The organism is Nocardia sp. NBC_00508 (assembly GCF_036346875.1).
Taxonomy (GTDB): Bacteria; Actinomycetota; Actinomycetes; order Mycobacteriales; family Mycobacteriaceae; genus Nocardia.
This window is the reverse complement of sequence record NZ_CP107852.1, coordinates 804,399-860,517: the sequence shown is the minus strand read 5'-3', so window position 1 is coordinate 860,517 and position 56,119 is coordinate 804,399. Positions and strand designations below refer to the sequence as shown.

The window sequence follows — 56,119 nt, the reverse complement described above, 5'->3', positions numbered from 1 at the left end:
TGCCGATCGGTTGTCGAAAGCCGGGATCGGTGTCGGCGACGTTGTCGCCGTGATGCTGCCCAACCGGCTCGAATTGATCGTGGCATTGTTCGCCGCCTGGCGGCTGGGTGCCGCGGCGACACCGATCAATCCGTCGCTGACCCCGGCCGAGGTGACATATCAGCTGAACGATTCCCGCGCTCGGGCACTGGTCTGCGCTGACGACAGCGAGCCCAGCGATGTCACTGTGCCGCAGCGGCTTGCGGTGCCGGAGCTGGATCGGCACGGAGGCCGCGTCGGTGGCGCGGAGGCGACCGAGTTCTCGAACGACGCCCTGGCGTTGATCATCTACACCAGCGGCACCACCGGACGACCCAAGGGCGTCGAGCTCACGCACGCGAACATCATGGCGATGGCCGAGATGATGGTCGCGGGCATGCGACTGACCGCTGACGATCACAGCCTGCTGATCCTGCCGCTGTTCCATGTCAACGGCATCGTGGTCAGCGTGCTGTCGCCACTGCTCGCCGGCGGCCGGACCACCGTCGCGGGCCGGTTCTCACCGCACACCTTTTTCGACAGGGTCGAGGCGGCGCGGCCGACCTATTTCTCCGCGGTGCCGGCCATCTACGCCATGCTGTCGGCGCTGCCTCCCACTACGCGGCCCGACGCCTCCTCGGTCCGGTTCGCCCTCTGCGGTGCGGCTCCGATGCCTGTCGAACTGCTCACCCGGTTCGAGCAGCGCTACGGTATCCCGATCTACGAAGGCTATGGCCTGTCGGAGGGGACGTGCGCGAGCACGAGCAATCCGCTCGACGGTGTCCGCAAACCCGGCACTGTCGGCATCGCGCTGCCGGGACAAGAAATCGCCCTGGTCGACAGCGATGGCAATTTCCTGACCGACGGATCGATGGGCGAGGTCGTGATCAAAGGCCCGACGGTGATGCGGGGATATCTGGGCCGGCCCGAGGAGACGGCGAAGGTGATCGTCGACGGCTGGCTGCACACGGGAGACATCGGCCGCATCGACGCCGACGGCTACCTCACCCTGGTCGACCGCATCAAGGACATGATCATCCGCGGCGGAGAGAACCTCTATCCCAAGGAGATCGAGTCCGCGATCTACACCCACCCGCAGGTGCTCGAGGTCGCTGTGATCGGACGACCGCATCCCGTGTACGGCGAAGTGCCCGTCGCCTTCGTGTCCTATCGCGACAGCGCCGCGGTCGAGCCGGAACAGATGCTCGATCATCTCCGGAAGTCCCTGGCGCAGTACAAAATTCCCGACCTGATCGTGACCGTGGACGAGATCCCGAAGAACCCCGTCGGGAAGATCGACAAGCGGATTCTGCGCGCCCGCTCGGTCGAAGCGCGCCTCTGACAGCCCCTCACTTCTCGCCTCGAAAGACCTCTGCCATGGGATTCACAAAACCGGACCTTCCGGAGATCGACTACGCCGAATGGAAGACCCGACCGCGCGGCGAACGGCTCCGCATCGTCGCCGAACACTGGGTCGAGCACGGCTTCGGCACCCCTTATGCCGTCTACCTGCTCTACATCGTCAAATGCGCCCTGTATGTCCTCGGCGCGGCAGCGGTGATCTCCCTGACTCCTGGACTCGGAGCGCTCACCGACATCACCTCATGGTGGACCGAGCCGATCGTCTACCAGAAATTGATCGTCTGGACCCTGTTGTTCGAAATCCTCGGGTTCGGGTGTGGGTTCGGGCCGCTCACCATGCGGTTCCTGCCGCCGGTCGGCGGGTTTCTGTACTTCCTGCGTCCCGGCACGCTGCGGCTGCCGCCGTGGCCGGGAAAGGTGCCGTTCACCCGTGGTGACGAGCGCAGCGTCATCGACGTCGCCCTGTACGCGGTCGTCCTCGGATCCGGAATCTGCGCGTTACTCGCACCCGGTCATGGCGCGCCCCCGGTGGACGGCAGTCGGGTAGGCCTGCTCGATCCGACGGTCGTCGTCGCTCTCGTCGTCGCCCTCGGCGCGCTGGGGCTGCGCGACAAGACGGTGTTTCTGGCCGCCCGCTCCGAGCACTACCTGTTGATGCTGCTGATGTTCTTCGTCCCGTTCGCCGACATGGTGATCGGATTCGAGTTGGTCATGCTGGCACTGTGGTGGGGTGCGGCCACGTCCAAGCTCAACCACCATTTCGGGCACGTGGTGGCGGTCATGATGAGCAACAGCCCGGTCATGCGGATCACCTGGCTGAAGCGCAAGATGTACCGCGACCCGCCGCAGGACCTGCGCCCGTCACGGATACCGGCCCTGCTGGCCCACGGCGGCACCGTCGTGGAATTCCTGGTTCCCGCCTACCTCGTCTTCCTCGGCAACGGCGGCCCGCTGACCTGGGCGGCGATCATTTTCATGGCGGTCTTCCATCTGCACATCATCTCCACCGTGCCGATGGGCGTGCCGCTGGAATGGAACATCTTCTTCATCTTCAGTCTGTTCTACCTGTTCGGACACTACGGTGACATTCGTGTCTCGGGGCTCGGATCTCCGCTGGTGCTCGCGCTGATCCTGCTCGCCACACTCGTTGTCATCCTCGGACATGTTCGGCCGCAATGGGTTTCGTTCCTGACTTCGATGCGCTACTACGCCGGCAACTGGGCCACCAGCGCCTGGTGTTTCCGCGGGGAGGCCGAGCTGAAGCTCGAGCAGCATGTGACCAAGAGCGCCGCGCTGCCGGTCACCCAGTTGACCAAGCTGTACGGCCCGGAAGTCGCCGACATCCTGATCCAGACCGGAATGGGCTGGCGATCGATGCACACCCACGGCAGGGCGCTCAACGGTCTGATCACCCGGGCGATCGACAACGAGGACGACTACGCCATCCGTGACGGAGAGATTGTCGCCGGCCCGCTGCTGGGCTGGAACTTCGGTGAAGGGCACCTGCACAACGAACAATTGCTGGCAGCGCTGCAGCGTCGCTGTCGGTTCGAGGAAGGCGAGCTGCGCATCGTGGTCCTCGAATCCCAGCCCATCCACCAGCAGCGCCAGGCCTATCGCATCGTCGACGCCGCGACCGGGGTCATCGAGGAGGGCTATGTGCTGGTCGAGGACATGCTGGCCCGCCAGCCGTGGCCGGAGCCGGGCGATCCGTTCCCGGTTCACCCCCTCCGCCGCAATGACACACGGGTGATGCCCCCGGCGGAGGTGCGATGACCACGGCGATCGTGGTCGGCTCCGGGCCGAACGGGCTGGCCGCCGCCGTCACGCTGGCCCGACACGGCGTGGACGTCACCGTGCTCGAGGGCGCCGCCACCATCGGCGGCGGCACCCGCTCCGGCGAACTCACCCTCCCCGGCCTGCTGCACGACCATTGCTCAATGGCCCACCCCATGGCCGTCGGGTCACCGTTCTTGGCCGGAATCGACGCGGCCCGATACGGATTGGAATGGGCGTGGCCGGAAATCGACTGCGTGCACCCGCTCGACGACGGAACAGCAGGAGTGCTGTACCGGTCCCTCGAAGACACCGCCACAGGCCTCGGCGCCGACGGCTCGATCTGGCGCCGCCTTTTCGGCGGCCCCTCCGCTGGATACGAGCTGCTGGCCACCGATTTCATGCGACCGCTCCTGCACGTACCGGCACATCCGTTGCGGTTGGCGCGTTTCGGCATCCCGACCCTGATCCCCGCCGCCGCGCTAGGACGCTTGTTCCGGACCGAGCAGGGACGGGCCCTGTTCGCCGGGAACATGGCGCACGGCTGGCAACCACAGAACCGGATCCTGTCCGCGGCAATCGGTCTCGGCATCACCACCGCAGGCCATCGCTACGGGTGGCCGGTCGCGGTGGGCGGCTCGCGCGCGATCGCCGACGCCATGGCGGCCGCACTGACCGATCTGGGCGGGAAGATCGAGACCGGCCTTTGGGTCGAGTCGCTCGACCAACTGCCGCCGGTCGATCTCGTGATGTTCGATCTCGCGCCGTCCGCGATCGCCGACATCGCCGGGGACCGGCTGCCGTCGCGGGTCTCCCGAGCGTTCCGGCGGTTCCGGCACGGGCCCGCCGCCTACAAGGTCAGCCTGGCCGTCGAGGGCGGCATCCCGTGGACCAACCCCCACGCCTGCCGGGCGGGAAGCGTGCACGTCTGCGGTAGCGCCGCCGATGTGGCTCGCGCCGAACGCGCGATCCATCGAGGACGGCTTCCCGACCGACCCTTCATGATCGTCGGACAGCAGTACCTCGCCGATCCAACGCGATCACGCGGAGACGTGCACCCGGTCGACCTGTACGCTCATGTGCCACATGGATATTCGGGGGATGCCACGGACGTACTGCTCGACAGGGTCGAGCGGTACGCGCCCGGGTTCCGGGACCGCATCGTTGCCACCACCGTGGTCGGCCCCACCGACATGCAGGCCTACAATCCGAACTACGTCGCCGGAGACATCCTCACCGGCAACAAGAACATTCGCCAACTGGTCTTCGGCGGACCGCGCGTCACCCTGCGTCCCTACCATGTAGCGGACCGGATGTTCATCTGCTCGGCCGCCGTCCCACCGGGGCCCGGAGCACACGGGATGAGCGGATACAACGCCGCGGCCGCGGCCATGCGAAAGCTCGCCATTCCCACCGAGGCACCTGCTGCCTCCGGATCCGCACGTTGACGCGCTGTCGGCCCACACGGATTTCGGCAGTCGTGGGGATCAACAGCGGCTGATCACGGCCGCGATGAGGGACTGGCAAAGGTGTCCTATCAGCCGATCGAAAGTCGGAATGCAACCGGTTGCGGTCGGGTGGAGTTCATCGGGCGCTGATCGAATGGCGGAACTAGATTCGCCAGGGAGGAAACGCCATGACCAGCATCGACACTCACGCCAACGGTACCGTCGCGTCCCGTGTCACCGAACTGACCACGGTTTTCGAGCGAGGTCTTCGCGAAAATCTCGGCGTCGGCGCGTCTCTGGGTATTCGGTTGGAGACGGCGGGGAACGGCTACACCCGGTACTACCTCGACCCGAACCCGGCCACGATCAACGCCATGTTCACCGTGCACGGCGGTGTGCTGGCCACCTTGATGGACACCGCGATGGGCAGCGCGGTCTTCACCAAACTCGGTGACGGCGTGGCCTATACGACGCTGGAGCTGAAGGTGAACTTCATCCGTTCGGTGACGCTGGACGGCTCCCGCCTGACCTGCGAAGCCACCGCCGTGCACGTCGGGCGGCGCACGGCGACCGCAGAGGGGCGGATCACCGACGCGGGCGGCAAGCTGATCGCACACGGCTCCACCACGATCCTGGTGCTGCACCCCGAACAGTGAACCCGAAACGGCCCTGCCGCGGACCATGTCGGCGGCAGGGCCGTTCGGTATTCGGGGTTTCACGCGAGCGAACGGCACTCCTCGATGAAGCGCACCAGTTCGTCCAGGCGATCGCTGCGGGTGTCCACGGCGCGGTCGAGCACCTTCACCAAGTGCTCGTAGGCCTCGGTGTGGTCGTAGGAGGCCACATCGGCGATCTTCAGCGCCCACCGCCAGTAGCCGCGCATGGTGTCGGCCAAGGGCATCCGGAAGGTGGCGATCACATCGCGGATCGGCTGCACGGTCGCGTCGCCCTGCACCCGCAGATAGCGGCTGACGACGTCGGCCATGAAGCTGAAATGCCGTGCCTCGTCGCGCGACAGGCGCGCCAGCACCGTCCCCAGCACCGGGTCGTCCACCACGTCGCGCAGGTGCTGGTAGTACATCTGCGTCGCCTTCTCCTGCACCAGCGCGTAGGCGAAGAACTGCACCGGGTGCTGGTAGGGCAGGTCGAACGGCTTCTGCCCCTCCACCGCCAATTCCGCACGCAGCGCATCGCGTCCGGCCATCCCGGACGCCTCCTGGTAGCGGGTCAACGCGCGAGCGTGCGTGTCCTCCTCGAGCGCCCAGCGGACGGTGAAGTGGTACAGCTCGCGGTTGTGCACGAACGCCGCCCGGTCCACACTGTCGTCCACCGGGAAATACCGGTGGTAGACGTCGAAATAGCCGGGCAGATGGTCCTCGATCAGGGTGACGAACCGTACCGCGGACCGCTGGCCCTCGGTGAGCCTGCCCGCGTCGGCGCGGGACCAGTCGAACGCGGTCTCCACGTCCCAGGCCCGTGCCGCCGGGGACGCCGCGAGGAACCCGTCGACGGCCTCCGCCACCTCGCCGACGGGAATCAGCGCCGATTCGATGTTCATCTGCTACTCCTCCGGCTCATCGGGCGTTACGACAGGTCAGCGCGTAGTGCTTGGTGGTGTAACCCCATCCGGCGTTCGCGATCTCCAGGTAGTGCCGCAGCTTCGCGGCCAGGCCGTGGCCGTGCGCGTCGATGCGCTCGGCGGCCGCGTCGACGCCCGCGATCCAGTCGTCGATGGTGCGGCGGTAGTGATCGGTGAGATCGTCCACCGCGACGATCGAGAACCCGGCGTCCTCGGCGGCGGTCACCAGATCCGACAGCGGACGCAGGTCACCCCATCCGAAGATGTCCTCCCGGACGAACTCGGTGCCGTCCTTGGTGTCGAACGCCGTGCGCGCCGCCGCGTTGCGGAAGCAGCTCTCGGACACGTACAGCGTGCCGCCGCGGCGCAGCACCGCGCGGGCGCGACGGAAGATCGCGCCGAGGTCGGGCATGTGCACGATCGAGCCGAGCAGCGTCACGGCGTCGAAACTCCGCGGCGGCAGCTCGATCCGCTCGAAATGGCCTACCCGGGTGTGCACCAGGTCCGCGACTCCGCGGGCGCGCGCCTGCTCGGCGATGTACCCGTGCTGACGCGGCGCCGGGCTGACACCCGTGGTCTCGCAGCCGAATTCGGTGGCCATGAAAAGGATCAGCGATCCCCAGCCGCAGCCGACGTCCAGCAGCCGTTCGCCGCCGGTCACGCCGAGCCGGTCGGCCACGAACCGCAGCTTCCGCCGCTGCGCCTGTTCCAGGGTGTCGGTCTCGGACGCGTAGAGCGCGGAGCTGTATTTGCGCAGCGGGTCGAGGAACTGGCCGAAGACGTCCGGGTCGAGGTCGTAGTGCTGGTTGGTGTCGGCGGTGACCGGCTGCTCGGTGACGGTCACGCCGCCGCCTCGCGCAGTGCCTTGCCGACCACCGTGACGACATCATCGAGCGTGGACATGCCGAACACGTCCTGGTCCTCGAGCTCGATGTCGTAGGCGCGCTCGATCTTGGCGACCATGCGCAGTACGCGCACCGAGTCGACGCCCGCCATGCCGCGCAGGTCCGCGTCGGGGCGCAGCTCGCCCTCCGGGATGCCGGTCTCGGCAACCGCGATCTCGGTGACGGTGCGCAGGATGTCGTCGGCGGTGTGGGTGCTGGTCATGACGAAACTCCGTTCGGGGCGAGGGCGGTGCCGCTGGACAGGGCGTGGGAGAGCGCGGCGACCTCGTCGTCGCCGAGGGTGAGCTGGTGGCGCACGTCGTCGAGCGCGAACGGCTGGTAGGCCGCGGTGGAGCTGGCGCAGACGAGATCGTCGGCGTCCCGGATCTCAGCCGCCGCCTGGATCGGGCGGTCTTCGCCGGTATCGGACAGTGTTGCGATGCAGCGGTATTCGCGTCCGACGAGCAACGGCGTGAGGAACCTGGTCCGCTGCGACACGGTGAACGCGGGGTGGTGGCGAGCCAGGACGATCAGGTTGCCCATCACCTCGTCGCAGATCACGCCGATCAGGCCGCCGTGCACGACGCCCGGGTAGGACTCGAACTCGCGACCGAGCCGGAACCGCGCCTGCAGGCCGTCCGGGTGCGGGGTGAAACGCAGCCGCAGACCGGTCGCGTTGTGCGGCGAGCAGCCGAAGCAGTGGTAGTCCGGGATCACCGACCAGGGCACCTGGACGGTGTCCACCCGGCCGTGCATGGTGTCCTCGCTCGGCGCGCAGGCCGTGCTGTGCCGGTCCATAGTGCTTAGGCGATCACGTCGGCCAAGGCGCGGCGGACCTTGGCGTTGCTGGACAGGTCCAGACCGGTCATGTTGCCGAAGGTGCGCCGGACCTTGTCGTGCAACACATCCAGCTCGCCCTCCGCGGCCACCTGCTCCAGGAACAGGTCGAACCCGGTGTCGATGGTCTCGTGGTCGCCCAGCTCGCTGATCCCGGCCTTGAAGGTGCTGACCGGGTGCTTGATCTTGGCCTCGGAGCTGTACACGTACAGGGTCTCCAGCACCGAAGGCAGTTCCTCCGGACGCTGCCGCAGCCGCTCGGTGGCGTAGTGGATGAACTCGCGCGCGTGGCCCGCCTCGTCGCGACTGGCATCGAGCAGCAAGCCTTTGAGCACCGGCTCCTCGACCCAGCTCGCGACGGCACGGTAGATGTGGTTGACGGTGAGTTCGGAGATGATGTTGGTGGCCAGCGTCGCCGAGGGGGTGGTGCCGGGCGCGTACGGCTCCCGCATCGAGTCGACGGCCTTGTCGTCCACGCTCTCGCCGACCGCGCCCAGCCAGGCACGGAACGCGTAGTGGTGCTGCACTTCTTGGTAACCCCACACCACGGCGAAGGTGGAGAAGTCGTAGTCGTCGACGAATTCGTTCAGGAACCCGTGCACCGCGGCGATCACGTTGGACTCGCCCATCGTCGCGCTCTTGGCCAACGTGACGTACTCGGGACGGACCTGGGACTTGTCCACGGCGTCGAGATCGAGGTCGGCCAGCTTCCAATGCAGGCGCTCGTAGTGGCGAAAGACGTCATAGCTGTGCACGAGAGGACTCCAGTTCGATCGGTGTTACCGGCGGTGCGTGATGAGGTCGCGGGCGGCGAGCCGCTGGAGCTTGCCGCTGCTGGTTCGGGGGATGCTGCGCGGCGCGACGAGGTAGACCTCGACCGCGGCCAGGCCGAGTTCGGCGGAGATCCTGGCGCGGATCGTCTCGGCCAGCGCGTCGGCCTCGGTTCCGGTGCGCTCGGATTCGGCGATCAGCGCGATCACGTCCGCGCCGTCCGGGTCGATCGCCGCCGTGCACCGGCCCTTGTACACGCCGTCGAGGTCGCGCACGGTGGCTTCGACATCCTGCGCGTAGTAGTTGACGCCGCGGACGGTGATCATGTCCTTGCAGCGGCCGGTGACGAAAAGCTCGCCGTCCCGCAGATATCCGAGGTCGCCGGTGCGCAGCCAGCCGTCGGCGAACAGCCCGGCGACCCGTGCGGGGTCGGCGGTGAGATATCCGCCGGTGACCGCGTCGCCCTGGATGAGGATCTCGCCGACCTCGCCGTCGGGCAGGTCGTGGTGGCCGTCGGGCGCGACGACGCGCAACCGCAATCGCCGCACCGGCGCGCCCACGCCCGCGACCGCCCGCGCGCCGGGCGTGTCCGGCGAAACGGGTTGTGCCAGAGCATTGCCGGACAATTCGGCGCGGTCGACCCACTCGAAGACAGGCTCCCGTCCGAGCGGGGGAAAGGTGACCGCCAAGGTGGCCTCGGCCATGCCGTAGACGCCGAACATCGTCGTCGGCCGGAATCCGGCGGGCGCGAAACGCTCACAGAATGCGAGGACGACGTCCCGGGATATCGGTTCCGACCCGTTGAACGCGATCCGCCAGCGGCTCAGGTCGTACTCGCGCACCCGCTCCGGCGGGACGGCCGACAGCAGCGCCTCGTAGCCGAAATTGGGCATGGCGGTGATCGTCGTGCCGCTGGCGGCGAATTCGGCCAGCCAGCGGGCCGGGTCCTTGACGAACGCGACCGGCGACCACACCTGCGCGGGGATCCCGCGCAGGATCGCCGAGAGCGTGCCGAACAGGCCCATGTCGTGGAACAGCGGCAGCCAGAAACCGCCCCGATCGTCCAGGCTCAGCTGGATGCCGGTGCGGATCGACGCGAGGCCGCTGAGCACGTTGTGGTGGGTCAGGCGAACGCCTTTGGGTGTCGCGGTGCTGCCGGAGGTGAACTGCACGATGGCCGAGTCGTCGCGCTCGAGTGCGGGAAGGGGTGTATCCGCTGTGCTGTGGGACTCGAAAAGTGCTGTGGTGTCGATGAATTCGACGCCGATAGCGTCTCGCAACGCGGTGGTGAGGTCGGCGAAACGATGCGATACCAGAACGGTGCGCATGCCCGCCGCCGCGACGATGGCCGCGAGCTTCCTCGGGTAGCCGCCGGCCGCCCGCGCGCCCGCGGGCAGCGGCAGGGGCGTGGCCGCTGCACCCGCCGCGGCAACGCCGAACAGGCAGGTGAGGAACTCGGGCGCGTTCGGACTGAGGATGCCCACCGGTTCCCCGCGGCGCACACCGCGTCGCACCAGCGCCGTCGCGGCCATGCGGGACCGCCGGTGCAATTCGGCGTAGTCCACGGTCTCCGACACCGACCAGAACGTGGCGGCCACCGTGGGATGGGCGGCGGCGATCTCGGCGAGGCGGCCGTGCAGGGTTCCGGCCGATTCCGCGGAATTCATGTCTCCCACGACAACAGCGAATTGTGACGATGCCTTGAACTCGTTGTGAATTAATGTCTGCGATAAACAAGGCCGATCAGCCGATCGCACTGCCCGATAAGGTATTTCGACTATGGTCCGATAGGAACGGGCGATCGCCGCCGCGCCGCGCGTCCGTCGCCGACGACCATGGAAGACGGAATTTCCTTCACGTCCAGGCCGCGGAATTATCCACCGTGATCCGGCGAATGGTATTTCCTTTTCCGTGTCGCGTCTATTTCTATCCAGGAGTTTCCGGTGAGTTCCGACCATTCCGCGGTCGAGGAATTGACCTCGGTTCAGCTGGCGGTCATCGAGAGCGTCGCTCCGCATATGCGGCACAACCCGTACGGCAGCTACGAAGTGTTGCGGGCCGCGGGCCCGTTCGTGCCGGGACCGCATGACACCCATTTGGTCGCCAGGCATCACGAGGCGCAGGCGATCATGCAGGATCCGCGCTGGAGCCACGCCGAGGAGCCGGACCTGCTGCACGGCGACAGCGATGTCGAACTGCCCGGCTCGTTCCTCTGGATGGAGCCGCCGGAGCACACCCGGCTGCGTGGACTGGTGAGCAAGGCGTTCACCGCACGGACTGTCAGTGGCATGCGGGAACGCGCCGAGCAGCTGGTCGACGACCTGCTGGCGAAAGTACTCGCCGAGCGCGATGTCGATCTGCTCGACGCGCTGGCCTACCCGCTGCCGTTGACCATGGTGTGCGAACTGCTCGGCGTGCCCGCGGAGGCGCATGAGCACGTCCGGCAGATCTCCACCGGCATCGCACGCGGTCTCGACCCGGATGTGCTGCTGTCGCGGCAGGAGCTGGACGCGCGCACCACCGCTGTGCACGCGTTCCTCGAGTTCTTCGGCGACCTGGTCGAACAGCGCCGCCGCGCCCCGCGCGCGGACCTGATCACCGCGTTGGTGCAGGCCGACGACGCGGGTGCGCGCCTGACCCGCACCGAATTGCTCGGCACGTTGCTGATCCTCGTCGTCGCCGGGCACGAGACCACGGTCAACCTGATCGGCAACGGCGTGCTCGCGCTCATTCGCAACCCGGAGCAGTTCGAGCGGCTGCGTAGCTTTCCCGAACTGTCCGAGCCCGCGGTGGACGAGGTGTTGCGCTACGACGCGCCGGTGCATCTGACCACGCGCACCGCGCACGACGAGATCACCATCTCCGGACGGACTTTCGCGCCGGGTGACGCGGTGATCGTGCTGCTCGCCTCGGCCAACCGCGACCCATCGGCCTTTCCCCGCGCCGCCGAATTCGATATCGCGCGGTACGCGCGGGGACGAAAAGCCGAGCGGCACTTGTCTTTCGGATTGGGCCTGCACTATTGCCTCGGCGCGCCGCTGGCCCGGCTGGAAATGCACGTGGTGCTGCGGGCGATCGCCGATCGGGTCGCGTCCATGACCTTGCTCGAGGAACCGCCGTACCGGCCGAATGTGGTCGTGCGCGGCATGTCGCAACTGCGTGTCCGGATGGAGCCCCGATGAACACCGTTACGCCCACCGATGTGACCTTTGATGCCTTCGACCCGAGCGAGCGCACCGACCCGTATCCGGCATACCGGCGCGTGCGGGACGTCGCGGCGCTCTTCCCCTACGCCTTCGGGGACGTGCCGGTCACCTTGGTCACCCGCTACGAAGAGTGTGCCGCGATCCTGACCGGCGCCGGCTGGGGCCACGGCTACGCGGCGGGCATCAGCCCCTTCCGGGACACCACGGCCGCGATCCCCGGTTCGTTCGTCCGGATGGATCCGCCCGAGCACGGCCGCTATCGCAAGCTGGTGGCGAAGGCTTTCACTCCCCGGCTGATGGCCGAGATGGTGCCGGTGGCAGGGCAAGTCGTACGGGAGATCATCGACGCGGCCGTCGAACGCGGCGAACTGGATGTGCTCAACGATCTGGCCGTCCCGCTGGCGGTGGCGATGGTCCCGGTGCGCCTGCTGGGCGCCGACCCGGCCGACGGGGCGAAATTCCGCGAGTGGCAGCTGGCCATCGCGCGCGGCAGCGACCCCGACTCGCTGCTCGGTCCGGACGACGTGGCCGCGCGCGGCACGGCGGCGATGGAGTGCATGGGCTACTTCGCCCGCCTGGTCCAGCAGAAGAAGGCGAATCCGACGCCCGATCTGCTGAGCGCTCTGGTCGCGGCGAGCGCGGACGGCGACCAGCTGTCCGAACCCGAGGTGATCGGCATGGCGCTGCTCACCCTGGTCGCGGGCATGGAGACCTCGATCAACCTGATCGGCAACGGCATGCTCGCGCTGCTGCGCAATCCGGACCAGCTCGCGCTGCTGCGGGACAACCCGGAGCTGATCGCGCCCGCGCTCGACGAGATGCTGCGCTACGACGCGCCCACCCAATTCACCATCCGGGTCGCCCTCGCCGATACCGTGGTCGGCGAGCACCAGTTCCGGCGCGGCGACGGGGTCGTTGTGCTCACGGCGTCGGCCAGCAGGGACGAGCGGGTCTACCCCGGCGCGGATACCTTCGACGTCACCCGCTATGCCGGAAACCGCCCGGCCCGAAAGCATCTCGGCTTCAGCCTGGGCATCCACTATTGCGTGGGCGCGCCGCTGGCGCGGATCGAGGCGGAGGCCGCGGTGGGCGCACTGCTGGCGCGCGCTCCCGAGGTGAGCCTGGCGACCGACGCGATCGAGTACCGGCCCAGCCTGATCCACCGCGGGATCCTGTCGCTGCCGGTGTCACTGTGAACGAGACGCGGCACGCGGTCGTCCTCGGCGCGGGTATCGCCGGGCTGTTGGCGGCGCGTGTTCTGGCGGAACACTTCTCGCGGGTGACCGTGGTCGAACGCGACGGGTTCGACATCGACGGCATGCGCAAGGGCGTGCCGCAGGCGCGGCATCTGCACGGGCTGCTGGATCGCGGCCGGACCATCATCGAGGAGCTCTTCCCTGGCTTCACCGCCGAGATGGCCGCCCGCGGCGCGACCATCGCCGAGGCGCTCGTCGACACCCGGTGGTACGTGGGCGGACTGCGGGCCGCGCCGGCCTCGACCGGGCTCACGTCCGTGATAGCGACCAGGCCGCTGCTGGAATCCATGCTGCGCGAACGTACTTCGGCATTGCCGGAAGTCCGGCTGATGAGCGGGGTCGCGCGCGGTCTGATCGGGGACGCGCGACGCGTGCGCGCGGTCGCGGTGTCCGGCGAATCGGGCGACGAGACCCACGCCACGGATCTCGTGGTCGACGCGTCCGGACGCGGTTCGCGTGCCTCGGTCTGGCTCACCGCACTCGGCGCTCAACCGCCGGACGAGCAGCGGATCGAGGTGGATCTGGGTTACGCCTCACAGTTCTACCGGCGCACCGAAGGGCAGCTGGACGGTCAGTCCTCGGTGATCATCTCCACCGGGGCGAATGGCCGCGGCGGCGGCGCGATCCGGGTGGAGGGCGAGCGCTGGCACGTCACCCTCGCCGGGATCCTCGGCGACCATCCGCCCACCGATCCGGACGGTTTCGCGCGCTTCGCCGCCTCGCTCGCCGCGCCGGACATCCACGACATCGTCCGGAGTGCCGAATCGCTCGGCGACGCGGTGCCGCACCGGTTCCGCGCGCCGGTGCGCCGACGCTACCCACGGCGGGCGGCGGTGCCGGACGGCTTCCTGATGCTCGGTGACGCGCTGTGCAGCTTCAACCCGCTGTACGCCCAGGGTATGGCGGTCGCTGCCCAGCAGGCCATAGCGCTACGCGAGTGCCTGCGCGACGGTGGACCCCGGCCGGACCTGCCCGCTCGGTTCTACCGGGCGGCGGACAAGGTGCTCGACGTCGCGTGGCAGCTGTCGGCCGGCGCCGATCTCGCGCATCCGGGGGTGACCGGACCACGCACGGCACGGACGCGGTTCACCAACGCCTACGTCGCCCGCGTTCATCGCGCCGCACACGTCGACCCGCGAGTGGCGCGAACGTTCCTGCGGGTGGCGAACCTGGTCGAACCGCCGGCGGCACTGCTGCACCCGCTGCTCACGGGACGGATCCTGCTGCGCGGCGGTGCATCCTGGGATCCGTCGCAGGGCATCCGCCCGTCCGGTCCGGGACCTGTTCCGGCGCCGGGTCCGTCATCGCCGCCGGACCCGCGCCCCCGCATCCATTCCGATCGCTGACGCATTCCGAACCACGAGAGCACCGGCCCTGCGTCGGTGCTCCGCACAGGAGGGACCACTCGACATGGACTCGTCAACCGCGGGTACGGCTGTCGCGGAGCAGGATTCCGCCATCCAGACAGCCATGACCCAGCTCTTCGGACCCGAAGGCAGACCCGATCCGTACACCCCGGCCCGGGTGCTGCGCGAGGCGGGCAGACTGCACCGGACCCCGCTCGGTCACTACCTGCTCACCCGCTACGAGGACTGCGCCGCGGTGCTGTCGACCACCGCGTGGAGCCACGCGGAGGAAGCGGCCATGATGCATCCGACCGTGTCACCGGAAGACGCGCCCGAGGAACTGCCCACCTCGTTCCTCTGGATGGAGCCGCCGGACCACACCCGGCTGCGCAACCTGGTGACCAAGGGCTTCACCCCGCGCATGGTGACCAGGCTGCGTCCGCGTATCGCCGAGCTCACCGAGCAACTGGTCGACGAGGCCTTGGCGGCACGCGAATTCGACCTCGTCGAGAAGATCGCCTATCCGCTGCCGCTGATCATCGCCTGCGAGCTGATCGGCGTGCCCCCGGACGCCTACGACCAGGTGCACCGCTGGTCGCAGGATCTGGCCCGCGGCTTCGACCACGATTACACGCTGCCCGAGGAGTCGCTGAAGGCGCGCAGTGCGGCCTCACGCGGGTTCATGGCGTACTTCCGCGAGTTGCTGAACGAGCGCCGCCGTGACCCGCAGGACGACCTGCTCAGCGCGCTGTCGCAGGTCGAGGACCGCGGTGACGTGCTCACCGAGCAGGAGTTGCTGGCCACCTGTATCACCACATTCGTGGCCGGGCACGAGACGACCGCCAATCTGATCGGCACCGGCATGCTCCAGCTGATGCGCAACCCCGCCGAGATCGACGCCATGCGCAAACGCCCGGAGCTGACCGCTTCGGCGCCCGACGAGCTCTTGCGACTGGAGCCATCGGTGCAGATCACCACCCGCGCCGCGACTCGCCCGATCACGCTGGCCGGCCACGACTTCGAGCCGGGCGAAGGCGTTGTCGTGCTGATCAATTCGGCCAACCGCGATCCCGAGGCCTACCCCGATCCCGAGCGCATCGACGTCGCCCGCTACGCCGACCCGATGAATCCGGCGAGGAAGCACCTCGGCTTCAGCCTCGGCATCCACTACTGCCTCGGCGCACCCCTCGCGCTGCTGGAGATGGAAGTGCTGCTCGAGGTCCTGCTGCGGAAGGTCCGCGACATCGAATTGCTCTCGGACACACCGCCGTACAAGCCGAACGTGGTGATCCGCGGGTTGTCGGCTCTGCCGACCCGCTTCACCGCCGCCTAGGGCGGAGTGCGTGCGTCCATGGGCTCGCCCCGGGGCGAGTAAAGGAGAGGCAGCCGCCTAGTCCGGGGATCGTCGCAGTCCGAGTCGCGCTTGCACCTCGTTGTTCTCCCGCATGGCTCGGGAGCACACCGAGTTGAACCCGCCGACACTGTGCTCTCGAGCCATCAGAAGGAGGCCGACGGCCTGTCGGATCTGTGCTCCCCGTCCCTGAAACGGGGACGGATCGAACGGATTCGGGGTGTGCGCGACCTTTGCCGCGAGCGTGGTGGCGCGGCCGCGTTCGAACTTGGTCACGATGGATTCGGTGCCGTGTGCTTCCTGCAGGATGCGGCAGGCGTCGAAGCAGTCGTATGCCCTCCGGGCGTGGCCTGCGGCATCCGTCGCGGTGCTGGAGTCGGGGGCCGGTTCGGCCCCCTCGAGGTTCCGGTGGCGGGCGATCAGGTCGATGGCTCGGTCGAGATAGAGCTTTCCGAGACCGCCCAGTAGTTGCGGGCTGGTGAAATCCGTGAGGAGCAGTTCACCGAGCAGCTCCGAGGTGAACTGGCCCAGGTCCTCGTCGCGTGCGAACGTGTCCGCGGCGCTGGGCTGCGGAGGGGTGTCCCCGGCCGCGCTCGACGCGGGCCCAGTGGCGCTCTTGCGATCGGCGCGACTGTCGGTGAAGTCGTCGAGCAGCTCATGGAGCCAGTTCTGTTCCGATGGCTTGTCACCACCCTTGCTCGTGATGCGTACTCGGTCGCCGATCCGGCCGAGGCTGCGGACCTGCCCGTAGTGGCGGCGGTCCAGGAAGCGACCGACCGTGCCCGAGTAGTCACCGCCGATCACGGCCTCGAAGGCATCGTCGATGGGCTCCCAGTTCACCGGTTCGCCCAGTCGGATGGCGACCCGCTCACTGAGGACGACAGCGAGTCCGATGCGGCTGCTGCTGCTGAGAACCGTGTTCAAATGGTTTCGGGCCTCGATGAGCCGGGCGTGCCAGTCGGATCGTTGATCGGGCGTGACGTACTCCACGTCCGAGAGCATCGCCTCCGCGGCGGACAGCAGGGCCACGCGCCGGATCTCGCCGTTCGGCGCGGTGCGGGCGAGGTACTCGTACAGGTCGATGGCCTGGCCGTAGTCCCAGATGTAGCGGCGGAACCCGGCCTCGGCAGCGATCAGCCGGGCGTCGCCCGGCCAGCGGGCCGAGGCCTCGCGGAAGATCTCGAAGAGTGGGGTGTTGTCGACCTGAGGTGCCCTCGTGGCGGGGCCCGGGCCGATGCCCCGCTTCTTTTTGACCTTGGCCACCTTGAAGTCGAGCACGCTTGTCCAGCGGCAGTACTCGCGTTCCAACCGCGTTTCCAGGGCGCACAGTTCGACCGAAGGGCCGTAACGGTGACGGTGTGCCTTCAACTTCTGCTGACGTTCGCGGTAGATCGCATCGATACGGTCGCGCTGAATGGCCGGGTGCAGCCGCAGGAAGTCCTCCCCGGGGCGTTGGGCGGCACCGCGCAGACTGCCCTCCTCGAACCAGTCGGACTCGAGACAGGTGAGGTCGAGCAGAGCGTGCGCATGCGAGCGAACATCTCGTCGCGTCAACCAGTTGCGGACCGCCTTGACGCAGACCCGGCGATACCTCTCTGCCTGCTCGCCAGCGGTTCCGGTGCGGGGTGCGGCCCGCCGGATATCGAGGATCTGTCTGAGCCAGACCGAGTACGAGAAGGCGGTAGGGGCGAGTTCTACCGCGGCCCGGGCGCATTCCTCCGCTTTCACCAGCCGAGCGCGTGCCGGACCGAAGCGTTGGTTTTCCCGAAGGGTGCGGGCGAGGAACCCGTACGCCTGTGCCAGGGAACTCAGCACATTGGCAGCCTCCCGGTCGTTCAGTGAAGGGCTGCCGCCTTCTGGCTCGAAGGGGGGCTGGGGGCTTCCTCGGCGCGTCTCCACACCTTGGCTCTGTCGCACAGCAGGATGGTGGACCAGCAGCTCCACGGCCTCTTGGGCGCCGCTCTGCTTCAAGGCGGGATCGGTGCACCGTACGTGCAACTTCCGCAGGAAGCGCGCCGCGGATATGCAGATGCTCGCCGGCCAGGTACGCCTGTCGCCCCAGCAGCGCTCGAGCGGATCCAGCACGAGAGCCCGGATCTCGACCAGCTCCTCGTCGGTGGAACTCTGCTGGAGAAGCAGAATGGCGGACTCGAACAGGCGCAGCGACCAGAGCGACAGAGGTGCGCCTTCCGCATGCGCGAGATCCAGGCCTGCTACCACATTCCGTACCGCTTCGACCAGTTCGCCGCGGCGCTGCGCGGGGTCCGTCAGGAGGCGGCTGCGCACTCGGGCGATCCGATTGCCGAACTGAAGCCGCGTGTAGGCGCTGCGCGGCGTGCCGTCCTGCGGAAGCTCCTGGGCCACCAGCTCGTCGGATTTCCCGACGAGCTCCCCGGCTTCGGCGAGCCGGTCCGCGTCGATCAGCGCGTCGGCCGTGTTGAGCAGCCAGGAGAAGGCCAGGGTGATCCGGCTTGCCTGTCCGGGGCCGCGCCGGCGGGCTCCGAGCAGCAGCACGTCGACAGCGGCCAGCCGGACGTCGATGAGGCGCGCCCTGAGCCTCAGCCGTTTGCCGGTGAGAGCCAGTGAAGCGTCTGCGGAGCGCAGCAGAGTGTGCGGGACCTGTTCGGGTTCGCAGTGGGCGAGCGCCGCGGAGAACTCCTCGGCGGCGGCGACGAACCGCGCACTGGTCTCCGCTGCCCGGCCTTCGGCGCGAGCGGTGAGGGTAAGCGAGGCCAGCGCGTGGTAGAGGCGGTAGAGCCCGGCCAGGTGAGTGACGCCTTCCCCGCCCGCTCCGCTATCGAACAGTCCCTCGAATCCGACCGGTTCGCCTGCGGCCCGCTCCTCATCTCGGGTAGCCGGCGCCACCAGGCGGTCCGCGGACGCAGGCAGGTAGGGCGCGTCACCGGCGGGCGCCACCACCAGCGAGCAAATGACCTCGTGCAGCGCCGGGAGTCGTTTGCCGCCTTCGTCCTCGATCCACCCGAGCGCCGAGCGGAGCCTCATCTGGAAGGCGTCGTCTGCCTTGTCGTCGTCGACCTCCAGCGCCCCTGCGGCGGTGACCAGCAGCGGGCTTGCGACCGCGGCGAGGCGGCGGTCCAGCTCGGTGATGTCCAGCTCGGGAGAAAAGAGTTTGTCGAGCAGCGCGAGATCGAGGAGGGGTGGAGCGAGCGGGTTCTCCATGGTCTCGCCACGGGTCAGGGCGCCAATCAGCAGGGAACGCAGCGCCTGCTCGCTGGCCTGCCCCAACGTGAGATGTCCCGTGTCGGTGGACCAGACGACGCGTGCGTCCTCCAGCAGCGCCAACGTGCGCTGCGGGAGGCCGACGGAGGGGTTCTCCAGCACATGCCGAGGCAGCGAAAGCTGGTCGGACAGGGCCCAGACGGCGAGGATCGCGAGCGGTTCCGGGCCATGCGGGGTATCGGTCCCGGCGGTGAGGCGGCAATCGAGTTCGTTCAGTGTCTTGGCCACACTGGGGGCCGTCCCCTCCAAGAGGGCGGTGGCAACGGTTACCGGGTCGGGCGTGGTCGTGCCACGGTCGGCGCTGCTGAGATAGCCCTTCGCGCTGTGGTTCAGTACGCCCGGCAGTCTCAGTCGGCTGTCCTGGATGTGGCTCAAGACGGCTTCGCCGTCGACCGTCACGCGTTCGTGAGCCATCAGGGCGGTGAGGAGCTGCGCGGCCTCTGGTCGCTGGAGCTCCGCGAGCCGGACGGGGACTTGGAGGTCGAGTTGCTCGTCACCGTGAACGGTCAGGGGGACTCGGGCGATGACGATGTTGGCTGTGTCGCGAAAGTAGGGGTGCGCGAGCAGTTGGTCGAGCTCGCCGCTGATGTGGCGGGAGTCGTATCCCAGCCGCCCGCAGTCGATGACGAGCAGCAGGGTGCGTCCACGGGCGTGTTCCCGGAGCCGGTCGATGACCAGTTCTCGACGAGGGTCGCCGTCGGCCTCCGTGCCCTGGTCGATGTCGTGCAGGCGGACCTCCAGCGCGGAGGCGAGGGCCTCCAGGACCGGGGACTCGGCACTGGCGTTGACGATCGTGATCTCCAGCAACAGCCAGGGCTGCTCTGTCGGCGCGGATTCCTTGACACCGGGGGTGGCCAGCAGTTGGCGGACGAACGCGGACTTGCCTGCGTAGCGGGGCCCGTGAACTGGGAGCACGGTGCGCTGCCGGAAGCGGCCCAGGGCCGCTTCCAGTTCCTCGGTGCGGCCGGTGAAGATGACCTCGGACGTAGGCCAGGCTCGGAAGCCGTTCGGCAGCGGCTGCGCGGCACCGACTGTCTCCGCGGTGACCGCCGGGTAGGTGTGCGGGATAGGAGGGGCCCTGTCGTGCTTGCGATTACGCAGCCATGGTCGTCCCGCCCAGGTGGCCGTCGACTGGTGTGGCACGAGCTTCGTCGTGTCCGTGTCGCCGGAGCCGGCGATCATCGTGCTCACGGTATCGAACACCCACTGCGGGGAGAGGCCGGGCCGGAACTCCTTCACACCGTCGAACGACTCGAGCAGGGCCCCGGTGAAGAATGTGGTTTCGCGTCCGGCGTCGCCGAACGCGATGTCCTTCTCCGACGTGGCAGCCATGACGTACCACCCGCGTTCGCCACCGGCGGGTGTAGGTTCTCCGGGCACGGAGCGGATGGCACGGCCGGCGAAGCAGCAGTCGAGGATGAGCAGCTTCCGCTCGGCTCTCTTGTTGCCTTCCCGCTGGACCGCCGTGAAGACCTCATCCATCGGCACCATCGAAGACCGAGGGTCGAGAACGCTTCCGGCGTCGTGCGGTGCCAGGTAGAGCATTCCGTCGTGGGATTGGGCATGGCCGACGAAGTAGAGGACGAAGATTCCGCCGCTTTCGGAGATCCGGTAGCTCGTTCCGATGGCGTCGATCATGTCCGACCGCGTCAGATCGGGCTCGGCCTTCAGTCGCCCGCGCCGCAACCCCCACAGCTCGGGGTCCAAGAACGCGGCCTTCAGCTTGTCGAGGTTGTTCTCGGCGGCGGGGATCGGTGGCAAGTTGCACTGGGGGTAGGTACTACCGCCGATCAGGAGGACGCTGGAGCGGGATGGGTCGCTTTTCTCCTCGTCCGGATTCACCGCAGCTCCTCGAGAACCGCGGCTACCCCCTTCGCCTCACCAACCAGCGTGAGCTCGGAGCGGCGGGTGCCGTCGGGCAGATCGGTTCTGATGGCGTGGACTTCGACTGTGTCTCCATCCGGTTCGCGCAGTCGATATACGACGTAGTCATAGAGCGCCTGCACGAGCACCGGAAGCATCACGTTCTCCCCGAAGAACTGGAGTACTTCTACGGCGCCGAGCGCGCCCTGCTCGATCTCGGTGACGGAGCGGTCGACCTGAAAGCCTTGCTCCTCCAACTCCTCGCGTACCGCCGTCTCGATCCTGCGAAGCTCATCCGCGCGGCCACCCTCGATCTTCACCACAACGTCCATGTGTTCCCCTGGGAATCAACCGACGAAACTTCGGTCGTCGAGAATGCCTCAACTGTAGCTGAGTTCGACGTCGGAGATCGCCGCTTGCGCACTGGCGATCGAGGTAATGCAGCCCCTCGAAGGCGGGTCCCGGCCGTCGGCGACCCGACGCCTGGACCGGTCGCCGCCTGGGCCGAGAACGACTCGGCCCGGGCGGGTTTCACCGGTCGATCAGCACAACGACAACAGCACTCGTCGGCCGATCCGCGGATCCGCCAACGGGCGCAACGCGATCCGCATCAGCGCCACCGCGTTGTCGTCGCCCGCGATGCGATTGGGCCGCACGCAGCCGCAGGCCAGACACGGCGGAATACCCTCACACTGGCGAGGACGCGCAACCGTAACGCCGCCCGCCGCGACCCACCACCGAATTTCCGCGGCTACGGTCGCGTGCTCGGGAGGTCGAGGAGAAAGCGCCCGGCCTGTGCGACGACCTCGTCGCGGGTGCGGCCGTCGTGGTCGGCGGCGAGGAAATGTTTGCCGATCGCCAGGCAGAAGGCGAGCATGCTGCGGGCCTCGATCTCGTCCGGATCCGAGCAGTAGCTGCCGAACAGCTCGCGCAGATAGTCCATGCGCCGGTTGTCGACGCGGCGCAGCCGTTCGGCCACGTCGCGGTCGCGCCGCGCCCAATCGCGCACGGCGAGGTCGATCGGGCGCAGCCGGTCGTCGGAGAAGGTGAGCAGGCCCGCGCGCCGGATCTTGGCGCGCGCGTCGCCGCCCTCGCGTTCCACGCGGGTGATGACGTCGTCGGTGGTTTCGCGTTCCCAGGTGTCGAGCATCTCGGCCAGCAGCGCGTTCCGGTCGGCGAAGTGCCCGTAGAAGCCGCCTTTGCTGACGCCGAGCGCCGCGGCCAGGCTCTCGATTCGGACGGCCTCCGGGCCGCCTGCGGCCAGCGCCGCGAGGCCCTGCTCGATCCAGCTGCTGCGTGGTGTGCGTGTGACGGCGACCATGCCCCAAGTATGGATGGGCGTGGACTCGCTGGATCAGCCGCCAGTGGCGCAGACACAGCCCCGAGTCGGTTCGCACCTAATCGGCGACCACCTCGATCCGCGCCTCGTCGATCTCGACGTCCTGCGCGGTCGGGTTGGCCTCGGCGTGCACGCTGATGCGCGCCTTGTCGATGCCCTCGGACTCGAGCTCGGCCGCGATGTTGTCGCCCCGGCTCTCGGCCAAGGCTTTGGCGGTCGCGGAGTTCGCATCCTGCGCGTAGGTGGTGATCTCTATCTTGGCGTCGTTGCCCTTCAAGGGGACCGCGACCGCTTTGATGGTGGCCACGTCCACCGCGCTGAGGTCCGAACTGCCACTGTCGAAGTTGATCGGCGCGGCGGCCAGCGCCGCGTTGATGGCGTTCTGGATCGCCTCCTGGGCGGCGTTCAGGACCGGGGACGTGGTCGCCGCGATACTGCTGCGCGTGTCGTGCCTATGCTCGGTCGTCGGCGTCGTCTCCGCGCCGTTGTCCGACCCGCATGCCGCGGTCATGAGCAGCACGACCGCCGTAGCGGCAATTCCGGTGACGCTGTTCCTGGATATCATCGGCCTACTCCTCGTTCGGTGGAGAATTCCGGTTTGCGTCATTCAGTGCGATGCCTGAAATTGATCAGCACTTGTGCGGGATCGAACTCTGATGGCGGTTGCGCGTAGGTCGATCGATCATGCCGGTGCAGCGATCCTCGCATAGTTGCCTCGTCCGGACTGTCGTTTCGAACTCGCTCGATGCCCTGAACACCGTCGCGTCGGGACTTCGGCACCGGAATACAGAGAACTCGGCATGGCGGCCGGTAGCGTCGATAGGCGACCGGCTCCGACCGGGCCGGACGTCGATGCGGAGGGGACCCTCGATGTCGACAGCGAACGGTTCGCACAGCGGATCGGCCGGAGACCGGCGGCGGGTGCTCCGGCGGGCGCTGCTGCCGCCGATCGTCACCATCACCGCGTTGCTGCTGGCGTATTTCTCGCTGCCCTTCACCCGGATCAGCGGCATACACACGCTGGTCCTTCTGCTGTTCGGTCTGCTGGCGGTGTGCGCGGTGGGTGCTTGGCAGATCCGGCAGGTGCTGCGAGCGGGCGACCCCGTCGCGCAGGCGTTGCAGGCGCTGACGGCGATCTTCGGCTTCTACCTCGTCGGCTATGCCACGGTCTACGCGGTACTCTCCGCTGCCGCTCCCGGCGACTTCAACGAGCCGCTGACGCGGGTCGACGCGCTCTATTTCTGCGTAACGGTTTTCACCACAGTCGGATTCGGCGACATCGTGGCCACGTCGGAGACTGCCCGGACCGTCGTGCTCAGCCAGATGCTCGGCAATCTGGTCCTGATCGGCCTGGTGATCCGGTTGCTGGTTCACTCGGTCCGCTTCCGTCGTGAACAACTGCACCGATCCGACTCATTCGGGGCCGGAAATGCGGAGGGAAAGTGAAGCGCGGTGCGCCGCAGGGCCCTCTCGCGACTACCAGTCGACCGCGCCGAGTTCGTGCAGCCTGCGGAAGACCATCATCGAGCCGGGAGCGACACGGTCCATGGCGGCGTACTCGCGCACGGTGAAGTAGCGCAGCTCGGCGATCTCGCCGGCCGGGCGGGGTTCGCCATCGAGTTCCGCGGTGAAACAGGTCATGTGCAACCGGGTACCGGGGGAGTGCCCATACGCCTCGGCCTGGAATACCCCGAGTTCGTCGTAGGCGACGACGCCGACGCCGAGTTCCTCACGCACTTCACGATGCAACGCCGCCTCGGGCGTCTCCCCGGGGTCGATCTTGCCGCCCGCCATGTAGAAGACGTCCTTGCCGACCGAGCGCGCCTGCAGCAGGCGGCGATCCCGGATGTGGGCCAGCGCGGCTGTGCGAATCACCGGCCCACTGTACTGAGCACCCGGAACCGGGCGTCAACCGGATTTCGCGACGGTGCTCAGATCATCTCCCCGGATACGGCCGCGACAAGGCCGCCGTCGATGATCAGGTCCTGCCCGTTGATATAGGACGCCTCGTCGGAGGCGAGGAAGGCAACCGCGTCGGCGACGTCGTCGGCGGTGCCGAGCCGACCGCTGGCCACCTCGGCGAGAACAGTGGTGTGCGCTTCCGGGCTGACGTTGTCGTGGAACATCGGGGTCTCGATATACCCGGGGCTCACCGAGTTGACGCGAATTCCTCTGGGCCCCAGTTCGGCGGCGAGGGTGTGCGCCAGGTTGTGCACCGCCGCTTTGGTGGCCGCGTACAGGGAGGCGCCGGCCAGACCGCGATGCAGCGTCCACGACGCGTTGATGACGATCGCCGCGCGCTCGGACAGCAGCGGCAGGGTCTTCTGGATGGTGAAGAACACGCCTTTGAAATTGATGTCGACGACGCGGCCGAATTCCGCCTCGGTGATCTCGCCGTACGGCTGGAACGAGGCGACTCCCGCATTGGCGAACACCACGTCCAGCCGCCCGTGCCGGTCGCGGATGGCGGCGGTGAGCGCGTCGAGATCGGTGAGCCGACCTGCGTCGCCGGGCACCGCCACCACCCGATCGTTGCCGAGTTCGTCGGCTGCGGCGTCCAGCCGGGCCTTGTCCCGGCCGGTGATGATCACCTGTGCGCCTTCGGCGAGCAACCGTCGTGCGGTGGCCAGTCCCATACCGCTCGAGCCGCCGGTGATGAGCGCGACCTTGCCGTCGAATCGAGAAATGCTGTGCGTCATGAATGTCAGCGTGCCGAAGCGCGCGCTGGTCGAACAGTGTGCAGTTGACCTAGGTGTGGCACCACCAGGCCGCGGTCATGCCGGGGCCGCGAGCCGGACCCGCATCAGCCCTTCCACTCGGTCCGCGGTCTCGGTGCCGGGTTGCGGGTTGTAGAGCACCAGGAACCAGTCCGGATGGTCGGCCACCGCCAGGGTCGTCGTATCGAAGAACAGGTCACCGGCCTCGGGATGGCGCACCGCCTTCACGGCCTGGACCGGGGCATTCACCTCGTGGCGGGCCCACAGCCCGGCGAACTCGGAGCTGGCGGCGCTGAGTTCGCCGATCACCTTGCCGAACCGCGGGTCGCCGGGCGAGTGCGCCGCATCCGCGCGGAAGGCGGCGACCACCGCGGGCGCGACCGCGTTCCACTGCGTGTGCATACCGCGGTACCCGGCATTGGTGAAGAACGAGACCAGGCAGTTGTAGTCGGCGTCGCCGAACCCGAAAACCGTGCGTGCCGTGTCGTTGATCGCGAGCAGATTCCAGTATCGGTCACGCAGCACCGCGGGCCGCGATCCCCACGCGTCGAGCAGCTGCCGCAACTGAGGGCTGACCTCGGCGTCGCCCGCCGGGCCCGGCTGCGGCGGGTTGAGACCGGCGAGCAGATACAGGTGCGCCCGCTCCGGCTCGGTCAGCCGCAGTGCCGTCCCGATCGCGTCGAGTACCTCGGCCGAGACGGTGATGTCGCGCCCCTGCTCGAGCCAGGTGTACCAGGACACGCCGATTCCGGCCAGCAGCGCGACTTCCTCGCGCCGCAGTCCGGGAGTCTGACGCCGCCCCACCGCCGCCAGACCCATGTCCTGCGGCGTGCGGCGGGCGCGACGGGTACGGAGAAAATCGCGGAGTTCGGCGCGCCGGTGCAGCGCCGCCGCGGAGGATTCGCTGGCCATACGCCACGCAACAATCGGGTGCTTCGATCAGTTCCCGAGATGCACCGGGAATGCCTCGAGGTCGTTCTGCGTGAGCACCGGGAGGTTGCGGATTTCCTCGACCGGCACCGCCGAGCGTAGGCCGGGGAAGCGAGCGAACAACGCGGGCAGGGCGATACCCGCTTCCAGGCGGGCCAGCGCCGCACCGGGGCAGATGTGCGGGCCGTGACCGAAAGCCATGTGCCGGTTGGCCGTTGGGCGGGTGATGTCGAAGTCGTCGGCGTCCGTGCCGTGCACGGTGCTGTCGCGTCCGATCGCACGGTAGGACATGACCACCCCCTCGCCTTGCTCGATCACCAGGTCGCCAACGGTGATGTCCTCGGTGGCGAAACGCATCAGCAGATGCGTCACCGGACTGTCCCAGCGCAGTGTTTCCTCCACCGCGGCGTCCCAGGCGAACTCGCCGGTGCGGATGGCGCGCAACTGGGCGGGGCGGCCGAGCAGGGCGCGCACGGCATTGAGGATGAGGCCGATCGTGGTTTCGTGCCCGGCGGCGACGAGCGCCTTCAGGTTGCCCACCACTTCTTCCTCGGTGAGCGGTTCGGCGTCGTTGCTGCCGAGGATGAAGGCGCTGGTCAGGTCGTCGGTCGGGTCGGCGGTCTTCTTGCGCACCAGGTCGGTGAAGTACTCGTCCAGGTCGTTGATCACCCGCAGCCGCTCGTCCTGCGGGGTCAGCAGTGAGAAGAACGCCTTGTACCAGGCGAGCAGCATCGGATGGTCGGCGCGGTCGACACCCATCAGCTCGCTGATCACCCGCATCGGCAGCGGATAGGCGAACACCGTCTTCAGATCGACCACCGCGCCGTCTCGTCCGGCCTGCTCGAGATCGTCCAGCAGTTCGGCGGTCATCCGCTCGATTGTCGGGCGCAGTGCGTCCAATCGTCGTTTCGTGAGTGCCTGGGTGGTCTTGATCCGGAGCCTGCGGTGCTCGGCGCCGTCCACGGTGAACATCGAACGGCCCGCGTCGATCATGCCGATGAGCGGCCACTGCCTGGTCACCACGCCCGTCTGCCACAGCGACCATGCGTTGATGTCCTTCACCAGCCTGGTATCGACGAGCAACTGCCGCGCCAGCGTGTGCCGGGTGACGGTCCAGGCGGGCACGCCGAGCAGGTCGATCCGGGTGAGCGGACCCGCGGCGCCCAGCCGACGGGTTTCCCCGGCGAGGTCGCTGACCATGGGGTCGATGGCGAGGGGTGCTAGGTGCGGGCATTCTCGGCTCACGGGGTACCTCCGATGGCGCGAACAGGTGTGAAGCGGACAGGCAGGGAGGTCATGCCGCGCAGGAAGGCCGACGGTCGCCGGGCCAGGTTCTGGGCGGGCACCGCCAGGTCGAGGTCGGGCAGCCGGTCGAGCAGGACCTCGATCCCGGTGCGCGCGATGACCTCGGCGATCTGCTGGGCGGGGAAGGGGCAGCGGTATTCGCCGTAGCTGAAGGCGAAGTGCGCGCTGTTGCCTGCGTGCGCTGGTTCGGCGCCGTCGGAGACATGTTGGCGCACATGCGGATCGGCGTTGGCGGCGGCCAGGCCGAGCAGCAGCATGTCCCCGGAGCGGATCACCTTGTCGCCGAGCCGGGTGTCGCGCGCGGCCCAGCGCCCGGCGAGGATTTGCGTCGGCGTGTCCTCCCACAGCACTTCGTTCATCGCCTGTCCCACGCTGTGCCGTCCGCCGCCCAGTGCCGCGGCGAACCGGTCGTCGGTGAGCATCAGCCGCACCGAGTTTCCGATCCAGTCCGCGGTAGGGAGATGGCCCGCGGCGGTGATCGCCATCAGGTCCAGGACGTATTCCTGATCGGTGAACGGACCGGGATGCTCCAGCATCCGGGAGACCAGATCGGCGCCTCGCTCGGCCTGCTTGGCCGCGAGCAGGTGCTGCATCTGCTCGGCGAATTGCAGATGTGCGGCCTGGGCGTCGGCCCCGCCGTCGGCCAGTGTCTTCATCGTCCACGCCAGCCGCGGTCCGTCCGCATCGGGGAAACCGAGGATCCGCGCCAGCGACAGTACCGGTAGTGGCTCGGCGAAATCGGCGACCAATTCCGCCTCGCCCCGGCCGCAGAACGCGTCGATCAGCCGGTCGGCCAATTCCTCACAGGTGCGCCGCAATGCGAAGGTGTCGACCGTTTCCAGGGCGGGTTCCACCATCGCCAGGTGCCTGCGGTGCTCCGCGCCCGCGGTGAAATAGATCGACGGCATCGGCTGCCCGACCATCGGGAGCAGCGGCCAGTCCGCGGGGATGTTCGGCCACTGGTTCCACAAGCCGACGTCGCGGGGAAACAGCTCCGGATCACTGGTCACCTGGTGCATCTCGCGATAACCGATGACCAGCCAGGCGGGAACGCCACCGGGCAGCTCGACGGCGACCACCGGGCCGTGCTCGCGGCGCATCTCGTGATAGAGCTGGTGCGGGTCGGTGTGGAAACGCGGACCGCTCAGCGCGACCGCGGCCGGGTCGGCGTGGACGGGGCAGCTGCGGGCGGAACTCGGTGCGGGCGTGGTCATGACGCGGCCTCCGGGGTGGGGAGCAGGGTGTGCCGCGGCGCCGGGGCGAGGGTGGAGAGGTGCTCGACCAGGGTGATGAGGACTCCCTTGCCGGACGCGCGGGATCTGGCGTCGCAGTCGATGAGCGGCACGTGCGGATCGAGATCGAGGGCGTCGCGGACCTCGCCGGGCCGGTGCCCGCCGCCGAAATCGTTGCAGGCGATGATGAACGGCGTCTGCTGGTGTTCCAGCCGGTCGATGGCGTACCAGGAGTCGGCGATCCGGCGCGGGTCGACCAGCACGATCGCGCCGAGCGCGCCGGTGAACAGGCGGTTCCAGAGAAACCGGAACCGTTCCTGTCCCGGTGCGCCGAACAGGTACAGCACGTGCTCGCGGTCGATGGTGATCCGGCCGAAGTCGAAGGCGACGGTCGTCGTCGATTTGCCCGGCGCACCGCTCGGGTCGTCGATGCCGAGGCCCTCGTCGGTCATGATCGCCTCGGTGTCGAGGGGACGGATTTCGCTGACCGCCCGGACCATGGTGGTCTTGCCGACGCCGAAGCCGCCGACGATGACGACCTTCAGCCCCTGCCGGGTCGCGCCGTGCAGGGGTGCGTCGGCGCGGGCCGGGCGCGGATCAGAGTTTGCGGAGTCCAACGAGCACCTTCTCGAGCGTGGTGGTGTCGGGCAGGGCGTGCCATGGCGCGCCGGGAAGGCCGGTCCGCGGTGGACGCACGGTGATCTTGCCCGCGTGCAGCAGGTCGGAGAGCAGGATCGTCGCGATGCCGACCGGAATTCGCAGCTCAGCGGCGATTTCGACGACGGCGGTCGGAGCGCGGCACAGGTCGAGGATCGCCACGTGCTCGGACTGCATGCCCGGCGCCGGATCGCACTCGCTGACCACCAGGGTGACCAGATCGAACGTGTCGGAGTCCGGCTTGCTCCGCCCGCCGGTCAGTGTGTAGAGCCGATCGGGGTCGTCGTCCCGGCCTGGCCTGGTCACGACACGCTCGCTCCCCGGAAGCGCGGGGCTGCCGCCAGATGTTCGCCGAGCTGTTCCACCAGCTCGCGCAGGTTGTGGCCGACCAGCCCGGCATCAGCGTCCTCCGCGGCGACGACCGCGATGTGGGCGCCGAGCCCGGCTTCGACGATGAACAGGATGCCGCCGTAGAACTCGGTCATCGATTGGCGCACTCCGGCGCGGCCGTCGCCGAACTCCACCGACGCGCCGTGCGAGAGACTTTGGATGCCCGCGGCGATGGCGGCGAGCTGGTCGGCTCGGTCCACGGTGAGTTCGGGCGTGTGGCAGATCTTCAGCCCGTCGCTGGACAGCAGCAGGGCGTGCCGGGTGCGCGGGGTGCGGGTCAGCAGCTGTTCCAATAGCCAGCTCAGCTGCGCGGACTCGGAGGTTGTCATCGTTCGTTCTCCACGGCGACGGAAGGGGCGGGGGAAGGGGTTGCGGCACCGTCGGGCCCGCGCCTGGTCACCGCTCGCTGGAACGCGCCGAGCGAGTCGGGGCGCGACGCCGGAGGAGTCGGCGCGGCGGGCTCCGGCGCGGTCAGGCCGTCGGGGTGAACGGCGGCCAGCGTGCTGCCGCGGCGTCGCTTGGGCAGCGCCGGGACGACGGCAGGGGAGGCAGGTTCGGCGGTAGAAGTGTGCGAGGTACCGGTCGGCGTGTGCTCGAGGTCGTTTCGCGTCTGCGGTCGCTGCGCGGGGCGGGGGAGCTCCCGCGCGACGGGCAGCGTGCCTGTGGTGGTGGACGGCTGCGGCCGTTCCACGCGGGTGGTGAGATCCCGGGGGACCACCACGACCACCGCCGTGCCGCCGATGGCGGAGGGACGGTAGGAAACGGTGAGGCCGTGTTTGCGCGCGAGGTTGCCCACTACCGCGAGACCGAGGCGGGTCCCGGTCAATGAGGACAGGTCCACTCCGGCACCGGGCCCGCGGCCGTCCCGGCCGGTGGTCGACACCGCCGTCTCGGCGCGGCGCAGCGCGGATTCGCTCATGACCAATCCGCTGTCCTCGATGGTGATCACGACGCCCGCGGGGATCTCGGCGGCGTAGACGTGCACTTCGGTCGTGGGCGGGGAGAAGTTGCAAGCGTTGTCGAGCAGCTCCGCCAGTGCGTGCATGATGCCTTCGGCGGCGTGGCCGGAGACGGCGATCTCGGCGACGGCACGCAACCGCACCCGCTGATAGCCGGCGACGCGTCCCATCGCGCCACGCAGAATCGATTCCATCGCAATCGGTTTCGCCCACCTGCGTCCGGATCGCGCGCCGCTGAGCACGGCGATGCTGTCGGCCAGCCGTCCTGCCTGGGCGGTGCGGTGATCGAGTTGCAGCAGGTCGGCGAGCACAGCCGGGTCGCCGTGGCGGTGCTCCATCTCGCGCAGTTCCGCGAGCATGCTGGTGGTCATCGCCTGCATGCGGCCCGCGGCGCCCGCGAAGGCCGCCATCGCCGCTGCGCGACGGCTGTCGCTGCGCTCCGACCGTGCGACGTGCTCGGCCGCGACGTTGTGTGCGGCGGTCATCCCGGCCTCCGCGTCGGCGGCGGCGAGCGCGCCGTCCTGCCGGGCTCGGACGGCATCCTTCCTGGCGCGTACGGCTTCGTTCCGGAAGTGGACCGCGGCCGTGACGGCGGCGCATAGGATGATCGCCGCGGCGACGGCGCCTGCCGCCAGCGATACCCGGAATGCGGTGGGTGCGTAGTACACCGCGACCGCCGCGACGGACGCGCTCACGATTACGCAGGCCGTGAATGTCGCGTACGGCGGTTTCGAACGCCGGACAGCGTCTTCGCCGTGCTCGCTCGGGGCCGGTTTCAATAACTGTGACAAGTTCCGTACTTCCGCATTCGCGCCCGCCGAGGGGAAATCGTCCCCTGACCCCCTGCTGCGTGCTCGGACTGCCGAAATACGCAGACCGGCAAGCAGTTTCGCATCTTGCGGCCCCGAGCATAGCGGGACGGGCAGTGCGGCGCCACTCGAAAGGAATGGGACCGGACGCGGCACTGCGGATATTCCGCATGCGGCGAAGATGCTCCGTCGCTGCCGGTTCCGGCCGAAAACTGCTATATCCCAGCGTGTGCGGCCGGCGAATTGTTCGATCGGCGTTTGCTCGAAATTCACCGCTGCTACGACGCTGGATTGTCCAGACGTCTGTATTTCTTTTCCGGTACTTGAATTTTAGATTATTGGCCAGTGGCGGCCCGGTGACGTGGCGGCACGAGAGATCTGTGTCGGCCATTACGATGTGCTTCGCGGCCCGGACACCGCGCTGTGGCGGGCTCGGCAGCTGCCGTAGCGCGGGGAGGTCTCGCCGCGGGACCGGCGGTGAGTCGGCCCACCGGGCTGCCCGAGCCGGGGGCCGAGTCCGAGCCGCTGGTCTGGTCGATCAGAGTTGTGCGGTTTGCTCGGACGGGGGCAGGCCGTCGGCTTGACGGAGGACGTCGGCGACGGACTCCAAGTAGAGCAGGGTGCGAAGCGAGACGCCGTCCACCGCCTGTCCGAGGCGGCGCAGGGCCGAATTGTCCAGGTGCGCCAGCACTTCCGCGTCCGCGTCCTCGGCCTGGCCGGGGCCGGGGTCGAAGCCGAAGTAATTGGGGTCGAGCCCGAATACGTGGGCCAGCCCGGCCCTGGCCTGCTCCGGGAGTGCGGTGGCCTGCCCGCGGCGCACCTGCGCCAGATAGCCGGGCGCCAGGTCGTACCCGGCGGCGGTCAACCACGAGGCGACCGTGTCATCGGCCAGCGGGCGCCCGTGCGCACGCTCCCACATCTCGAACGCTAGGTTGAGCCTGGTTGTGATATCGATGTCCACTACCGCCTTCCTTCTGGCGAAACGCCTGTTGACGGGTCAAACATTGACTCGACCGTAGCGTGGGAGCGGGCGATCGCCGGGATTTCACGGCAAATGTCCGGTTGCCTAGGGGGCGGAACGGACTCGATCCCGGTTATCCGGGTTTGCCGATATCGAGGAGGCGTGTATGCGGCTGAATTCCGAGGAGGCGCGCGAGCGATTCGCGGCAAGCCCGGTCGCGCGGTTGGCAACCGTCTCGGCGGCGGCGCGCCCGCATCTGGTTCCGATCGTGTTCGTCGTCGCCGGCGAAACGATCTACACCAGCGTCGACGCGAAGCCGAAGACGACCATGGCGCTGCGACGGCTGGCCAATATCGCGGCGAACCCGGCGGTCACGCTGCTCGTCGACCACTACAGCGACGACTGGACCCGGCTGTGGTGGGCGCGCGCCGACGGAGACGCCCGCATCGCGGACACCACCGAGGCCGACGCGGCGAAACGCCGATTGGCCGCCCGCTATCCCGATTATCGGGACCAGCCGCCGCCGGGGCCGGTGATCGCCATCGACGTCACGCGGTGGTCGGGATGGTCTGCGCACTGAGCGCCGACCGGTGCCGCTGATCGTCGAGAGGGTCGTGGCAGCGCGGCGATACGCCGTTCGTCGCGTCGGACAGCCGGATTCGACGACGGGTGCTCGGCCGGGTCGGCTCGGCAGGCGCCGTCGAGCGCCCGGCATCGTCGGTCGTTGATCGTGCGCGTGTCCGGTACAGTCCGAATCGCCGGTCCCCTGACGGAGCCGTCGCGCCGAGCCACCCGAAGAAAGACTGTGAGGATCGTATGCCCTCGAATTTCCAGCTGAAGGCAATGAACACGGCGCATCGCGCTCTGTTGAAGATCAGCTTCGGAAAGCTGGGCCAAGCGATCGCGGGTATGCCGTCGCTCGAGCTCACGACCATCGGCCGCAAGTCGGGCCGGCCGCACGCGGTCATGCTCACCGCGCCGATCGTCGACGGCGACACCTACGTCGTCGTCGCCTCGCGCGGGGGCGACTCCGTCCACCCGGCGTGGTTCCTGAACGTGCGCGCCAACCCGGACGTCGTCGTCTCGGTGCAGAGCGGCCCGAAGGTGCCGATGACGGCCAGGGTGGCGACGGCCGAGGAGCGGGCGACGCTGTGGCCGAAAGTCATCGGCGTGTATTCGGGGTATGCCGACTACCAGACGAAGACCACACGGGAAATCCCGCTCGTTTTATTGACGCCGAAGAACTGAGGCGCGCGGCTGCGGTCCGGCGGCTGTCCGGCTCGACAGTCCCGGAGCACAGGAGCAGCGAACCCGGCTCGCTCTGACCATCGTTGCCCGCAGCCGTGGACGTCGTGCGGGAGTCGCCGTAGAGCTGGAACCCCGATCGCTCGCCGAAGAGAGGCCGACTCTGCCGGATCGCCGGGATAGACGATGCGTTCGATCTCCCGCGATCGTGCCACCGAACCGACGGCGTGCGACTGCCACCCGATGGAGGGCTTCGCCTACGCGATCACGCCGTTCGACTTCACCGCCATCGCGGGCAACGACTCACCCGCCCCCGCTTCGATGGACAACAGCGCGCCGAGCACCGGCGGTGTCGACCATTGCTCCCGGGCTCCAGCGGCCACCGGGGGATTATCCCGAGGTGACGATAGCCGTACCGGTCGATCCCGCGCTGCCCGGAATGGATGACGAGCACGGGGCTCGGCTCGAGGGGACACCCGGTGATGTGACACCAGGGCGAACGTGGCCGAACATATTGCGGAGGGCAGCCGATAGTGCGCCCATGATTCGCGTATTCGAATGCTCATCGCATCAATTTCAGAATCATATTCACATTTATGGACCTGATCTTGCAGAATATTCATACTTCTGAGGAATGGCGAACCACTTCGGTGAGCGACGCCGACATCGGTCCAACGACGATCAGGAGTGCAGGTGCGAATCGGAATCCCCCGCGAGATCAAGAACCATGAGTACCGCGTGGCATGCACGCCCGCGGGCGTCCACGAACTCGTCTCGCGCGGCCACGACGTGTACCTCGAGGCGGGCGCCGGGCGCGGTTCGGCCTTCCCGGACGAGGCGTACACCGTCGCGGGCGCGCGCGTGCTCGACACCGCCGACGAGGTGTGGGAAACCGCCGATCTGGTGCTCAAGGTGAAGGAGCCGGTGGCCGAGGAATACGGGCGCCTGCGCGCGGACCAGGTGCTGTTCACCTACCTGCACCTGGCCGCGTCGAAGGAGTGCACCGAGGCGCTGCTGGCGTCCGGCACCACCGCGATCGCCTACGAAACGGTGACCGGCCCCGACGGCTCCCTGCCGCTGCTCGCGCCGATGAGCGAGGTCGCGGGGCGGCTGGCCGCGCAGGCGGGCGCCTACCACCTGATGCGCAGCGCCGGCGGACGCGGTGTGCTGATGGGCGGCGTGCCGGGCGTGCGGCCCGCCAAGGTCACCGTGCTGGGCGCGGGCGTCGCGGGCGGCAACGCGATCGCCGTGGCGCACGGCATGCGCGCCGAGGTCACCGTGCTGGATCTGAACATCGCTCGCCTGCGCGAGATCGATGCGCAGTATCGCGGCCGGGTGCGCACCATCATGTCCAACAAACTCGAGGTGGAGACCGCTGTGCGCGAGGCGGACCTGGTGATCGGCGCCGTGCTGGTGCCGGGCGCCAAGGCGCCGACGCTGGTGCCCAACGATCTGGTCGCGCAGATGAAGCCGGGCTCAGTACTGGTCGATATCGCGATCGACCAGGGCGGCTGCTTCGCGGATTCGCGGCCGACCACGCACGCGGAGCCGACCTACCAGGTGCACGACTCGGTCTTCTACTGCGTGGCCAACATGCCCGGCGCGGTGCCGAACACCTCCACCGTCGCACTGACCAATGCCACACTGCCGCATGTCGTTTCGCTCGCGGAACGGGGATGGCGCGGCGCGTTGGCCGCCGATCCCGGACTCGCCGCAGGGCTGAGCACCGACCGCGGCGTGCTGCTGTCGGCAACGGTGGCGCAGGCGCACGGCTACGCGGCGAAAAGTGCTGCCGCATAGCAGATGATCGCGGCCTTGCCGCTGATGATGCTGCCCGTGGCGGCGGTGTCGTGACTCGTCGAGCCGGAGAGGCGTGTGTCCAGCGGGTGACGCCGGAGGAGGCCGGGCCGCTGGAACCACCTACGAAGGTCCCCCGAGGAGGTGACAGCCCATGACCGCCGCAGCATGGCTTCCACCCGAAGGTGATGTGCACCTGCGGATCCGGGTTGGCGGCATGGTCTTCGACTACGTGTCCACCGCGACAGCGGTGCGCGGTTTGATCCGCGACTGGCAGCGAAAGCCTTGGTGCACAATCGAATTGATACCCGATACGATTGAGGGCTGCCGACTGCTGCCGCGGCTACCATGCGAACGATTGTGGGTCGCTGACCCGCGGTGACAAGAGGCCCAGCCGGTGGGTAGCCGACGCGGGACTACCGCGGCAATCCATCTGGACGAGGCGCTGGGCTGAGACAGCCCACCGCCCGTTCCGGAGGAGGTTCGCTCGTCAGTCGGTGCCCGCTCGTGGGCGCATGTGCTCGAAGATGAGGATGGTCTCGGTCGAGGCGACCGCGGGATGCGCACTGAGATGATTCAGCACGAACGCGCGCAACTCGTCGGTGTTCGCGGTGGCGACGTGCACGAGATAGTCGTCGGCGCCCGCGATGAAGTACACGTTGAGTACCTCCTCGAGCGCCGAAACGCGCGCGCCGAACTCGGCCAGTTGCCTGCGCGCGCTGGCGCGCAGGCGCACCGCGATCATGGCTTGCAGGCTCCGGCCGAGCGCCGCGGGGTCGATGTCGGCGTGGAAGCCGCGAATGACGCCGCGCTGTACCAGAGCCCGCACCCGGCCGAGGCAGGTCGAGGGCGCGATCCCCGCGGCGGCGGCGAGTGCGTTGTTCGTCATTCGCCCGTCCCGCGCCAGGTGGTCGAGCAGGACCCGGTCGATGTCGTCGAGCGCGACACCCGCGGGTGGGTGGCCGGAGGCGCCCACGCCGCCTGCTGAGTCGGTTTTGCTCATATCGCAACGGTACCGAATGCTGTTCGGTAGCTGGCGCGTCCGGGTGAAGTTTCTTCGGCTCAGCAGGTCATCTGTCCGGACGAGGCTGCGGGCGTGCCTGTTCCAGTTGCGCCGCCACCGGGAGGATCGTCGTCTCACCGTTCCTGGGACCGACCAGCTGGACCGACAGCGGGAGCCCGTCCTCCCCGACGCCCACCGGCAGGGCGGCCGCGGGGTGGCCGGTCACGTTCCACAGGGCGGTGTAGGCGACCATCGGCACGGAGGCGAGCTGGGCGCGCACCGTGTTCGCGCCGTCGAGCACGCCGAGCAGCGGCGGGCGGATCGCGGTGGTGGGGGTGAGGAGCAGATCGCAGTCGGTGAAGATCCGATCGACCTTGCGCGCCACCACCTCTCCGCGCCGGATCGCCCACTCGACGACAGGTCCGCGCGCCCACGCGCCGAGTGTGACGGTCTGCCTGGTGCGTCGTTCGAGCAGTTCCGGATGATCCAGCTCGGACAGTTCGGCGCGCACGCCGCCGTAGAACTGCGGGAAGAAAGCGTGCGTCGAATCCGGGTAGGCCGGGTTGATCTCCACGACCGTATGGCCCAGTTCCGCGAGCAGTTTCGCGGTGTCGAGGACCGCCCGCACATGCAGCGGATCGGGTTTCACCAGCGGCGTGGGGGATTTCGTGCTGTAGCCGATTCGCAGCGGTCGAGCGGGTGTGCGGGCGGCCGCCTCGAACGACGTCTCCGGGTCGGGCGCCCGGAAACGGTCGGTGGGGGTGGCGCCGCGGATGACGTCGTAGATGACGGCCGAGTCCAGCACGCCGCGGGTGAGCGGCCCGGCGACGCCCAGCGCCCACCACAGGTGCTCGTTCGGGGCGATCGGCACCCGCCCACGCTGCGGTTTGAGTCCGAACAACCCGCAGCATGCCGACGGAATCCGGATCGAGCCGCCGCCGTCACCGCCGAGCGCGGCGGGCACCAATCCGGCCGCCACCGCCGCCGCGGACCCGCCGCTCGACCCGCCGGGGGAGCGGGTGGGATCCCATGGATTGTGCGTCATACCGAAGGTGCTGGACTCGGTGAACGGCCACTGGCCGAACTCCGGCATCGCGGTCTTGCCGACGATGATCGCCCCTGCCGCGCGCAGTCTGCGCACCACCTCGGCGTCCGCCAGGGCAGGCGTCGAGTTCGCCCGGGTGCCGAAGCTGGTCACCACACCGGCGACGTGGAACTCGTCTTTCACCGCGATCGGGACGCCGTGCAGCGGTCCGAGCGCGTCGCCCGCGGCCCGCTCGCGGTCCCGCTCGGCGGCCTCGGCCTCGGCTTCCGCGCGCAGCACGTGGGTGAAGGCGCCGAGATCCGCGGCCGCATCGATTCCGTCGAGCGTCGCTTCGATGAGCTCTTGTGCCGAAAGGACCCCTTGCGCCAGCAGCTCGCGCTGCTCGAGCACGCCTGACGAGACGACGTCCTGGAGTTCCATCCGCTACCGCTCCTCTCGGCTCCCGCGAGCCGCCACGTATGGCCACGGCGTCGATTCCCGACACCCCGACCGTATGTAGTCGAGCGACCATTCTGCAAGGAATACTCTCGGCGAGCCGCTTCGGTTCAGTGCGCGTGTTCGGCGAGGTCGGGTGGGTGGGCAGTCCACCCACCCGACCGGTTCCGAGGGACTGGCGTCAGTGCCCCTCGGAGGTACGCGGGCCCGCGGGCGCGGCGGAACCAGAGCGCTCCAGCTTGGAGTGCGTGCGCGAGTAGCCGACGTAGACGATCAGGCCGACGACCAGCCAGACCGCGAAGCGGGCCCAGGTTTCCCGCGGCAGCGACCAGATCAGGTACAGCGAGAACCCGATGCCGATCAGCGGGACGACCGGCATGAACGGCAGCCGGAACTCGCGCGGCTCGTCGGGCCGGGTGCGCCGCAGCACGATCACCGCCACCGACACCACGATGAACGCCATCAGGATGCCGATATTGGTCAGCTCGGCGACCACCGTGATGTCCAGCAGCCCCGCCATCAGCGCCGATCCGATGCCGACGATCCAGGTCACCCGGGTGGGCACCTTGCGGACCGGATGGGTCTTGGCGAACCATTCCGGCAGCAGGCCGTCGCGGCTCATGGCGAACCACACGCGGGTCACGCCGAGCATGAAGGTGAGCACCACGGTGACGATGCCGACGATCGCGCCGACCGCGATGATATTCGCGACGTTCGGCTGCCCCACCGACTCGAAGGCGGTGGAGAACCCGCTGGTCGGGCTGATCTCGGTGTACTTCTGCATGCCGGTCAGCACCAGGGTGGCCAGCACGTAGAGCACCATGGCGATGGCGAGCGAGTAGATGATCGCCTTCGGTAGGTGCTTCTTTCCGTCGGTGGACTCCTCGGCCGCGGTGCTCATCGCGTCGTAACCGAACACGGCGAAGAAGACGGTGGCCGCGCCGGTCCACACCGCACCGGTCCCGAACGGGAAGTAGGGGGTGTAGTTGGAGCTGTCGATGTGGAACACGCCGAGCACGATGATGAGCACCACCAAGGCGACCTTGATGCCGACCGCGACGGTCTCGAACCGGCCGACGCTGCGGATGCCCCGCGAGAGCAGCCAGGCCGTGCCGAGGCAGAACAGCATCGCGAACACGTCGACCACATGGCCTTCTCCGGTGCCGGAGGCGCCCATCATCCAATCCGGCAGGCTGATGTCGACCTGCTCGAGCAGGAACCGGAAGTATCCGGATACGCCGATGGCGACCACTGCCGCGACCGCGATGTACTCCAAGAGCAGGTCCCAGCCGATGAACCAGCCTGCGATCTCACCGAGCGATACGTACCCGTAGGTGTAGGCGGACCCGGCCTTGGGCACCATCCCGGCGAACTCCGCGTAGCACAGCGCGGCGGCGGCGCTGGCCACACCCGCGATGAGGAACGAGATGAGCACCGAAGGCCCGGTGACGGAGTGCGCGACCGCACCGGCCAGGGTGAAGATGCCCGCGCCGATGATGCCGCCGACGCCGATCGCCGTGAGTTGCCACAAGCCGAGTGACCGCGCCAGCCGCTCGTCGGTGGGCTCGGTCTCCTCCCCGATCTCACCGAGAGGTTTACGGCGCACCATCTGGCTGCGTAACTGCGCGAGGGACATGTACTTCCTTTCGTCCACCTGCGGTACGCGGAGAGGCAGTAACGCAGATCACATTTCCAGCTGCCTACTCAATACGACCACAGCAACCCTGTGATCGTTCAGTTGGACAAATAAAGTTCAGTATTTTTGGCAGCGCCTGCGGCGCTGCGTGTTCGCGGCCCCCTTATGGCTCGCGTCCGAGCGACCGCCGCTGGCGACTTCGTCGCGGACGCGGCGGCCGCTCGGACGCGAGCCGGGCCGCGAACGGGCAATGCCAGGTCTCGCTGCGCTCGAAAGCAGGAGTCGGGCCAAGTGGGTGTGTAGTGCCACGCGTGCATGCCTCAGTGTTCGGTAGACCTTCGTGGCTATTGCGACGGCGATCGTCCGCTGGCGACTTCGTCGCGGACGCGGCGGCCGCTCGGACGCGAGCCGGGCCGCGAACGGGCAATGCTCGCTCTCGCTTCGCTCGAAAACGGGGGTTGGGGTGTGGTTGCCGATAGCACCGAAGCCTCGATATTCGGGTGCAGCAGGACGGGGCGTTGCTTGTTCGGGCTTCAGCTATCGCGGCCGAATGAGCGCAGGAAGAACGCGATGTTGGCTGGGCGCTCGGCCAAGCGGCGCATGAAGTAGCCGTACCACTGGTCGCCATAGGGCACGTAGACGCGCAGTGAATGGCCCGCCGCGACCAGCCGCCGCTGTTCGGCGTCGCGAATGCCGTGCAGCATCTGGAACTCGAAGTCGCCGGATTTGCGGCCGGTTTCGTCCACGCAGTGCAAGGCCGCATCGATGAGGGCCGGGTCGTGTGTGGCGACCATCGGATAGCCCCTGCCTTCCATCAGAACGCGGAGACAGCGCGAGTAGGACTCGTCCACTGCGGACCGGCTCTGATAGGCCACCGACGCGGGTTCGCGATAGGCGCCCTTGCACAATCGGATCCTCGATCCGGTTCCGGCGAACATCCGGCAGTCTTCCTCGGTGCGTTTGAGGTAGGCCTGCAAGACCGTGCCCAGCCACGGAAAATCCAGGCGCAGCTCGCGCACGATCGCCAGCGTCGAGTCGGTGGTGGTGTGGTCTTCCGCGTCGATGGTCACCCAGATGCCCGCGTCCCTCGCGGCGGTGCAGATCTGGTGCGCGTGCTCGCGGGCGATGGCGTACCCGTTCTGCGGAAGCGACTGGCCCAGTGCGGACAGTTTGAGCGACACCTCCAGCGGCCGCACGGGTTGCTCGTCCCCGGCCTGCGATGCGGACAGCGCCGACAGCAACCGCAGATAGTGCGCGACGGTGGCACGGGCCTCGTCGAGATCGGTGGTGTCCTCGCCGAGATAGTCGATCGTCACGCTGCGGCCGGAGCGCAGCAGCGCCGAGGTCGTGGTCACCGCGGCGTCCTCGGTCTCGCCCGCGACGAAACGGTCGACCACCCTCTTGGTGGCCGGGATGCGGGTGATCGTGCGTTCCAGGCGCGGGGAACGGGAGGCCGCCAGCATGGCGGGCCGGAGCAGTCCGGAGAAGGCCATCACAGCTCCTGGTGCGGGTAACGGTGGTCGGTCGCGGGGACGAACGTTTCCTTGATCGTGCGAGCGGAGGTCCAGCGCAGCAGGTTCTGCGCCGAGCCTGCCTTGTCGTTGGTACCGGACGCGCGCGACCCGCCGAAGGGCTGCTGCCCGACGACCGCGCCGGTGGGCTTGTCGTTGATGTAGAAGTTGCCCGCCGCGAAACGCAGCCGTTCGGTGGCGGTGACGATGGCCGACCGGTCCTCGGCGATGATCGCGCCGGTCAGGCCGTACGGCGATCCTTTGTCGACCAGGTGGAGTGCGGACTCGAAGGATCCGCTCACCGAATCGTCGTAGACGTGCACGGCCAGGATCGGGCCGAAGTACTCGGTGCGGAATGCCTCGTCGGCGGGGTCGTCGCCGAGCAGGACGGTGGGCTCGACGAAGTAGCCGACGCTGTCGTCGGCGTGCCCGCCCGCGGCGATGGTCAGGCTCGGGGTCGCCTTGGCGCGTGCGAGAGCGTCGGCGTTCTTCGTGAAGGCGCGCCGGTCGATGAGCGCGCCGCCGAAGTGGGTGAAGTCCGTGACGTCGCCGTAGCTGAGGGCGGCGACCCGGTCGATGAATTCACGCCCCATCCTGGCCCAGACCGACTTCGGGATGAAGGCACGCGAGGCGGCCGAGCACTTCTGGCCCTGGTAGTCGAACGCGCCGCGGATCAGCGCCGTGCTCAGCACGTCGGGGTCGGCGGAGCTGTGCGCGACGACGAAGTCCTTGCCGCCGGTCTCGCCGACCAGGCGCGGGTAGGTGGCGTAGCGGTCGATGTTCGTCGCGACCGTGCGCCACAGCTGCTGGAAGGTCGCGGTCGACCCGGTGAAGTGGATGCCGGCGAGGCGGCGATCGGCGAGCGCCACTTCCGACACCTCGGGTCCGGGGCCGTGCACCATGTTGATCACGCCGGGCGGCAGCCCCGCCGCTTCCAGCAGCTTCATCGTCCAGTACGCCGCCACCGACTGGGTGACGGCGGGCTTCCACACCACGGTGTTGCCCATCAGCGCGGGCGCGGTGGGCAGGTTGCCCGCGATGGCGGTGAAGTTGAACGGTGTGATCGCGTAGACGAAGCCCTCCAGCGGGCGGTAGTCCACCTTGTTCCACACACCGGCTGTCGAGATCGGCTGGTCCTCCAGGATGCGGCGGGCGAAGTGCACGTTGAACCGCCAGAAGTCGACCAGCTCGCAGGGTGTGTCGATCTCGGCCTGGTAGGCCGTCTTGGACTGGCCGAGCATCGTTGCCGCGGCGATGGTTTCGCGCCACGGTCCGGCCAGCAGGTCGGCCGCGCGCAGGAAGATCGCGGCGCGGTCGGTGAAGGACAGCGCCCGCCAGCCGGGGGCCGCGGCGCTCGCTGCCGCGATGGCGTGCTCGACATCGCTCACCCCGGCAGTGGTGAGCGTGCCGAGTACGGCGGCGTGCCGGTGTGGCTGGACCACCTCGAGCCGCTCGCCGTGACCGTGCCGGTGTTCGCCGCCGATGACCTGATGGATTTCGGTCGGCGTCGCGGCGAGCTCGGCCAGCTTCGCCTGAAGGCGCGCGCGTTCGGCGCTGCCGGGGGCGAACGTGCCGACCGGCTCGTTGACCGGCTGGGGCGGCGACACGACGTTATCCATGGATCCTCCTGCTGGGTAGGCGTACCTCCGCCTTCGCTCCGGCCGTGGGCGGGGCTCAGGACGGACTACGTCCGACAGCGCCCTTTGGACGGATGTCTCGTCTTCGGTCCGCTGTCTGTTAGGCGATTTTCCGGTAGGGCGAAGTCAACACCGGAAAACTGCCCGAAGAATGAGTCAGTCGGACAAAGATGGGGCGAGTGCGTTGTCGAGTTGGCCGAAGGATGGACATGTCCGGGGATGAGGAATTGGTCGTCGCGGATATCGATCTGTTCGGCCTGGCGCAGATGGTCGCGCAGAACGCGGGCGGGATGGTGTCCATCGAGGATCCGAACTCGCACGTGCTGGCGTACTCGGCGTCCGACGAAACCGCCGACCAATTGCGCGTGCTGTCGATCCTGGGGCGGGAAGGGCCGCCCGAGTATCTGACGGTGCTGCGGAAATGGGGCGTGTTCGACCGATTGCGCAATAGCGACGAGGTCATCGATGTGCCCGCGCACGACGAGCTGAACATCAAGCGCAGGCTGGCGATCGGTATCCGGCATCCCGCGGACTCCGGCGCTCGCGCGGTGCGAGTTCTCGGCGCGATCTGGTTGCAGCAAGGCGATCGGCCGTTCAAACCGGACGCGGCCGAGGTCCTCCGGGGCGCCGCGGCCATCGCGGCCCGGCTGATCTCCCGCAGTCTCGACGCGCCGAACACCGAGGCGCTGCTGGCCCGGCGGCTGTTCGGCGCGGAAGGCGGCGCGGTCGACGTGGCGGCCGTGGCGAGGGCATTGAACCTGTCGTCGAGTGGTCCGGCCGCGGTGGTCGGGTTCGCGCTCACGGCCACCGAGCAGGCCACCGCCACCGAGCCCGCCGCGCTCGGCAGCGTTCTTCGCCTGCACGCCAGCTCTTTTCGCGGCGACTCGGTGACCGCCACGCTCGGCGATCGCGTCTACGTGCTGCTCCCCGGCTACCGCTCCGCGCAGACGGTGACCGCCTGGACCAGGCAGCTCGTCGAACAGCTGGAAACGAAGCGCTCGCTGGCATTACGGGCCGCAATCGCCTGCCCCGTCCCCGATCTCGGCCGGGTGGCCGATGCGCGAGCCGAGGTCGACCGCGTCCTGGACAGCACCATCGCGACCTACCCGAAGCATCGGGTGACCACGCTCGCTGAATCGCAGACGGCCGTGCTACTCGGCGAGGTCCTCGATCTCGTCGGCTCGCGCGCCGCACTGCACGATCCACGCCTGCGGGCACTACTGGACTACGACCGCAAACATTCCGCGAGCCTGTGCGACAGCGTGGAGACCTATCTGCGCGTACACGGCGACGTCCGCAACGCCGCCGCGGCACTTCGCGTGCACCCGAACACCCTGCGCTACCGCCTCCGTCGCGTCGAGGAAATCCTCGGCATGGACCTCGGCGATCCCGCCGACCGGCTGCTACTGGAGATCCAGCTCGCACTGCACCGCCGCACACCCGGCCGCACCCAGGGGGCATCGGCCTGACGACGGTCTACCCGAACAGCGAGACCCGGAAGAGCAGGTCATTGACGCCATTTGCCTGTGCCCTCGGCGGGGTTGCGGTCATGGCGTGAGGTAGAGCCGCTCGGCAGGTAGGCGCGGAAGTCCGGCCGTGTCGCCGTGGTGCACGGTCACGGTGCGGGAGGGGTGACTGCGCGCTGACCATGTCTGCACGAACACCAAGGCGGCGGTCAGGCATGCGACGAAATCCATGCGCATGTCCTCGGCGAGGTCGATCGACAGCCGCACATCTGGTTCCTCCGGGCGCGGTGATTTGCTGAAGTGCGCCGAGTTCATGCCTGCCGCCGTGCGGGCAGGCAGGCGCGCACCGTGTCCAGCAGCACACGCGCCGAGGGCCGGTAGGTGTCGTGGGGTGCTTCGATCCAGGAGCGGAATCCGGTTTGCTCGTCCAGTGGCGATGGCAATGCGATTACCCCGCCGCTGGTAATGACCTTCACCTGGTACCGGAACAGTCCCGTGAACACCTCTGGGATGTCGGGCAAGTCGGGTCGCGCCAGGAATGTCCAGGTATGCGAACGCGGGTGCGCCACGATCGGGCCGAGGCTCTGGGACCGGGTGCGAATCGCATCGACCACAGCCATCCCAATGGGTTCGGGCATACAGATCGCGCATACGGACTTACTTGCGCGCACGATGATCCGGTCCGGTTCGGCCTCGGCTGCGAGATTGGCGACCCGCTTGTAGAACGCGACTCGCCCCGCCACGGTCCCGCTATTCGAGGGGCGCAGCCCGATCCCGGGCGCGCTCACCTGACCACCCCGATCGATCGGTCTACTCCCGAAGGCTGCGCGCTCGGGTAGAGGCAGCGACCCAGCATCACATGCCCAGGCATGATCACGCTGCATACCTGGGTCAATACGGCGGGGACCGCGCCGCCCAGATGCGCCGAACTCGGAACGATCACCGCACCCGCCCGCGCCACGTGCACGTGCTCGACCAACCGGAGCAGTGCGCCCGAATCGATATGCGACGCGACCGTGAGCATGTGCGGCAATTCGTATCCGTGACGATGCGCCAGTGCCTGAATGACCCCCATGTCGCGGGTCGCATCGGCACCCGCGACCGCATCGCATCGGAAACCGATAGCCCGTGCGGTTTCCGCGTCCACCGCAGAGCTTGCCCGGGTGTCGGTGGACTCGTCGCGTAGCCATTTCGCCATTCGTGCCAGATCGGCGATCCCCGCCGAATACCACCTGCCGCTATCGGTACCGCCACCGCTCGCGTTCATCCCCTGCGCCTCCCTGCCAGTCGTGGTGAGGCACCCGACGCCGGGGGCTCCTGCACTCAGTCAGCGGCAACGCCTGAACCTGTAGAGGAAGGCCGCACCGAGCGCGCCGGGATGAGGAGACCGGCCGCTCACCCCGGCGTCGGGGCCGAAACCGACGTTATGAGCAGGGCCACAAGGGATTTGCCCTGAAAGGACAGGCGCGGCGATCGGGCTAGTTCCGTGGCGCGAGATCAGGAGCTATCCCCAGACGCCAGGCCAGACCGCGTAGGTTCCGGCCGCCGGCGTCACGCCGAGCAGTGCGAAGTTGATTGGCTATAGCTTCGCGAACGAAGAAGTCGGTGCGAACCTGTTGCGGTGCTATGTCTTCGGCCTTCGTGAGCAGGGCCAGGCCGGTGTCTCGATACTTCGGCTCTGCGAGCAGTGTCCGTCCGGCCTCGGCGTAGTAGTTGGCACGACGAGAGGGGGACGGGATGGCATCGACGGGCAGGGCCCGCGCCAGCTCCACGGCCTGCACGCCGTCGCCGAGCTCCATGCCGATAGACGAGCGCCATATCCCGACATTGGTGCGGCCGAACCACAATCGGCCGAAGTTGCCGATCTCCTCGTCCATCCGCGCCGCGACTGCTTCGGCCTCTGCGAGGTGGCTGTTGGCGGTGTCCCGGTCGGACTGCACTGCGCTCGCGAGCGCTGCGGACAGATGAAGCATGCCGTATGCCTGCAAGGCTGAGGAGTCATCGAGGTGCGGCGCGAGCCGATCGGCGGTGTGGACAGCACGGGCGTACTGCTGCGAGCGCGATATCGAGCCCGCGATGGTGCCGCGCAGCCATACCGTGAAGCCTATCCAGGCCGGTGACTCGAGTTCTTCCGCGCAGGCGTTCGCGGCCTTGACGATCATGATCGGCAATCCTCGGACACCGAGGCGCTTGGTTGTGTTCGCCAATGCGTAGTAGCAGCGGATGATGCCGACTAGCACCTCTTGTCTCCATTGCGGGCGTCGGACGTACGCGGAGTGCAACTCCGCGAGCAGCCGCGGAGCCAACGTACAAGCGGCGGCGTAGTCGGTAGACTCACGAACGACTTCCAGAGTGGCCAGATCGGCCGCGATCTCAGACCATTCGCGTATCTCGGTTCCAGGATCAGTGCCGAGTTCGCAGACCTCTAGGGCGTTTTCGACCGCGATCAGCCCGGCGTACGCCTCGGCACCAGGGCCGTCGGTGGTCTCCCACGGTTGACCATTGAACTCCGACGGCGATACCTTCAACGCACGCGCCAGCGCCTCGAGTGTGGCGCGATTGGATAGCGGTTGCTCGCCGCGTTCCAGCCGTCCGAGGTATCCGAAGCTGATTCCAGCCAGGCCCGCGACAACCTCTAGGCTTTGTCCGCGCCACGCGCGAATTTCACGCAGCCTGCGTCCGACTTCGTTCGGTGGAATGTCGTTCATGGCGTACTCCTCCGCCGATGATGGCTACCCACCTGCGACGGTACCCGTTGGCACGCGCGTGAGCGGCAGGGAAGAAGCCCGAACCCCGGGCCCAACTCGCGATACCGCACGGATCTTCCCGGTCACGCGCCAGTCCCGGCCGGGGTGCCGGTGTCGTTCTTCGTCTCGGGCACGGCCTGGTGCTGCCAGGTGTGGGCGGGCCGGATCAGGATTTCCAGCGCGAAAAGCGTGCCGAGCGCGATCCATACCACTACCAGTCCGGTGGGGTAGCGCCAGAACACCAGCAGGAGAGCGGCGATGCCGATGATCGCCCACCGCAGTGCCGTGCGCGCGCGGAAAGCCGACGCCTCCACCGGGTTCGGCGGACGCGATCGCCGGAGTTGCTGGACCGAGTTCATGCCGCGCCCGAATCCTTAGGAAGGCCGCATCGAGCGCGCCGGGATGAGGAGACCGGCCGCTCACCCCGGCGTCGGGGCCGGGTTCAGCGTCACAGGATCAGGAGGGTGTCAACAATGGCACTCTCAGCGAAGTGCAGACGGAAGTGTCAGCGGCGGCGGCGTAATACGTTGTGTTACTTAATATTCCAGTCGAACGAGGTTGGCCAGCTCGCGCATCTCGGGGGTCAAGGTGCGTCGCCTGGCGATGATTCGGCCGAGTAGATCCTTTGCGGATCGTTGCTCGATCAGCCACGGGCGTGCCTCGCGGGACAGCTGAAACAGGACATCGAAGGCTGTGTCATAGCTTCGGAGTTCGATGTGTGCCGTTGCGACGTCGAGCAGATGCCGGTTCCGGTTGTCGGAGGTCGGACGCAGTCCCGGCGGCACGTTCCGCGCAAGTCGCAGCGCGAGGTCAGGGCGGTCGTCCACGATGGCGTTCTCGACCCGCTTCATGGCCACTGTCGCGGGCCCGAACGTCGTCCAATACTGGTGGTAGCTACCTGAATCGCGCTTGACCGCTACCGCTGCCGCATGGGCGAGGCGAATCATGTCGTCCGCCTCATCCGGCCGGTTGTCGCGGATCGCGGCGGCGGATCCTCGCAACAGGAGCCACCCCCAGGTTGACAGTTCCCGTGTCGTCGCCACCGACAAGCGCGGCTCGATGCGGTCGGCCCATGAGATTGCGAGTGTGCGAACTTGTTCGAACTGTCGTTCTACGAGCAACAGCCAACACAGAGTGATCACTGCTGAGGCGGCATCGAGAACGTTCCCGGTTGCTTCGGCATCCGCCAGAGATTGCTCGAGGGAGGTTCTCGCGGGTTGTAGTTGCCGCGTCTGCACCATCACGGAGCCGACCAGTTGCAGAATCCGTGACCGCATGAGCGGCGAGGCGTCACGTCCGTCCGCTATCAGGCGTGGAAGTACGCGTGTCAGCTGGTCGTACTCATTGTCGTGGTAGAGCTTCGCTGCCGCGGTGAGGGCTTCGTTCATACCCCGCTCAGGGGGTGGCTCAGTCGCTTGCCCGCTTGCCGTGGACATGAGCGCTTCCCGCGTCGGAAGCCAGAGTTTGCCGTTCCCGCTGTCGGGTTGGCGGGGATTGGGGCCGAGAAGTGCCGAGAGCGGGCAATTCATCGCGACAGCGAGCCGCCGTAGCGTCTGCATCCGGGTGTCCTCGCGCTCGCCCTGTTCGATCTTGCGAATCAGGGACAGCGACACTCCCGAACCCTCAGCGAGTTCACGCTGTGTCAGACCGCTGCGCTTACGCACCGATCGCAAGCGTTCCCCGAGATCTGCGCTCATGTTCCGAGGCTACGACTGGGCTTGCCCTGTGGCACGGCTTCGGGGATTCTGGCGATGGCTGTCGATCCGCCCGGCCGTTCGGTGCGCGCCAGCGCCGCTTCCCGCGTCGGAAGCCAGAGTTTGCCGTTCCCGCTCTCGGGTCGGCGGGGATTGAGACCGAGAAGTGCCGAGAGCCCGCAATCTTCCAGTTCACGCACCAGTCCCGGCCGGGGTGCCGGTGTCGTTCTTCGTCTCGGGCACGGCCTGTTGCTGCCACGTGTGGGCGGGGCGGATCAGGATTTCCAGCGCGAGCAGCGCAAGGAGCGTGCCGAGCGCGATCCATACCACCACCAGTCCGGTGGGGTAGCGCCAGAACACCAGCAGGAGAGCGGCGATGCCGATGATCGCCCACCGCAGTGCCGTGCGCGCGCGGAAAGCCGACGCCTCCACCGGGTTCGGCGGACGCGATCGCCGGAGTTGCTGGACCGAGTTCATGCCGCGCCCGAATCCTTGGCGTATCGCGGCGGCTGAGGCCGAATCCCCGGTCAGGTAGGCCCCGAGCGCGATTGCCAAGCCGAGCACGGCGACTCCTCGCAGCGCGGTGCGCAGCGGCACCACTACCGTGTCGATGATCGCGGTGGCCGCCTCTGTTGACAGCACGTCGGGCGGAATCTGGTCCAGATAAATTGCCCGCGCGACGATCAGTGCGATCGCGAGGATCAGCATGCCCACCGCCAGCGCGAGTCCGACGAAGACGAGGGCGCGTCGGCGGCGGCCCGCCGGTGCCGCGGCGATCGCGGCCACCGCGGCCGCGATCGTCACCCAGGGCAGCACTGACGCGGCCTTGTCGAGCGTGTCGACCGCTCGTTGCGCACGGACCAGTTCCGGGGACCGGAACAAGACGAACTGTTTGTCGACGGACGGGATCTTTTCGGCGAAGGTGAAGCCGCGGTCGAGCAGCCGGGCCTTCACGTTCTCCAGCACCGTCCGCAGGGATAGGGACACCGTGCCGTTCTCGTCGACGGTCACCGACTCGAGTCCGACGTGTCCGGTCATCACCCCCACCAGCGCGGTATGGGCGGCGCGGTTCGCTTGCAGCCACAGGTCCTCGAACTGGTCGCTGCGCACGAACGATAGCACTGTGTCATTGACGAAGCCGCGCGCCTGCTGGGTGATGACCGGCGCCAGCCCCTCGACCGCGCGATCCACCCGCGGCCGGTTCTGGGCCGCCGGGACCGCCTCGGTCAGTGCGGCCAGCGCGTCCGCGGTCAGGCCCTCGATGTCGACGCGGGCGAAGATCTCGTCGGTGATCGTGTTGGCGACCTCGTTCTGCAGCACCGGATCCGAACCCAGCGGCGCCACCGTGGTGAGGTACCGGTTGGTGTCGAGGATCTCGCCGCGCACGAATCGCGACACCACCGTGGTGATCGCCAGTACGGCGACCAGCACGGTCAAGATCGTCACCGCGGTCCACCGCCACACATGCCGCGGCGGCCGAGTGACCGGTGGCGGTGCGCCGCGCACCTCCCTGTGCAGCGCGGCGACCTCGGCGCGAAGCCGCTCGAGCTCGGCGCGTTCGCTTGTGTTCAGCCGATCGGCGGGTTCGCCCTCGGGCGCGGTGGAGTCCATCGGTATCCCTCACTCCAGGAACAGCTTCGGGTAGTGCGACGTCACCGATACCGGCAGGATCGGTGGTCGCGCCTCCCCTGAGCAACTGCCGAGACTCCTTGCAGGAACTGGAGGAATCCGACTGTGGTCATGATGATCGCGGCCGCGATCGAAGTTCCAGCCGCGATGCCTTGTTCGACCCCGTTGCCTTCTCGGTCGACACGCATGTTCTCCGACATTGCGGTCCCCCTTTCGAAGCGGGCCTCGTATCTCTCGGCATGTGTTGATTCACGCCGCATCGAATTATGCGAAGGCCTTCAGGGTTCGGCTCGAAATGTCGGTTTCGAATTCTGGTTGCGAGCGGCGGCGTACGCTATGGCTGAGATTAGCACCACTGCCGCCGTGAGTCCGAGGTTATTCTCGAACAGACGCGGACCGCTGAATCTGCAGCCATTTCGATAGCGCGGTCCGCAGGAGAGTTACGACCACCTTTCTGGAAGAGGGTTACCGTGACCGAAATAGATGCCGAAGCGATAGGGCCTATTGACTATCTCGTGATCGAATTTCCCGCCGACCGGCCGCCGAACGGATCGGCACTGCCTCTGCTACGCGACCTCGTCGAACGCGGCATAATCCGGGTGCTGGACCTGGCGTTCGTCCGCAAGGAGGCCGATGGCTCCCTCTTCGGAATCGACATCGCCGACCTGGGGCTCGAAGGGGACATCGATATATCCCTGTTCGCGGAGGCGGGATCAGGCCTGCTCGACGACGCCGACCGCAGGGAAGCCGGTACGGCGCTCGAACCGGGAAGCTCGGCTGCGATCCTTGTCTACGAGAACACGTGGGCGGGGCCTTTCGCGTCCGCGTTGCGCCGCAACGGCGCCCAGCTGGTGGCCTCCGGGCGCATCCCGGTACAGAGCATATTGTCGTCCCTCGATGCCCTCGATGCCCTCGAGGAAGAAAGCCGCTGAGAAACAAGGGAATTCGCGGCGATAGATCGATCCAGGAAGGAGAGTGCCATGCCCGGACTGCTTCGCGGCGTAGCCCGCACCGCCGTAGTTGCCGGAACCGCAACCGCTGTCTCCAACCGCGTCTCCCGACGCCAGGGACAGCGCTGGTCAGCGCAGGAGCAGCCGCAGCCTGCCGCGCCGCAGCCGGTCGCCGCACCGCCGTCCGGCGGCAGTGTGGGCACGGACCGGATCACCGCGTTGAAAGAGCTCGCACAGCTCAAAGCCCAGGGTGTGCTCACCGAAGCGGAGTTCGAAGCCGAGAAGGCAAGAATCCTCGCCTCCTGAAGGACTTTCGGCTCTACGACCGATGGAAAGCAGCAGGCACGCCCTCTTGCACGGACCACTGTTTTCCCGGAGCGCTCCGCTCGACGGCCGAAACGCGGCGAGCCGGATCAGCGCGTACATCTACGGCAACGTCCTGATCCTGGCCGCACTGATACCGGTCACACCGTCTGCCGAGCAGGTGGGGATCTGGGTCGTCCTCGGGACCGCCCTCTCCACGTTCATCGCCCATGCTTTCGCGGAAGGAGTCGGTCGAACGGTGCGCCAGAGTCGTGCCCGGTCCGCACGGGAGCGATGGGCGGACCTGCGCGACTCCGTACCCATCCTCAGCTCCGCCGTGCTGCCCTGCGCGATCCTCGCGGCCGCGGCGATCGGGTGGCTCGAACCGCGCACCGCCCAGGTGCTCGCGGAGTCGGCCATGCTGGCCCGGATCGGCGGGATCGTCTTCGTCATCGGTCGGCTCCACGGCGAGCGGCCCAATCGTTCGACGCTGCTCGGAGCGGTCCTGCTGGCGTGCGCGGCCACCACCGTCGTGGGGGTCAAGGTCATCCTGACCCACTGATCCACGCAGACGACAGGAACTCGCCACCCGCACAGAAACGCGATCACGTGATCAATCCGCTCGTCGACCGATCCGAACGGGTTGGCTCGGCACGGTGGGCGGCGTCTGGTTGCCGGAGCGGCCGGGCGCAGATCCGCGATCCCGCACACCGGTGCCGGGGATCGGCGGAGAATTGTTCATATCCGATCGGTCGTCGAGGAAAAGGAGCGATCATGTCCGAGAATTCATCGGTCAAACAAGGAGTCGCGGCAGGAACCTCGATAGGGGCCGCGATCATCCTCATCACGGTCGGCCTGCTCCAGGTGTTCCAAGGCATCGCCGCGGTGGCCGAGGACGAGGTCTTCGTAGTGGGCGTCGAGTACACCTATAAGTTCGACTTCACCGCGTGGGGTTGGATCCACATCGGGATCGGTGCTGTGATGGCGGCGGTGGGATTCGCCCTGTTCACCGGAGCGGGCTGGGCCCGAATTGCCACGATCGTCATCGCGGCGATATCGATTCTCGCCAACTTCCTGTGGTTGCCGTATTACCCGTGGTGGTCGGTACTGATCATCGCACTCGACATCGTGGTGATCTGGGCGGTCACGACGTGGAAGCCCGAGCGCGTTTAGTCGACTCTCTTATCCGCACCAAATATCCAACGGTGGGCCGAGGCCATGATCGAGCGAAGCAATCTCTCCGTCGCCGGGCCCGGCGAGCACGCTGACGCGGCCGGCCGATGGACCCGGGCCGACCGCGCCGAATACGGCAAGGCGGTACGGCGCCGAACACCTTTCGGCGTCATGGCCGAGTATGGTCCCACCCCTGACCGCGACCCGGTCGGGCTGCTCGAAACGCAATCGGCGACACGGATTCCCGAACTCGTCCCGGTGCGGTACGGGCGAATGGCCGCTGCGCCGTTCGCCTTCTACCGTGGCGCCGCCGCGGTCATGGCCGAGGACCTCTCGCACGCCCCGACCACCGGCCTGATCACCCAACTGTGCGGTGACGCGCACCTGAGCAACTTCGGGCTCTTCGCGACACCGGAACGCAAACTCGCCTTCGACCTCAACGACTTCGACGAAACCTACCCCGGCCCGTTCGAATGGGATGTCAAACGGCTCGTCGCAAGCCTGGCTGTCGCCGGGCGCGACAACGACCACAGTGGCAAACAATGTCGGAGGTGCACTCGCGCCTGCGCCGCCGAGTATCGCGAAACCATGGTCTACCAGGCCGGGCGCGGAGAGCTTGCGGTCTGGTACTCCGGTATCGACGCCGTGGCCCAATTGGACGAAGTGCGCGAGGTTCTCGATTCCTCGACCAGAAAGCGCATCCAGAAGGCGATCGACAAGTCCTGGGGCCGAGACAGCGTCCAGGCGCTGTCCAAGCTGACCACCGTCGTGGACGGGCGGCCGAGAATCCTGAGCATGCCGCCGCTGATAGTTCCGATCGAGGAAATCTTCACCGGCGCCGAAGCCGAGCAGTTGAACCGGGTGCTGATCGAACGGCTGGCTCACTATCGCGACACGTTGCAACCCAACCATCGGGCGCTGTTCGATCGGTTCGAATACGTCCAAGCGGCGCGGAAGGTCGTCGGCGTGGGCAGCGTGGGCACCAGAGCCTGGATCGTCCTTCTCCGCGGGCCCGGCAACGACCCGCTGTTCCTCCAGGTCAAGGAAGCCCAGCCGTCGGTGCTCGCGGAGCACATCGACGGCCCGTCGTTCCCGAACCAGGGCGAACGTGTCGTGGCCGGGCAGCGGTTGATGCAGGCCGCCAGCGATATCTTCCTGGGCTGGCAGCAAAGCGCGGGCGAAGACGGCGTGGTGCGAGACTTCTACGTCCGGCAACTCCGCGACGGCAAAGGATCCGCTGTGGTCCAGACCATGTCCCCTGAGCTGATGACTCGCTACGGCCGTCTGTGCGCACGCGTGCTCGCCCACGCCCACGCACGGGCAGGTGACCGGTTCGCGATCGCCGGTTACCTCGGATCGGACGACGACTTCGATGAAGCGATGTCCGCATTCGCCGAGAACTACACCGACCAGAACGCACGCGACCACGCCGCGCTGCGCAGGGCGATCGATGACGGCACGGTCACCGCCCAGTTGGGGGTGTAACCGTGAGATGTCGGCTCAATCGGGTGGGATAGGCTGGAATGGTCGGAGTTCGTCCGCTCCCGCTCGAACTACTCCGGCGCAGGATTCCGGCACCTCGTTCCACGCCCTTTGCAGGTCGCGCAGGGGTTCGGACACCACGAATCGGGTCTCTCCACCAAGATGGTGCAGCACCTCTACCTCGGGATGGAGAGCCCGCAGCTTCGAGATCTCCGTCGAAAAGAACAGCGACCGCGTCCGCCGCTCACTCGAGTAGCGGAAGACCCAGATGGATTCGCCTTCCGTCGTCGCAACGGTCATCTGGACCGGATTTTCCACTCCGTTAGCGCGGCCGACGTCTTCGACGAAACCGACTGCCCGGGCGACGGCAGCGATGGGATCGTCGGCGAGGCCGAATGTCAGGGCGAGGAAGAACAGTACTTCGGAGTCCGTCGAACCCTCGAGGTCGGGAAACAACGCTGGGTCCAGAGCGGTCACCAGGTCACGCCGGATCTCGCGGTAGCCACGAAGGACGCCATTGTGCATCCACAACCAGCGCCCATGCCGGAACGGATGGCAGTTGCTGCGCTGCACCGGTGTCCCGGTCGAGGCACGTATGTGCGCGAAGAACAGCGGAGTTCGCACTTGGCCGGCGATCTCGCGCAGGTTCCGGTCGTTCCAGGCCGGTTCGATGCTCTTGAATACCGCCGGTTGGGCGCCTTCCCCATACCAGCCGACACCGAAGCCGTCACCGTTCGTAGTCGTTTCACCCAGACGGGAGTGCAGACTCTGGTCGATCAATGAATGTTGCGGCCGGAACAGCAGATCCTCGGCGAGAATCGGCTCTCCTGAGTACGCCATCCACCTGCACATTCATCAATTGAATCAGAACTGTATTCGGTTGTGGCCGGAAACCGGTCGAACAGGCCATTGTCGTAACTTGTGCCTCAGCGAGGCTGTCTTCGCAGGTAGGATGCTGGTGTGTGCCAGCGCCGGTACGGTCTTCGCCGGTATCTGCAGCCACGCGCTGGAGCCGCCGTAACCGGCAGGCCTCGACCGGATCTCCGCGCTGAAACAATTCGGTGAACTCAGGGCCAGGGAGTGCCCGCCGAAGACTGGTTCCATACCGAAAAGGAGAAGATCCTGGCCGCCTGACCGAAACACCGACTGGACGGAGCGCCTCACATGGAAGGCTTCTGGGATTTCTTCTGGTTCATCTTCGTCACTTTCGCATTCGTGGCCTATCTGACCGTGCTGTTCTCGATCATCACCGACCTGTTCCGTGACCACCAGAGTTCGGGCTTGGCGAAGGCCGTCTGGATCTTCTTCCTCTTCTTCGTGCCGTTCCTGACGGCGCTGATCTACGTGATCGTCAAGAACGAGGGAATGACACGGCGGTCGATGGCCGCCGCCCAGCATGTCAAGCAGGCCCAGGACAACTACATCCGGGATGTCGCGGGGAAGTCTCCGGCTCAGAGCATCGCGGAGGCGAAGGCGCTGCTCGACTCCGGCGCCATCACCGAAGAGGAGTTCCAGGCCATCAAGGCCAAGACACTGGCGTAGCGGCGCGACCCACATTGCCCTCGAAGGAGTGTCACGTGTCGCCGACGACGACAGAGAGGCCGGGTTCCACCCTCGTGCTGGGGGTGCTGGCGTCGGGTCAGTTCTTGATGACGCTCGACAGCTCCGTGATGAACGTGTCGATGGCCACCGTCGCCCAGGACCTCGGCACTACGATCACCGGCATCCAGACCGCCATCACCCTGTACACACTGGTGATGGCATCGCTGATGATCACGGGCGGCCGGGTGGGCGCCATTCTCGGCCGGCGCCGGGCGTTCGGGTTCGGTCTGGTGATCTACGGCGCGGGCTCGTTCATCACCGGGCTTGCGCCGAATCTGCCGATCCTCCTGCTGGGTTGGTCGCTGCTGGAGGGGATCGGCGCCGCCCTGATCATGCCCGCGATCGTCTCCCTCGTCGCTGGGAATTTCGCTCCGGAACGCCGGTCCGCGGCCTATGGACTGGTGGCGGCGGCGGGAGCGATGGCCGTCGCCGTGGGCCCGCTGCTCGGTGGTGCCGTGACCACGTTCGCATCATGGCGGTATGTCTTCTTCGGCGAGGTGGTCGTCGTCGTGCTGATTCTGCTGGTTC

55 protein-coding genes and 1 pseudogene (2 of these 56 only partly in view) are annotated in these 56,119 nt (G+C 67.7%); 21 read left to right on the top strand and 35 right to left on the bottom strand.

Features of this window, described 5'->3' with window-relative positions; translation table 11 throughout:
- The 4 genes from OHA40_RS03680 to OHA40_RS03665 all read left to right on the top strand — a co-directional run.
- Positions 1–1,360, top strand: partial view of a class I adenylate-forming enzyme family protein gene (locus OHA40_RS03680; protein WP_330234027.1) — the 3' portion only. It extends 119 nt beyond the left edge of the window; 1,360 of the gene's 1,479 nt are visible here — the last part of the coding sequence; its start codon lies beyond the left edge, outside the window; its stop codon occupies positions 1,358–1,360.
- Between the two features lie 35 nt (positions 1,361–1,395).
- Positions 1,396–3,156: a DUF3556 domain-containing protein gene (locus OHA40_RS03675; protein WP_330231663.1), complete on the top strand. Its 1,761-nt coding sequence runs from the start codon at positions 1,396–1,398 to the stop codon at positions 3,154–3,156.
- Entirely contained in the window at positions 3,153–4,604 is a 1,452-nt protein-coding gene (locus OHA40_RS03670) for a phytoene desaturase family protein (RefSeq protein WP_330231662.1), read from the top strand. The genes OHA40_RS03675 and OHA40_RS03670 overlap by 4 nt, the downstream gene beginning before the upstream one ends.
- A 188-nt stretch (positions 4,605–4,792) precedes the next feature.
- The gene (locus OHA40_RS03665) at positions 4,793–5,260 is read left to right on the top strand and encodes a PaaI family thioesterase (protein WP_330231661.1); all 468 of its coding nucleotides are present in this window, start codon (positions 4,793–4,795) and stop codon (positions 5,258–5,260) included.
- A gap of 59 nt (positions 5,261–5,319) precedes the next feature.
- Here the strand turns inward: OHA40_RS03665 and OHA40_RS03660 are convergent, their stop codons facing one another.
- Genes OHA40_RS03660 through OHA40_RS03635 form a run of 6 tightly spaced genes read right to left on the bottom strand, consistent with a single transcriptional unit; the run spans position 5,320 to position 10,342 of the window.
- The gene (locus tag OHA40_RS03660) at positions 5,320–6,162 is read right to left on the bottom strand and encodes an acyl-ACP desaturase (RefSeq protein ID WP_330231660.1); all 843 of its coding nucleotides are present in this window, start codon (positions 6,160–6,162) and stop codon (positions 5,320–5,322) included.
- Between the two features lie 16 nt (positions 6,163–6,178).
- The gene (locus tag OHA40_RS03655) at positions 6,179–7,027 is read right to left on the bottom strand and encodes an SAM-dependent methyltransferase (RefSeq protein WP_330231659.1); all 849 of its coding nucleotides are present in this window, start codon (positions 7,025–7,027) and stop codon (positions 6,179–6,181) included.
- Positions 7,024–7,290, bottom strand: coding sequence for an acyl carrier protein (locus tag OHA40_RS03650; RefSeq protein WP_330231658.1), 267 nt, complete (start codon positions 7,288–7,290; stop codon positions 7,024–7,026). The genes OHA40_RS03655 and OHA40_RS03650 overlap by 4 nt, the downstream gene beginning before the upstream one ends.
- Positions 7,287–7,865: a PaaI family thioesterase gene (locus OHA40_RS03645; protein WP_330231657.1), complete on the bottom strand. Its 579-nt coding sequence runs from the start codon at positions 7,863–7,865 to the stop codon at positions 7,287–7,289. Before OHA40_RS03645 ends, OHA40_RS03650 begins: the two co-directional genes overlap by 4 nt.
- A 5-nt stretch (positions 7,866–7,870) precedes the next feature.
- Positions 7,871–8,659, bottom strand: coding sequence for a ferritin-like domain-containing protein (locus OHA40_RS03640; protein WP_330231656.1), 789 nt, complete (start codon positions 8,657–8,659; stop codon positions 7,871–7,873).
- A 24-nt stretch (positions 8,660–8,683) separates the two neighbouring features.
- Positions 8,684–10,342 (bottom strand): fatty acyl-AMP ligase, encoded by a 1,659-nt coding sequence (locus OHA40_RS03635; protein WP_330231655.1) that lies wholly within the window; start codon positions 10,340–10,342, stop codon positions 8,684–8,686.
- 276 nt (positions 10,343–10,618) lie between these two features.
- Between OHA40_RS03635 and OHA40_RS03630 the strand changes: the two genes are divergently transcribed.
- The 4 genes from OHA40_RS03630 to OHA40_RS03615 all read left to right on the top strand — a co-directional run bounded on the left by OHA40_RS03630 (position 10,619) and on the right by OHA40_RS03615 (position 15,816).
- Positions 10,619–11,857: a cytochrome P450 gene (locus tag OHA40_RS03630; RefSeq protein WP_330231654.1), complete on the top strand. Its 1,239-nt coding sequence runs from the start codon at positions 10,619–10,621 to the stop codon at positions 11,855–11,857.
- On the top strand, positions 11,854–13,077 hold the full coding sequence (locus OHA40_RS03625) for a cytochrome P450 (RefSeq protein ID WP_330231653.1): 1,224 nt from the start codon (positions 11,854–11,856) through the stop codon (positions 13,075–13,077). Before OHA40_RS03630 ends, OHA40_RS03625 begins: the two co-directional genes overlap by 4 nt.
- Entirely contained in the window at positions 13,074–14,483 is a 1,410-nt protein-coding gene (locus OHA40_RS03620; RefSeq protein ID WP_330231652.1) for an FAD-dependent oxidoreductase, read from the top strand. The genes OHA40_RS03625 and OHA40_RS03620 overlap by 4 nt, the downstream gene beginning before the upstream one ends.
- Positions 14,484–14,547: 64 nt before the next feature.
- A complete protein-coding gene (locus tag OHA40_RS03615) occupies positions 14,548–15,816 on the top strand; it encodes a cytochrome P450 (RefSeq protein WP_330231651.1) in 1,269 nt (422 codons plus the stop codon).
- A 57-nt stretch (positions 15,817–15,873) separates the two neighbouring features.
- Here OHA40_RS03615 and OHA40_RS03610 read toward each other — a convergent pair whose 3' ends face one another.
- From OHA40_RS03610 to OHA40_RS03595, 4 genes are all read right to left on the bottom strand, one after another.
- Positions 15,874–20,916, bottom strand: a complete 5,043-nt coding sequence (locus OHA40_RS03610; RefSeq protein WP_330231650.1) for a hypothetical protein — start codon at positions 20,914–20,916, stop codon at positions 15,874–15,876.
- Positions 20,913–21,269: a hypothetical protein gene (locus OHA40_RS03605; protein WP_330231649.1), complete on the bottom strand. Its 357-nt coding sequence runs from the start codon at positions 21,267–21,269 to the stop codon at positions 20,913–20,915. Before OHA40_RS03605 ends, OHA40_RS03610 begins: the two co-directional genes overlap by 4 nt.
- A gap of 419 nt (positions 21,270–21,688) precedes the next feature.
- Positions 21,689–22,258, bottom strand: a complete 570-nt coding sequence (locus OHA40_RS03600; protein WP_330231648.1) for a TetR/AcrR family transcriptional regulator — start codon at positions 22,256–22,258, stop codon at positions 21,689–21,691.
- 76 nt (positions 22,259–22,334) lie between these two features.
- Entirely contained in the window at positions 22,335–22,841 is a 507-nt protein-coding gene (locus tag OHA40_RS03595) for an OmpA family protein (RefSeq protein WP_330231647.1), read from the bottom strand.
- 305 nt (positions 22,842–23,146) lie between these two features.
- Here OHA40_RS03595 and OHA40_RS03590 point away from each other — a divergent pair, with 305 nt between their 5' ends.
- Complete coding sequence (locus OHA40_RS03590) at positions 23,147–23,722, top strand: potassium channel family protein (protein WP_330231646.1); 576 nt, start codon at positions 23,147–23,149, stop codon at positions 23,720–23,722.
- A gap of 30 nt (positions 23,723–23,752) precedes the next feature.
- Here the strand turns inward: OHA40_RS03590 and OHA40_RS03585 are convergent, their stop codons facing one another.
- From OHA40_RS03585 to OHA40_RS03540, 10 genes are all read right to left on the bottom strand, one after another.
- Positions 23,753–24,151 (bottom strand): NUDIX hydrolase, encoded by a 399-nt coding sequence (locus tag OHA40_RS03585; RefSeq protein ID WP_330231645.1) that lies wholly within the window; start codon positions 24,149–24,151, stop codon positions 23,753–23,755.
- Between the two features lie 56 nt (positions 24,152–24,207).
- Positions 24,208–24,975, bottom strand: coding sequence for a glucose 1-dehydrogenase (locus OHA40_RS03580; RefSeq protein WP_330231644.1), 768 nt, complete (start codon positions 24,973–24,975; stop codon positions 24,208–24,210).
- 75 nt (positions 24,976–25,050) lie between these two features.
- Positions 25,051–25,905, bottom strand: coding sequence for a helix-turn-helix transcriptional regulator (locus tag OHA40_RS03575; protein ID WP_330231643.1), 855 nt, complete (start codon positions 25,903–25,905; stop codon positions 25,051–25,053).
- Positions 25,906–25,932: 27 nt separating this feature from the next.
- Positions 25,933–27,123 (bottom strand): cytochrome P450 family protein, encoded by a 1,191-nt coding sequence (locus OHA40_RS03570; RefSeq protein WP_330231642.1) that lies wholly within the window; start codon positions 27,121–27,123, stop codon positions 25,933–25,935.
- A 41-nt stretch (positions 27,124–27,164) separates the two neighbouring features.
- Positions 27,165–28,442 (bottom strand): cytochrome P450, encoded by a 1,278-nt coding sequence (locus tag OHA40_RS03565; RefSeq protein ID WP_330231641.1) that lies wholly within the window; start codon positions 28,440–28,442, stop codon positions 27,165–27,167.
- Entirely contained in the window at positions 28,439–29,077 is a 639-nt protein-coding gene (locus OHA40_RS03560) for a GTP-binding protein (RefSeq protein WP_442943914.1), read from the bottom strand. The genes OHA40_RS03565 and OHA40_RS03560 overlap by 4 nt, the downstream gene beginning before the upstream one ends.
- Entirely contained in the window at positions 29,058–29,423 is a 366-nt protein-coding gene (locus tag OHA40_RS03555) for a DUF742 domain-containing protein (RefSeq protein ID WP_330231640.1), read from the bottom strand. The genes OHA40_RS03560 and OHA40_RS03555 overlap by 20 nt, the downstream gene beginning before the upstream one ends.
- A complete protein-coding gene (locus OHA40_RS03550; protein WP_330231639.1) occupies positions 29,420–29,836 on the bottom strand; it encodes a roadblock/LC7 domain-containing protein in 417 nt (138 codons plus the stop codon). Before OHA40_RS03550 ends, OHA40_RS03555 begins: the two co-directional genes overlap by 4 nt.
- Positions 29,833–31,161, bottom strand: a complete 1,329-nt coding sequence (locus OHA40_RS03545; protein ID WP_330231638.1) for a sensor histidine kinase — start codon at positions 31,159–31,161, stop codon at positions 29,833–29,835. Before OHA40_RS03545 ends, OHA40_RS03550 begins: the two co-directional genes overlap by 4 nt.
- A 652-nt stretch (positions 31,162–31,813) precedes the next feature.
- Positions 31,814–32,236 (bottom strand): hypothetical protein, encoded by a 423-nt coding sequence (locus OHA40_RS03540; RefSeq protein ID WP_330231637.1) that lies wholly within the window; start codon positions 32,234–32,236, stop codon positions 31,814–31,816.
- 166 nt (positions 32,237–32,402) lie between these two features.
- On the opposite strand from OHA40_RS03540, the gene OHA40_RS03535 reads away from it, so the two are divergent.
- Positions 32,403–32,816 (top strand): TIGR03668 family PPOX class F420-dependent oxidoreductase, encoded by a 414-nt coding sequence (locus OHA40_RS03535; protein WP_442943913.1) that lies wholly within the window; start codon positions 32,403–32,405, stop codon positions 32,814–32,816.
- A gap of 236 nt (positions 32,817–33,052) precedes the next feature.
- A complete protein-coding gene (locus OHA40_RS03530; protein ID WP_330234024.1) occupies positions 33,053–33,484 on the top strand; it encodes a nitroreductase family deazaflavin-dependent oxidoreductase in 432 nt (143 codons plus the stop codon).
- Positions 33,485–33,738: 254 nt separating this feature from the next.
- Here the strand turns inward: OHA40_RS03530 and OHA40_RS03525 are convergent, their stop codons facing one another.
- Positions 33,739–33,864 (bottom strand): hypothetical protein, encoded by a 126-nt coding sequence (locus tag OHA40_RS03525; protein ID WP_330234507.1) that lies wholly within the window; start codon positions 33,862–33,864, stop codon positions 33,739–33,741.
- 310 nt (positions 33,865–34,174) lie between these two features.
- Between OHA40_RS03525 and ald the strand changes: the two genes are divergently transcribed.
- Positions 34,175–35,281 carry an alanine dehydrogenase gene (gene ald, locus OHA40_RS03520; protein WP_330231636.1) on the top strand — a complete coding sequence of 369 codons (1,107 nt, stop codon included), beginning with the start codon at positions 34,175–34,177 and terminating at the stop codon, positions 35,279–35,281.
- 151 nt (positions 35,282–35,432) lie between these two features.
- Positions 35,433–35,660: a hypothetical protein gene (locus tag OHA40_RS03515; RefSeq protein ID WP_330231635.1), complete on the top strand. Its 228-nt coding sequence runs from the start codon at positions 35,433–35,435 to the stop codon at positions 35,658–35,660.
- A gap of 108 nt (positions 35,661–35,768) precedes the next feature.
- On the opposite strand, the gene OHA40_RS03510 is transcribed toward OHA40_RS03515, so the two are convergent.
- From OHA40_RS03510 to pruA, 5 genes are all read right to left on the bottom strand, one after another.
- The gene (locus OHA40_RS03510) at positions 35,769–36,281 is read right to left on the bottom strand and encodes an Lrp/AsnC family transcriptional regulator (protein ID WP_330231634.1); all 513 of its coding nucleotides are present in this window, start codon (positions 36,279–36,281) and stop codon (positions 35,769–35,771) included.
- Positions 36,282–36,348: 67 nt separating this feature from the next.
- On the bottom strand, positions 36,349–37,746 hold the full coding sequence (locus OHA40_RS03505) for an amidase (protein ID WP_330231633.1): 1,398 nt from the start codon (positions 37,744–37,746) through the stop codon (positions 36,349–36,351).
- Positions 37,747–37,942: 196 nt separating this feature from the next.
- Positions 37,943–39,397 (bottom strand): amino acid permease, encoded by a 1,455-nt coding sequence (locus OHA40_RS03500; protein WP_330231632.1) that lies wholly within the window; start codon positions 39,395–39,397, stop codon positions 37,943–37,945.
- A gap of 533 nt (positions 39,398–39,930) precedes the next feature.
- A complete protein-coding gene (locus OHA40_RS03495; protein ID WP_330231631.1) occupies positions 39,931–40,890 on the bottom strand; it encodes a proline dehydrogenase family protein in 960 nt (319 codons plus the stop codon).
- Positions 40,890–42,527 (bottom strand): L-glutamate gamma-semialdehyde dehydrogenase, encoded by a 1,638-nt coding sequence (pruA, locus tag OHA40_RS03490; protein ID WP_330231630.1) that lies wholly within the window; start codon positions 42,525–42,527, stop codon positions 40,890–40,892. The genes OHA40_RS03495 and pruA overlap by 1 nt, the downstream gene beginning before the upstream one ends.
- Before the next feature lie 227 nt (positions 42,528–42,754).
- Between pruA and OHA40_RS03485 the strand changes: the two genes are divergently transcribed.
- Positions 42,755–44,014 (top strand): PucR family transcriptional regulator, encoded by a 1,260-nt coding sequence (locus tag OHA40_RS03485; RefSeq protein WP_330231629.1) that lies wholly within the window; start codon positions 42,755–42,757, stop codon positions 44,012–44,014.
- A 78-nt stretch (positions 44,015–44,092) separates the two neighbouring features.
- Here the strand turns inward: OHA40_RS03485 and OHA40_RS03480 are convergent, their stop codons facing one another.
- The 8 genes and pseudogenes from OHA40_RS03480 to OHA40_RS34645 all read right to left on the bottom strand — a co-directional run.
- Entirely contained in the window at positions 44,093–44,326 is a 234-nt protein-coding gene (locus OHA40_RS03480; protein WP_330231628.1) for a hypothetical protein, read from the bottom strand.
- A complete protein-coding gene (locus OHA40_RS03475) occupies positions 44,323–44,799 on the bottom strand; it encodes a DNA-directed RNA polymerase subunit beta (protein ID WP_330231627.1) in 477 nt (158 codons plus the stop codon). The genes OHA40_RS03480 and OHA40_RS03475 overlap by 4 nt, the downstream gene beginning before the upstream one ends.
- Positions 44,796–45,278, bottom strand: coding sequence for a hypothetical protein (locus OHA40_RS03470; protein ID WP_330231626.1), 483 nt, complete (start codon positions 45,276–45,278; stop codon positions 44,796–44,798). Before OHA40_RS03470 ends, OHA40_RS03475 begins: the two co-directional genes overlap by 4 nt.
- A gap of 211 nt (positions 45,279–45,489) precedes the next feature.
- Positions 45,490–46,719 (bottom strand): helix-turn-helix domain-containing protein, encoded by a 1,230-nt coding sequence (locus OHA40_RS03465; RefSeq protein WP_330231625.1) that lies wholly within the window; start codon positions 46,717–46,719, stop codon positions 45,490–45,492.
- A 122-nt stretch (positions 46,720–46,841) separates the two neighbouring features.
- Complete coding sequence (locus tag OHA40_RS03460; protein WP_442943911.1) at positions 46,842–47,117, bottom strand: hypothetical protein; 276 nt, start codon at positions 47,115–47,117, stop codon at positions 46,842–46,844.
- A gap of 177 nt (positions 47,118–47,294) precedes the next feature.
- The gene (locus tag OHA40_RS03455; RefSeq protein ID WP_330231624.1) at positions 47,295–48,455 is read right to left on the bottom strand and encodes a helix-turn-helix domain-containing protein; all 1,161 of its coding nucleotides are present in this window, start codon (positions 48,453–48,455) and stop codon (positions 47,295–47,297) included.
- A 189-nt stretch (positions 48,456–48,644) separates the two neighbouring features.
- Complete coding sequence (locus OHA40_RS03450; RefSeq protein ID WP_330231623.1) at positions 48,645–50,063, bottom strand: hypothetical protein; 1,419 nt, start codon at positions 50,061–50,063, stop codon at positions 48,645–48,647.
- A gap of 77 nt (positions 50,064–50,140) precedes the next feature.
- Positions 50,141–50,281 (bottom strand): annotated as a pseudogene (locus tag OHA40_RS34645) (DUF7144 family membrane protein); the annotation flags it as partial.
- A 270-nt stretch (positions 50,282–50,551) separates the two neighbouring features.
- Here OHA40_RS34645 and OHA40_RS03445 point away from each other — a divergent pair.
- From OHA40_RS03445 to OHA40_RS03425, 5 genes are all read left to right on the top strand, one after another.
- Positions 50,552–51,013 carry a DUF6325 family protein gene (locus tag OHA40_RS03445; protein ID WP_330231622.1) on the top strand — a complete coding sequence of 154 codons (462 nt, stop codon included), beginning with the start codon at positions 50,552–50,554 and terminating at the stop codon, positions 51,011–51,013.
- A gap of 48 nt (positions 51,014–51,061) precedes the next feature.
- The gene (locus OHA40_RS03440; protein WP_330231621.1) at positions 51,062–51,337 is read left to right on the top strand and encodes an SHOCT domain-containing protein; all 276 of its coding nucleotides are present in this window, start codon (positions 51,062–51,064) and stop codon (positions 51,335–51,337) included.
- 22 nt (positions 51,338–51,359) lie between these two features.
- Positions 51,360–51,896 carry a hypothetical protein gene (locus OHA40_RS03435; RefSeq protein ID WP_330231620.1) on the top strand — a complete coding sequence of 179 codons (537 nt, stop codon included), beginning with the start codon at positions 51,360–51,362 and terminating at the stop codon, positions 51,894–51,896.
- A gap of 212 nt (positions 51,897–52,108) precedes the next feature.
- Positions 52,109–52,507, top strand: coding sequence for a DUF7144 family membrane protein (locus OHA40_RS03430; protein ID WP_330231619.1), 399 nt, complete (start codon positions 52,109–52,111; stop codon positions 52,505–52,507).
- A gap of 45 nt (positions 52,508–52,552) precedes the next feature.
- Positions 52,553–53,992 (top strand): DUF2252 domain-containing protein, encoded by a 1,440-nt coding sequence (locus tag OHA40_RS03425; protein ID WP_330231618.1) that lies wholly within the window; start codon positions 52,553–52,555, stop codon positions 53,990–53,992.
- 15 nt (positions 53,993–54,007) lie between these two features.
- Here OHA40_RS03425 and OHA40_RS03420 read toward each other — a convergent pair whose 3' ends face one another.
- Complete coding sequence (locus OHA40_RS03420; protein ID WP_330231617.1) at positions 54,008–54,829, bottom strand: class II glutamine amidotransferase; 822 nt, start codon at positions 54,827–54,829, stop codon at positions 54,008–54,010.
- A gap of 324 nt (positions 54,830–55,153) precedes the next feature.
- Between OHA40_RS03420 and OHA40_RS03415 the strand changes: the two genes are divergently transcribed.
- Together OHA40_RS03415 and OHA40_RS03410 are read left to right on the top strand one after the other, a co-directional pair.
- Positions 55,154–55,531 (top strand): SHOCT domain-containing protein, encoded by a 378-nt coding sequence (locus OHA40_RS03415; protein ID WP_330231616.1) that lies wholly within the window; start codon positions 55,154–55,156, stop codon positions 55,529–55,531.
- Between the two features lie 35 nt (positions 55,532–55,566).
- Positions 55,567–56,119 carry the start of an MFS transporter gene (locus tag OHA40_RS03410; RefSeq protein ID WP_330231615.1) on the top strand. Its footprint extends 1,082 nt past the window's final position, so 553 of the gene's 1,635 nt are visible here — the first part of the coding sequence; the start codon lies at positions 55,567–55,569; its stop codon lies off the right edge, out of view.

Coding starts and splice junctions, on each gene's coding strand:
- OHA40_RS03485 (WP_330231629.1), top strand. CDS start 42,755: ATGTCCGGGGATGAGGAATTGGTCGTCGCGGATATCGATCTGTTCGGC.
- OHA40_RS03580 (WP_330231644.1), bottom strand. CDS start 24,975: ATGACGCACAGCATTTCTCGATTCGACGGCAAGGTCGCGCTCATCACC.
- OHA40_RS03510 (WP_330231634.1), bottom strand. CDS start 36,281: ATGAGCAAAACCGACTCAGCAGGCGGCGTGGGCGCCTCCGGCCACCCA.
- OHA40_RS03565 (WP_330231641.1), bottom strand. CDS start 28,442: ATGACCACGCCCGCACCGAGTTCCGCCCGCAGCTGCCCCGTCCACGCC.
- OHA40_RS03595 (WP_330231647.1), bottom strand. CDS start 22,841: ATGATATCCAGGAACAGCGTCACCGGAATTGCCGCTACGGCGGTCGTG.
- OHA40_RS03495 (WP_330231631.1), bottom strand. CDS start 40,890: ATGGCCTTCTCCGGACTGCTCCGGCCCGCCATGCTGGCGGCCTCCCGT.
- OHA40_RS03435 (WP_330231620.1), top strand. CDS start 51,360: ATGGAAAGCAGCAGGCACGCCCTCTTGCACGGACCACTGTTTTCCCGG.
- OHA40_RS03535 (WP_442943913.1), top strand. CDS start 32,403: ATGCGGCTGAATTCCGAGGAGGCGCGCGAGCGATTCGCGGCAAGCCCG.
- OHA40_RS03470 (WP_330231626.1), bottom strand. CDS start 45,278: ATGAACGCGAGCGGTGGCGGTACCGATAGCGGCAGGTGGTATTCGGCG.
- OHA40_RS03660 (WP_330231660.1), bottom strand. CDS start 6,162: ATGAACATCGAATCGGCGCTGATTCCCGTCGGCGAGGTGGCGGAGGCC.
- OHA40_RS03575 (WP_330231643.1), bottom strand. CDS start 25,905: ATGGCCAGCGAATCCTCCGCGGCGGCGCTGCACCGGCGCGCCGAACTC.
- OHA40_RS03650 (WP_330231658.1), bottom strand. CDS start 7,290: ATGACCAGCACCCACACCGCCGACGACATCCTGCGCACCGTCACCGAG.
- OHA40_RS03515 (WP_330231635.1), top strand. CDS start 35,433: ATGACCGCCGCAGCATGGCTTCCACCCGAAGGTGATGTGCACCTGCGG.
- pruA (WP_330231630.1), bottom strand. CDS start 42,527: ATGGATAACGTCGTGTCGCCGCCCCAGCCGGTCAACGAGCCGGTCGGC.
- OHA40_RS03425 (WP_330231618.1), top strand. CDS start 52,553: ATGATCGAGCGAAGCAATCTCTCCGTCGCCGGGCCCGGCGAGCACGCT.
- OHA40_RS03480 (WP_330231628.1), bottom strand. CDS start 44,326: ATGAACTCGGCGCACTTCAGCAAATCACCGCGCCCGGAGGAACCAGAT.
- OHA40_RS03500 (WP_330231632.1), bottom strand. CDS start 39,397: ATGTCCCTCGCGCAGTTACGCAGCCAGATGGTGCGCCGTAAACCTCTC.
- OHA40_RS03415 (WP_330231616.1), top strand. CDS start 55,154: ATGGAAGGCTTCTGGGATTTCTTCTGGTTCATCTTCGTCACTTTCGCA.
- OHA40_RS03505 (WP_330231633.1), bottom strand. CDS start 37,746: ATGGAACTCCAGGACGTCGTCTCGTCAGGCGTGCTCGAGCAGCGCGAG.
- OHA40_RS03635 (WP_330231655.1), bottom strand. CDS start 10,342: ATGAATTCCGCGGAATCGGCCGGAACCCTGCACGGCCGCCTCGCCGAG.
- OHA40_RS03465 (WP_330231625.1), bottom strand. CDS start 46,719: ATGAACGACATTCCACCGAACGAAGTCGGACGCAGGCTGCGTGAAATT.
- OHA40_RS03430 (WP_330231619.1), top strand. CDS start 52,109: ATGTCCGAGAATTCATCGGTCAAACAAGGAGTCGCGGCAGGAACCTCG.
- OHA40_RS03450 (WP_330231623.1), bottom strand. CDS start 50,063: ATGGACTCCACCGCGCCCGAGGGCGAACCCGCCGATCGGCTGAACACA.
- OHA40_RS03530 (WP_330234024.1), top strand. CDS start 33,053: ATGCCCTCGAATTTCCAGCTGAAGGCAATGAACACGGCGCATCGCGCT.
- OHA40_RS03645 (WP_330231657.1), bottom strand. CDS start 7,865: ATGGACCGGCACAGCACGGCCTGCGCGCCGAGCGAGGACACCATGCAC.
- OHA40_RS03590 (WP_330231646.1), top strand. CDS start 23,147: ATGTCGACAGCGAACGGTTCGCACAGCGGATCGGCCGGAGACCGGCGG.
- OHA40_RS03665 (WP_330231661.1), top strand. CDS start 4,793: ATGACCAGCATCGACACTCACGCCAACGGTACCGTCGCGTCCCGTGTC.
- OHA40_RS03600 (WP_330231648.1), bottom strand. CDS start 22,258: ATGGTCGCCGTCACACGCACACCACGCAGCAGCTGGATCGAGCAGGGC.
- OHA40_RS03625 (WP_330231653.1), top strand. CDS start 11,854: ATGAACACCGTTACGCCCACCGATGTGACCTTTGATGCCTTCGACCCG.
- OHA40_RS03440 (WP_330231621.1), top strand. CDS start 51,062: ATGCCCGGACTGCTTCGCGGCGTAGCCCGCACCGCCGTAGTTGCCGGA.
- OHA40_RS03615 (WP_330231651.1), top strand. CDS start 14,548: ATGGACTCGTCAACCGCGGGTACGGCTGTCGCGGAGCAGGATTCCGCC.
- OHA40_RS03570 (WP_330231642.1), bottom strand. CDS start 27,123: ATGGTCAGCGACCTCGCCGGGGAAACCCGTCGGCTGGGCGCCGCGGGT.
- OHA40_RS03420 (WP_330231617.1), bottom strand. CDS start 54,829: ATGGCGTACTCAGGAGAGCCGATTCTCGCCGAGGATCTGCTGTTCCGG.
- OHA40_RS03460 (WP_442943911.1), bottom strand. CDS start 47,117: ATGAACTCGGTCCAGCAACTCCGGCGATCGCGTCCGCCGAACCCGGTG.
- OHA40_RS03550 (WP_330231639.1), bottom strand. CDS start 29,836: ATGACAACCTCCGAGTCCGCGCAGCTGAGCTGGCTATTGGAACAGCTG.
- OHA40_RS03605 (WP_330231649.1), bottom strand. CDS start 21,269: ATGGACGTTGTGGTGAAGATCGAGGGTGGCCGCGCGGATGAGCTTCGC.
- OHA40_RS03675 (WP_330231663.1), top strand. CDS start 1,396: ATGGGATTCACAAAACCGGACCTTCCGGAGATCGACTACGCCGAATGG.
- OHA40_RS03455 (WP_330231624.1), bottom strand. CDS start 48,455: ATGAGCGCAGATCTCGGGGAACGCTTGCGATCGGTGCGTAAGCGCAGC.
- OHA40_RS03670 (WP_330231662.1), top strand. CDS start 3,153: ATGACCACGGCGATCGTGGTCGGCTCCGGGCCGAACGGGCTGGCCGCC.